General features: G+C 71.7%; 59 protein-coding genes and 1 pseudogene (2 of these 60 only partly in view). 27 read left to right on the top strand and 33 right to left on the bottom strand.

Translation table 11 applies throughout. The annotated features are described in order from the left end of the window. From ACIQWX_RS24700 to ACIQWX_RS24690, 3 genes are all read right to left on the bottom strand, one after another. Positions 1-487, bottom strand: the beginning of a protein-coding gene (locus tag ACIQWX_RS24700; RefSeq protein ID WP_400875326.1) for a hypothetical protein. The gene continues 602 nt to the left of window position 1, outside the view; only the first 487 of its 1,089 coding nucleotides appear in the window; its start codon is at positions 485-487; its stop codon lies off the left edge, out of view. A gap of 9 nt (positions 488-496) precedes the next feature. After that, a complete protein-coding gene (locus ACIQWX_RS24695) occupies positions 497-1,000 on the bottom strand; it encodes a DUF4365 domain-containing protein (RefSeq protein WP_400875323.1) in 504 nt (167 codons plus the stop codon). 255 nt (positions 1,001-1,255) lie between these two features. After that, entirely contained in the window at positions 1,256-2,140 is an 885-nt protein-coding gene (locus tag ACIQWX_RS24690; RefSeq protein WP_400875321.1) for a LysR family transcriptional regulator ArgP, read from the bottom strand. 66 nt (positions 2,141-2,206) lie between these two features. Here ACIQWX_RS24690 and ACIQWX_RS24685 point away from each other — a divergent pair, with 66 nt between their 5' ends. After that, positions 2,207-2,809 (top strand): LysE/ArgO family amino acid transporter, encoded by a 603-nt coding sequence (locus tag ACIQWX_RS24685; protein WP_400875318.1) that lies wholly within the window; start codon positions 2,207-2,209, stop codon positions 2,807-2,809. A gap of 1 nt (position 2,810) precedes the next feature. Here the strand turns inward: ACIQWX_RS24685 and ACIQWX_RS24680 are convergent. The 7 genes and pseudogenes from ACIQWX_RS24680 to ACIQWX_RS24650 all read right to left on the bottom strand — a co-directional run bounded on the left by ACIQWX_RS24680 (position 2,811) and on the right by ACIQWX_RS24650 (position 7,418). After that, positions 2,811-3,298, bottom strand: a pseudogene (locus tag ACIQWX_RS24680) (methylated-DNA--[protein]-cysteine S-methyltransferase). Beyond that, the gene (locus ACIQWX_RS24675) at positions 3,298-3,663 is read right to left on the bottom strand and encodes a hypothetical protein (protein ID WP_400875315.1); all 366 of its coding nucleotides are present in this window, start codon (positions 3,661-3,663) and stop codon (positions 3,298-3,300) included. The pseudogene ACIQWX_RS24680 and the gene ACIQWX_RS24675 overlap by 1 nt, the downstream one beginning before the upstream one ends. After that, entirely contained in the window at positions 3,660-4,373 is a 714-nt protein-coding gene (locus ACIQWX_RS24670; protein ID WP_400875312.1) for a 2OG-Fe(II) oxygenase, read from the bottom strand. The genes ACIQWX_RS24675 and ACIQWX_RS24670 overlap by 4 nt, the downstream gene beginning before the upstream one ends. A gap of 668 nt (positions 4,374-5,041) precedes the next feature. Next, positions 5,042-5,635 carry a methylated-DNA--[protein]-cysteine S-methyltransferase gene (locus tag ACIQWX_RS24665; protein WP_400875309.1) on the bottom strand — a complete coding sequence of 198 codons (594 nt, stop codon included), beginning with the start codon at positions 5,633-5,635 and terminating at the stop codon, positions 5,042-5,044. Further along, positions 5,632-6,108, bottom strand: a complete 477-nt coding sequence (locus ACIQWX_RS24660) for an RNA polymerase sigma factor (protein ID WP_400875307.1) — start codon at positions 6,106-6,108, stop codon at positions 5,632-5,634. The genes ACIQWX_RS24665 and ACIQWX_RS24660 overlap by 4 nt, the downstream gene beginning before the upstream one ends. A 35-nt stretch (positions 6,109-6,143) precedes the next feature. Continuing rightward, positions 6,144-6,908 (bottom strand): putative protein N(5)-glutamine methyltransferase, encoded by a 765-nt coding sequence (locus ACIQWX_RS24655; RefSeq protein WP_400875304.1) that lies wholly within the window; start codon positions 6,906-6,908, stop codon positions 6,144-6,146. A 12-nt stretch (positions 6,909-6,920) separates the two neighbouring features. Continuing rightward, a complete protein-coding gene (locus tag ACIQWX_RS24650; protein WP_400875302.1) occupies positions 6,921-7,418 on the bottom strand; it encodes a L,D-transpeptidase in 498 nt (165 codons plus the stop codon). Positions 7,419-7,556: 138 nt separating this feature from the next. Between ACIQWX_RS24650 and ACIQWX_RS24645 the strand changes: the two genes are divergently transcribed. The 4 genes from ACIQWX_RS24645 to ACIQWX_RS24630 are packed head-to-tail and all read left to right on the top strand — an operon-like array spanning position 7,557 to position 9,925. Further along, positions 7,557-8,273 carry a lytic transglycosylase gene (locus ACIQWX_RS24645; RefSeq protein ID WP_400875299.1) on the top strand — a complete coding sequence of 239 codons (717 nt, stop codon included), beginning with the start codon at positions 7,557-7,559 and terminating at the stop codon, positions 8,271-8,273. Position 8,274: 1 nt separating this feature from the next. Then, entirely contained in the window at positions 8,275-9,273 is a 999-nt protein-coding gene (locus tag ACIQWX_RS24640; RefSeq protein ID WP_400875297.1) for a CHAP domain-containing protein, read from the top strand. Next, positions 9,270-9,533 carry a YbaB/EbfC family DNA-binding protein gene (locus ACIQWX_RS24635; protein ID WP_400875294.1) on the top strand — a complete coding sequence of 88 codons (264 nt, stop codon included), beginning with the start codon at positions 9,270-9,272 and terminating at the stop codon, positions 9,531-9,533. Before ACIQWX_RS24640 ends, ACIQWX_RS24635 begins: the two co-directional genes overlap by 4 nt. Then, positions 9,530-9,925, top strand: coding sequence for a hypothetical protein (locus tag ACIQWX_RS24630; protein WP_400875292.1), 396 nt, complete (start codon positions 9,530-9,532; stop codon positions 9,923-9,925). The genes ACIQWX_RS24635 and ACIQWX_RS24630 overlap by 4 nt, the downstream gene beginning before the upstream one ends. Positions 9,926-9,993: 68 nt before the next feature. Here the strand turns inward: ACIQWX_RS24630 and ACIQWX_RS24625 are convergent, their stop codons facing one another. Further along, the gene (locus ACIQWX_RS24625; protein WP_400875289.1) at positions 9,994-10,767 is read right to left on the bottom strand and encodes an ESX secretion-associated protein EspG; all 774 of its coding nucleotides are present in this window, start codon (positions 10,765-10,767) and stop codon (positions 9,994-9,996) included. Between the two features lie 48 nt (positions 10,768-10,815). Between ACIQWX_RS24625 and ACIQWX_RS24620 the strand changes: the two genes are divergently transcribed. Continuing rightward, positions 10,816-11,601 (top strand): helix-turn-helix transcriptional regulator, encoded by a 786-nt coding sequence (locus tag ACIQWX_RS24620; protein ID WP_400875286.1) that lies wholly within the window; start codon positions 10,816-10,818, stop codon positions 11,599-11,601. On the opposite strand, the gene ACIQWX_RS24615 is transcribed toward ACIQWX_RS24620, so the two are convergent. The 5 genes from ACIQWX_RS24615 to ACIQWX_RS24595 are packed head-to-tail and all read right to left on the bottom strand — an operon-like array spanning position 11,513 to position 14,680. After that, the gene (locus tag ACIQWX_RS24615; RefSeq protein WP_400875283.1) at positions 11,513-12,106 is read right to left on the bottom strand and encodes a hypothetical protein; all 594 of its coding nucleotides are present in this window, start codon (positions 12,104-12,106) and stop codon (positions 11,513-11,515) included. The genes ACIQWX_RS24620 and ACIQWX_RS24615 overlap by 89 nt on opposite strands. Next, complete coding sequence (locus ACIQWX_RS24610) at positions 12,103-12,795, bottom strand: hypothetical protein (protein WP_400875280.1); 693 nt, start codon at positions 12,793-12,795, stop codon at positions 12,103-12,105. The genes ACIQWX_RS24615 and ACIQWX_RS24610 overlap by 4 nt, the downstream gene beginning before the upstream one ends. After that, positions 12,788-13,078: a hypothetical protein gene (locus ACIQWX_RS24605; RefSeq protein ID WP_400875278.1), complete on the bottom strand. Its 291-nt coding sequence runs from the start codon at positions 13,076-13,078 to the stop codon at positions 12,788-12,790. The genes ACIQWX_RS24610 and ACIQWX_RS24605 overlap by 8 nt, the downstream gene beginning before the upstream one ends. Beyond that, on the bottom strand, positions 13,075-14,268 hold the full coding sequence (locus ACIQWX_RS24600) for a PPE domain-containing protein (protein ID WP_400875275.1): 1,194 nt from the start codon (positions 14,266-14,268) through the stop codon (positions 13,075-13,077). Before ACIQWX_RS24600 ends, ACIQWX_RS24605 begins: the two co-directional genes overlap by 4 nt. Further along, positions 14,261-14,680, bottom strand: a complete 420-nt coding sequence (locus ACIQWX_RS24595) for a hypothetical protein (RefSeq protein WP_400875272.1) — start codon at positions 14,678-14,680, stop codon at positions 14,261-14,263. The genes ACIQWX_RS24600 and ACIQWX_RS24595 overlap by 8 nt, the downstream gene beginning before the upstream one ends. A gap of 125 nt (positions 14,681-14,805) precedes the next feature. On the opposite strand from ACIQWX_RS24595, the gene ACIQWX_RS24590 reads away from it, so the two are divergent. Continuing rightward, positions 14,806-15,360 (top strand): copper resistance protein CopC, encoded by a 555-nt coding sequence (locus tag ACIQWX_RS24590; protein ID WP_400875269.1) that lies wholly within the window; start codon positions 14,806-14,808, stop codon positions 15,358-15,360. A 1-nt stretch (position 15,361) separates the two neighbouring features. Here ACIQWX_RS24590 and ACIQWX_RS24585 read toward each other — a convergent pair whose 3' ends face one another. Continuing rightward, positions 15,362-16,729, bottom strand: a complete 1,368-nt coding sequence (locus ACIQWX_RS24585) for an APC family permease (RefSeq protein ID WP_400875266.1) — start codon at positions 16,727-16,729, stop codon at positions 15,362-15,364. Positions 16,730-16,900: 171 nt separating this feature from the next. Between ACIQWX_RS24585 and ACIQWX_RS24580 the strand changes: the two genes are divergently transcribed. From ACIQWX_RS24580 to ACIQWX_RS24560, 5 genes are all read left to right on the top strand, one after another. Continuing rightward, positions 16,901-17,395 carry an Lrp/AsnC family transcriptional regulator gene (locus tag ACIQWX_RS24580; protein ID WP_167379547.1) on the top strand — a complete coding sequence of 165 codons (495 nt, stop codon included), beginning with the start codon at positions 16,901-16,903 and terminating at the stop codon, positions 17,393-17,395. 117 nt (positions 17,396-17,512) lie between these two features. Continuing rightward, a complete protein-coding gene (locus ACIQWX_RS24575) occupies positions 17,513-18,880 on the top strand; it encodes an aspartate aminotransferase family protein (RefSeq protein WP_400875263.1) in 1,368 nt (455 codons plus the stop codon). 329 nt (positions 18,881-19,209) lie between these two features. Continuing rightward, positions 19,210-20,418 (top strand): cytochrome P450, encoded by a 1,209-nt coding sequence (locus ACIQWX_RS24570; RefSeq protein ID WP_400875260.1) that lies wholly within the window; start codon positions 19,210-19,212, stop codon positions 20,416-20,418. A gap of 10 nt (positions 20,419-20,428) precedes the next feature. Then, complete coding sequence (locus ACIQWX_RS24565) at positions 20,429-20,824, top strand: hypothetical protein (RefSeq protein ID WP_400875257.1); 396 nt, start codon at positions 20,429-20,431, stop codon at positions 20,822-20,824. A 2-nt stretch (positions 20,825-20,826) separates the two neighbouring features. After that, positions 20,827-21,480 (top strand): LuxR C-terminal-related transcriptional regulator, encoded by a 654-nt coding sequence (locus ACIQWX_RS24560; protein WP_400875255.1) that lies wholly within the window; start codon positions 20,827-20,829, stop codon positions 21,478-21,480. Positions 21,481-21,539: 59 nt separating this feature from the next. Here the strand turns inward: ACIQWX_RS24560 and ACIQWX_RS24555 are convergent, their stop codons facing one another. From ACIQWX_RS24555 to ACIQWX_RS24545, 3 genes are all read right to left on the bottom strand, one after another. Then, complete coding sequence (locus ACIQWX_RS24555; RefSeq protein ID WP_400875252.1) at positions 21,540-22,670, bottom strand: S8 family serine peptidase; 1,131 nt, start codon at positions 22,668-22,670, stop codon at positions 21,540-21,542. A gap of 14 nt (positions 22,671-22,684) precedes the next feature. Then, the gene (locus ACIQWX_RS24550) at positions 22,685-24,805 is read right to left on the bottom strand and encodes a hypothetical protein (protein WP_400875249.1); all 2,121 of its coding nucleotides are present in this window, start codon (positions 24,803-24,805) and stop codon (positions 22,685-22,687) included. 113 nt (positions 24,806-24,918) lie between these two features. Then, positions 24,919-25,644 (bottom strand): FadR/GntR family transcriptional regulator, encoded by a 726-nt coding sequence (locus ACIQWX_RS24545; RefSeq protein ID WP_400875246.1) that lies wholly within the window; start codon positions 25,642-25,644, stop codon positions 24,919-24,921. A 142-nt stretch (positions 25,645-25,786) separates the two neighbouring features. On the opposite strand from ACIQWX_RS24545, the gene ACIQWX_RS24540 reads away from it, so the two are divergent. From ACIQWX_RS24540 to ACIQWX_RS24505, 8 genes are all read left to right on the top strand, one after another. Continuing rightward, positions 25,787-27,385 carry an ABC transporter substrate-binding protein gene (locus ACIQWX_RS24540; RefSeq protein WP_400875243.1) on the top strand — a complete coding sequence of 533 codons (1,599 nt, stop codon included), beginning with the start codon at positions 25,787-25,789 and terminating at the stop codon, positions 27,383-27,385. 13 nt (positions 27,386-27,398) lie between these two features. Further along, positions 27,399-28,358, top strand: coding sequence for an ABC transporter permease (locus ACIQWX_RS24535; protein WP_400875240.1), 960 nt, complete (start codon positions 27,399-27,401; stop codon positions 28,356-28,358). Continuing rightward, the gene (locus ACIQWX_RS24530) at positions 28,355-30,259 is read left to right on the top strand and encodes a dipeptide/oligopeptide/nickel ABC transporter permease/ATP-binding protein (protein ID WP_400875237.1); all 1,905 of its coding nucleotides are present in this window, start codon (positions 28,355-28,357) and stop codon (positions 30,257-30,259) included. The genes ACIQWX_RS24535 and ACIQWX_RS24530 overlap by 4 nt, the downstream gene beginning before the upstream one ends. Further along, complete coding sequence (locus ACIQWX_RS24525; RefSeq protein WP_400875234.1) at positions 30,256-31,194, top strand: oligopeptide/dipeptide ABC transporter ATP-binding protein; 939 nt, start codon at positions 30,256-30,258, stop codon at positions 31,192-31,194. Before ACIQWX_RS24530 ends, ACIQWX_RS24525 begins: the two co-directional genes overlap by 4 nt. After that, the gene (locus tag ACIQWX_RS24520; protein WP_400875231.1) at positions 31,194-32,117 is read left to right on the top strand and encodes a dihydrodipicolinate synthase family protein; all 924 of its coding nucleotides are present in this window, start codon (positions 31,194-31,196) and stop codon (positions 32,115-32,117) included. The genes ACIQWX_RS24525 and ACIQWX_RS24520 overlap by 1 nt, the downstream gene beginning before the upstream one ends. Then, positions 32,117-34,078: a beta-galactosidase gene (locus tag ACIQWX_RS24515; RefSeq protein ID WP_400875228.1), complete on the top strand. Its 1,962-nt coding sequence runs from the start codon at positions 32,117-32,119 to the stop codon at positions 34,076-34,078. Before ACIQWX_RS24520 ends, ACIQWX_RS24515 begins: the two co-directional genes overlap by 1 nt. Before the next feature lie 2 nt (positions 34,079-34,080). Further along, a complete protein-coding gene (locus ACIQWX_RS24510; RefSeq protein WP_400875225.1) occupies positions 34,081-35,907 on the top strand; it encodes an exo-alpha-sialidase in 1,827 nt (608 codons plus the stop codon). Positions 35,908-36,015: 108 nt separating this feature from the next. Beyond that, positions 36,016-37,848: a glycoside hydrolase family 5 protein gene (locus ACIQWX_RS24505; RefSeq protein WP_400875897.1), complete on the top strand. Its 1,833-nt coding sequence runs from the start codon at positions 36,016-36,018 to the stop codon at positions 37,846-37,848. Here ACIQWX_RS24505 and ACIQWX_RS24500 read toward each other — a convergent pair. The 3 genes from ACIQWX_RS24500 to ACIQWX_RS24490 all read right to left on the bottom strand — a co-directional run bounded on the left by ACIQWX_RS24500 (position 37,845) and on the right by ACIQWX_RS24490 (position 40,744). Beyond that, on the bottom strand, positions 37,845-39,200 hold the full coding sequence (locus ACIQWX_RS24500; RefSeq protein ID WP_400875222.1) for a protein kinase: 1,356 nt from the start codon (positions 39,198-39,200) through the stop codon (positions 37,845-37,847). The genes ACIQWX_RS24505 and ACIQWX_RS24500 overlap by 4 nt on opposite strands. A 91-nt stretch (positions 39,201-39,291) precedes the next feature. Then, positions 39,292-39,753, bottom strand: a complete 462-nt coding sequence (locus tag ACIQWX_RS24495; RefSeq protein ID WP_400875219.1) for an HNH endonuclease — start codon at positions 39,751-39,753, stop codon at positions 39,292-39,294. Positions 39,754-39,817: 64 nt separating this feature from the next. Next, positions 39,818-40,744, bottom strand: a complete 927-nt coding sequence (locus tag ACIQWX_RS24490) for an alpha/beta hydrolase family esterase (RefSeq protein WP_400875216.1) — start codon at positions 40,742-40,744, stop codon at positions 39,818-39,820. A 153-nt stretch (positions 40,745-40,897) separates the two neighbouring features. Here ACIQWX_RS24490 and htpG point away from each other — a divergent pair, with 153 nt between their 5' ends. Next, entirely contained in the window at positions 40,898-42,793 is a 1,896-nt protein-coding gene (gene htpG, locus ACIQWX_RS24485; protein WP_400875213.1) for a molecular chaperone HtpG, read from the top strand. A gap of 63 nt (positions 42,794-42,856) precedes the next feature. Here the strand turns inward: htpG and ACIQWX_RS24480 are convergent, their stop codons facing one another. Beyond that, positions 42,857-44,290 (bottom strand): glycoside hydrolase family 76 protein, encoded by a 1,434-nt coding sequence (locus tag ACIQWX_RS24480; RefSeq protein ID WP_400875210.1) that lies wholly within the window; start codon positions 44,288-44,290, stop codon positions 42,857-42,859. A gap of 92 nt (positions 44,291-44,382) precedes the next feature. Next, entirely contained in the window at positions 44,383-44,595 is a 213-nt protein-coding gene (locus ACIQWX_RS24475) for a hypothetical protein (protein ID WP_400875207.1), read from the bottom strand. An 82-nt stretch (positions 44,596-44,677) separates the two neighbouring features. Between ACIQWX_RS24475 and ACIQWX_RS24470 the strand changes: the two genes are divergently transcribed. The 4 genes from ACIQWX_RS24470 to ACIQWX_RS24455 are packed head-to-tail and all read left to right on the top strand — an operon-like array spanning position 44,678 to position 47,381. After that, positions 44,678-45,016 carry a hypothetical protein gene (locus tag ACIQWX_RS24470; protein ID WP_400875205.1) on the top strand — a complete coding sequence of 113 codons (339 nt, stop codon included), beginning with the start codon at positions 44,678-44,680 and terminating at the stop codon, positions 45,014-45,016. A 36-nt stretch (positions 45,017-45,052) separates the two neighbouring features. Beyond that, positions 45,053-46,243, top strand: coding sequence for an erythromycin esterase family protein (locus ACIQWX_RS24465; protein WP_400875202.1), 1,191 nt, complete (start codon positions 45,053-45,055; stop codon positions 46,241-46,243). Beyond that, positions 46,236-46,886, top strand: coding sequence for a phosphoribosyltransferase (locus ACIQWX_RS24460; protein WP_400875199.1), 651 nt, complete (start codon positions 46,236-46,238; stop codon positions 46,884-46,886). The genes ACIQWX_RS24465 and ACIQWX_RS24460 overlap by 8 nt, the downstream gene beginning before the upstream one ends. Positions 46,887-46,943: 57 nt before the next feature. Then, positions 46,944-47,381 (top strand): DUF6292 family protein, encoded by a 438-nt coding sequence (locus ACIQWX_RS24455; protein WP_400875196.1) that lies wholly within the window; start codon positions 46,944-46,946, stop codon positions 47,379-47,381. A gap of 1 nt (position 47,382) precedes the next feature. Here the strand turns inward: ACIQWX_RS24455 and ACIQWX_RS24450 are convergent, their stop codons facing one another. From ACIQWX_RS24450 to ACIQWX_RS24435, 4 genes are all read right to left on the bottom strand, one after another. Continuing rightward, positions 47,383-47,730, bottom strand: a complete 348-nt coding sequence (locus tag ACIQWX_RS24450) for a VOC family protein (RefSeq protein WP_400875894.1) — start codon at positions 47,728-47,730, stop codon at positions 47,383-47,385. A gap of 2 nt (positions 47,731-47,732) precedes the next feature. Further along, complete coding sequence (locus ACIQWX_RS24445; protein ID WP_400875193.1) at positions 47,733-48,161, bottom strand: hypothetical protein; 429 nt, start codon at positions 48,159-48,161, stop codon at positions 47,733-47,735. Positions 48,162-48,172: 11 nt separating this feature from the next. After that, positions 48,173-48,634: a DUF4383 domain-containing protein gene (locus tag ACIQWX_RS24440; RefSeq protein ID WP_400875190.1), complete on the bottom strand. Its 462-nt coding sequence runs from the start codon at positions 48,632-48,634 to the stop codon at positions 48,173-48,175. A 157-nt stretch (positions 48,635-48,791) separates the two neighbouring features. Continuing rightward, a complete protein-coding gene (locus tag ACIQWX_RS24435; protein ID WP_400875187.1) occupies positions 48,792-49,616 on the bottom strand; it encodes an SDR family oxidoreductase in 825 nt (274 codons plus the stop codon). Between the two features lie 78 nt (positions 49,617-49,694). On the opposite strand from ACIQWX_RS24435, the gene ACIQWX_RS24430 reads away from it, so the two are divergent. Next, the gene (locus tag ACIQWX_RS24430) at positions 49,695-50,714 is read left to right on the top strand and encodes a hypothetical protein (protein WP_400875184.1); all 1,020 of its coding nucleotides are present in this window, start codon (positions 49,695-49,697) and stop codon (positions 50,712-50,714) included. Positions 50,715-50,724: 10 nt separating this feature from the next. On the opposite strand, the gene ACIQWX_RS24425 is transcribed toward ACIQWX_RS24430, so the two are convergent. Continuing rightward, a complete protein-coding gene (locus ACIQWX_RS24425) occupies positions 50,725-53,451 on the bottom strand; it encodes an ATP-binding protein (protein WP_400875181.1) in 2,727 nt (908 codons plus the stop codon). Continuing rightward, entirely contained in the window at positions 53,435-54,073 is a 639-nt protein-coding gene (locus tag ACIQWX_RS24420) for an SLATT domain-containing protein (RefSeq protein WP_400875179.1), read from the bottom strand. Before ACIQWX_RS24420 ends, ACIQWX_RS24425 begins: the two co-directional genes overlap by 17 nt. Before the next feature lie 163 nt (positions 54,074-54,236). Here ACIQWX_RS24420 and ACIQWX_RS24415 point away from each other — a divergent pair, with 163 nt between their 5' ends. Continuing rightward, positions 54,237-54,425: a DUF2795 domain-containing protein gene (locus ACIQWX_RS24415; protein ID WP_400875176.1), complete on the top strand. Its 189-nt coding sequence runs from the start codon at positions 54,237-54,239 to the stop codon at positions 54,423-54,425. Positions 54,426-54,468: 43 nt separating this feature from the next. Here the strand turns inward: ACIQWX_RS24415 and ACIQWX_RS24410 are convergent, their stop codons facing one another. Together ACIQWX_RS24410 and ACIQWX_RS24405 are read right to left on the bottom strand one after the other, a co-directional pair. After that, the gene (locus ACIQWX_RS24410; RefSeq protein WP_400875173.1) at positions 54,469-55,014 is read right to left on the bottom strand and encodes an antibiotic biosynthesis monooxygenase; all 546 of its coding nucleotides are present in this window, start codon (positions 55,012-55,014) and stop codon (positions 54,469-54,471) included. A gap of 22 nt (positions 55,015-55,036) precedes the next feature. After that, positions 55,037-55,553, bottom strand: the 3' end of a protein-coding gene (locus ACIQWX_RS24405; RefSeq protein WP_400875171.1) for a glycosyltransferase family 9 protein. 518 nt of this gene lie beyond the right edge of the window; the window shows 517 of its 1,035 coding nt (coding positions 519-1,035); its start codon lies off the right edge, out of view — the gene reads right to left on this strand; its stop codon occupies positions 55,037-55,039.

Below are 55,553 nucleotides of genomic sequence, written 5' to 3'. Positions count from 1 at the left end.
CAGCCAGTCGAACCTCGAGGACGTAGCTGCCTGACCGTGCCGCGCCGAGCTCAGCGGCTCGCAGTACATCGCCGACTGCGGCCGGCGGCCGCCCCGCGAATGAGAAATGCGGGCCCTGCAGGACGGTACGGGTTGCTGTTGCGAGGAGGCTTCGGACACCGTCCAGCGCTTGCACACCGGACGCCAGGGAGGTGTAGCCGGCGTCGTGGTCTTCGGGGAACGTGCGGAAAAGCAGCCTGTCGAGATGGGGGCGGGAGATTTCCGAAGCGATCTCTGATTCCGGGCGGCCTTCGACTGCACGAAGACAGCGCAGGATGTCACGTACGCGGCGTTCGCCGTCCCGCAGACCGTCCTGAGCGGGGACCAGAACCTCGAAGTCCTCGGCGTGTCTCCAAGAACTTGCTCCGTGCGAGTCCTCCGCAACCCGTTCCCAGCCGGTTTCGGACAGGTAGCCGACGATGTCGTCGATCTGCAAGGGAATCGTCATGGTGTGCGCCTACCAGTCCGACTGGGTTTCGGTGAGGCGGCGCAAGGTCGCGACCGTGAGTACGTTCGCGGTCGGAACCTTGACCAGGCGTTTCCGATTGCGATCCGGGTGGGGAATCGGAGTCTCGGAACGGAGCGAGACGAAGTATCCCAGATGGCGGAGCATCACACCGTCGGTGATGGAGGCGGCGTACGACTGGTTGTCCAGCGGAACACAGACGACGAAGAGGAACCGGGGCACGGTGAAATCCGGCCCGGCAAGCTTGTTGAACTGGCATTCGTCGAGGCCGCGAAAGTTCAAGTGCCCGGACGAGCCCGACGGCCTTGACCAAGTCTTGATCTGGGCTTCAATGGTCGGCGAGTAAACCTTGCCGTACCGACCGCTGGCACGGAACCCGAGGTCGATGCCGTCCACGTCGAGATCGTCCTTCAGAACGAGAAGTCCCGCCGCCGAAGCCAGCACACGCACGTAGTCTTCACCGAATTTGCCCTGATGCTGTTTGGCGTCGAGCATGCAAGCCCTCCCGGCGAGTGCAACCTGCCTCGGCTGCGAGCCTATGGGCCGGATTGGGCGCTGTCTGTACGGCAACTTGTTGACGTTCATCGGAGCCGACATCTCGCTGCGTTGCCGACTCGATCTCGCGCTGGTCCGGCATCTGAGCGGGAATGAGTTGACAAGCGGTGATGCTGCGGATCGAGCCCTTCGTGTCTCGCGGTCACCACGGATACTGAGTTCAACGAACCGAAAGCTCGCGAGATCTCGTGCTGATCAGCGGAGTGCTTGGTTCGCGCCCTCGGCGACTGCTTGGGCGACGGCCGCGAGGGCGGGGGAGTCCAGCTTCCACTGCTGCCAGTGCAGCGGTACGTCCAGCGGGCGGTCCGGGGCCAGGTCCACCAAGGCGTCTCCGCGGGGTGCCGCCTGGATCTCCGGGACCATGCCCCAGCCCAGGCCGGCCGCCACCGCGTCGGCGAACGACTCCGATGCCGGGATGTAGTGGCGGACCAGGGTGAACGTGCGGCGGCGGGTGAGGCCGCGGAGGAAGCGGTCCTGGAGGTCGTCCTTGCGGTCGAACAGGATCACCGGTGCCTGGGGGAGGGACGCGGGGAGCGGGTCCGCGGACAGCCAGCGTTCGATGAACCCGGGGGACGCCATCGCGCGGTAGCGCATGCGGCCCAGGCGGACCGACGTGCAGCCCTGGACCGGCTGCGGCGACGCCGTCACCGCGGCCATCACCAGGCCCTCGCGCAGGAGCGCCGCCGTGTGGTCCTGGTCTTCGCGTTGCAGGTCGAAGCAGATTTTGTGCGATTCCGGGAGCCGCGCCAGGCTCGGGAGGAACCACGTGGCGAGGGAGTCCGCGTTCACCGCGATCGACAGCGTCCGGGGCGACGAGCCGAGGCCCAGCTCGGCCAGGGCGTCCTGCTCCAGCTGGGCCAGTGAGCGCGCGAAGCGGATCAACACCTGACCGGACTCGGTGAGCGTGACCGGCTTCGTGCGGAGCAGGAGCACGCGGCCCGTGCGCTGCTCCAGGGCCTTCACCCGCTGGCTGACCGCCGACGGCGTCACGTGCAGCACCGCCGCCGCGGCGTCGAAACTTTGCTCGTCCACGACGGCCAGCAGCGTCCTGACCTGGTCGAGCGGGAGATCTGGCATCACGAGCGCTAATGTTACGTAAGAATCTTTAGCTGGAGTAATCCAGCGGGACGGTCGTACCGTGGACGGGTGCTGCCGCTGCTCCTCGCCGGGTTCGGAACCGGTCTCTCCCTCATCGTCGCCATCGGTTCCCAGAACGCCTTCTTGCTGCAACAGGGTCTGCGCGGTGGTGCTGTCGCTCCGCTCGTCGTCATCTGTGCCGTGTCGGACCTCGTGCTGATCGGGCTCGGCGTGAGCGGGATCGGGGCGGTGCTTGAGCAGTGGCCGACGGCGATCGGGGTGATCGCCGTCGGGGGCGGGCTTTTCCTGCTCGGCTACGGCGCCCTCGCCGCGCGGCGGGCGTTCCGGCCGTCGGTCATGGCCCTCGGCGACGCACGGACGCCGTTGCGCAAGGCCGTGCTCGCCTGCGTGGCGTTCACTTGGCTCAACCCGCACGTCTACCTGGACACGGTGCTGCTCCTCGGCTCGGTCGCGGTCGCCCACGGCGACGGTCGCTGGCTGTTCGGCCTCGGCGCCGGCATCGCGAGCGCCGTCTGGTTCAGCGCCCTCGGCTTCGGCGCCCGTCGCCTCGCCGGAGTCTTCGCCCGGCCCGCGGCCTGGCGTGTCCTCGACGTCCTGATCGCCGTCACGATGACCGCCCTCGGCGCGACGATGCTTCTGAGCCACGTGTGATTCACCAGAGCTGCCCACGCTCGTCGGCCGGCGGGCGTTCCAGTTCCAGCAGGAACTCCTTGCGTTTGACGCCGCCCGCGTACCCGGTGAGCTTCCCGTTCTTCCCGACGACCCGGTGGCACGCCACGAGGATGCTCAGCGGGTTCCGCCCGACGGCGGCCCCGACTTCGTGCGGCAACGCCCCGACGGCTTGCGCGAGGTCGCGTACGTGGCGGTCGCGCCGTACGGGATCTCGGCGATCTCGGCCCAGACGTTCCGGTCGAAGGCGGGCCCGTCGGCTCGCGTGCGCACGTCGAATTCGGTGCGCTGGCCGGCGAAGTACTCCTTCAGCTGCGCCACCGCGGCCGGGAACGCCGAGTCGTCGCGCGGGCCGAACGTGGTCCGGTCGGGACGGGTCCAGTGGTGCGGGAAGTAGAGGCCGGTGACGACGTCGCTGTCGCCGACCAGGGTGAGTTCGCCGATCGGTGAGTCGATGATCGCGTGGTGCATCAGTTCTCCCAAGTGGTGCCGTCTGTTCGGGCGCCGCGCAGCCCGGGGACATCGGCCAGCTTCGCGGTGGCGACCGTCCGATGTGGACTCCATCCGGTGGACAGCTCGAGCCGCCGGGACATGCCTGCCCAGCCGGCCGGGGTGGCGCTGACCACCCAGACGTCCGGGTCCGGCGCCGCGAAGCGCCGGGCTTGACGCAGCCACGACGCCGCCGTCTCCGGCCACGTCACGGTCGCGAGCACGAGGCCGCCCCAGGCTTCGGCGATCCGGTGGCCGTGGGCCCGCGAGGTGGTGTCCGTGCCGATCACTATGTGCCGCGCTGGGCCGATCAGCTTCACGAGTGCCTCGAGTTCCGCGTCGGTCATGCCGCGTCGTGGAAGACGAGGCCCAGGGTGTGCCGCCGGCCGGACCGCACGGCCGAGACGCCGTGTCGCACCGGCGACGCGGACCAGCCGCGGGCCGAGCGGACGGGGCGGTCGCGGGTGGTGAAGACCAGGCCGTGGCCTTGCGGGATGAGCGTCGCGGTGCCGCGCGACTGGGCTCGCGGGCGTTGTTCGACGAGCAGGAACTCGCCGCCGGTGTGGTCGACGCCCGGTTCGTTGAGGTTGATCACGACTTGCAGCGGGAAGACCTTGTCGCCGTAGAGGTCGCGGTGCAGTGCGTTCCAGCCGCCGGTTTCGTAGCGGAGGAGGATCGGGGTGGGCCGCCGTTGCCCGGCGTCGTGGCAGATCGTCAGCCATTCGTCCAAAGTGGACGGCCATTCCGGCTCACGGCCGAGCCGGGTGTACCAGTCTTGGGCGATGGACAGCAGGCGTGGGTAGAGGGCTTGTCGTAGTCGCTGGACGGGTTCCGGGAAGGGTTCGGCGAAGTAGTGGTAGTCGCCGTGGTCGCCGAAGCGGTGACGGCGCAGGTTGACGGTCGCGCGGAAGTGGTCGGGCCGGTCCCAGAGTGCGACGATCTTCGCGCATTCGGCCGGAGTGAGCAGCGGCGGAAGGAGCGCGCAGCCGTAATCATCGACCTCGGCGGCCACCGCGCCCCAGTCAGCCGCGGCGACGCGTTTCTCGAAGGTGCTCATATTGGGTAGACGCCCGGGCGGGGTGAAACGTGAGATCGGATGGGCGAGAAGTTTCGCTTGGTGTTACCCGAGCGGCGAGAGAAAGAGGGACCGGCTAGGGGCGGGAGCGCGAGCGCTGGAGGGGGTGGCGAGAGGGCGATGGCTCAGGTGGGAGGCAGCGCGAGGGGACGAGGGCTGGAGCAAGGGGGTGGGGCGCTGCGAGACGGCCGGGCGGACGAAGGGAAGAGGTGCGGATGGCAAGAGGGGTAGGCGGGCAGAGAGAAAGGAGAGAGGGAGCGAGGGAACGCGCGAGGGCGGGGTGCGAGGGGCAAGGCAGGGGCAGGGGCAGGGGCAGGAGCGCGAGGGCAGGGCAGGGGCGCGAGGGCAGGGGCAGTGGCAGGGGCAGGAGCGCGAGGGCAGTGGCAGGGGCGCGAGGGCGGGGGCAGTGGCAGGGGCAGGAGCGCGAGGGCAGTGGCAGGGGCAGGAGCGCGAGGGCAGTGGCAGGGGCAGGAGCGCGGGGGCGAGGGCTGCGGCAGGGGGTTAGGGAGCGCGAGGGGCGAGGGCTGCGGCAGGGGCTGGGGAGCGCGAGGAGAAGAAGCGGCGCGAAGTGGTGAAGACCAAGGTCGCCCCGCCCCCGCTGCCCCTCCCCGCCGCCGGCGACCGGCGGGAGGACCGCCAACCTCACGAACTCAAGCCGCCTCCAAAGTGAGCAGCGTCCGCTTCGCCTCCTCGCCCCCCGCGTACTGCCCGTACGACCCATCGGACCGCACCACCCGATGACACGGCACCACCACCGGCAGCGGGTTGAGCGCACAAGCCGTCCCCACCGCTCGGACCGCCCTTGGACTCCCCGCCGCCGCTGCCACTTCCGCGTAGCTCTCCGTGTGGCCGTAGTCGATCTCCGGCAAGTGCTCCAGTACCGACAAGCGGAACCCGCGCGCCAAGCGGAAGTCCAGGGGCAGGTCGAAGGTGCGGCGGCCGCCCGTGAAGTACTCGTCCAGCTGGCGGACCGCTGCGTCCAGGCGGGCCGGGGCTCGGAGGATCCGGGGGCTGATCGCCGCTGCCAACGCTTCCAGGACCGCGTCGTGGTCCTGGCGGTCGAATGCCACCTTGACCAGGCCCTGGGCCGTCGCCGCCAGGAGCAATGGGCCGACTGGGGTGTTGATCGTGTGGTACGCGACGTCCAGCAGGCCCTCGCGCTCCGCTTCGGTGCTCAGCCGTTCGTGCATGTGGTGCGGCAGGACCTGAGCCTCGACCGGGAACGACCAGATTGCGTCGATCATGAGTGCGCTCCTTCCAGGGGGTAGACGGCCCGCAAGGCCTTGACGCCGTCGGCGGCCGCGCGGCGGGCGGCGTCCGCCGTGCCTCCGGTGATCTCCGCGATCTCGCGGTAGGGCAGCCCGGCCAGGTAGTGGTACGCGACGGCGGTGCGCTGCTTGTCCGGCAGCTTGGCCAGCGCGTCCCACAGGTCGCCGTTCCACGCGTCGGCGCGGCCGGGGCGGTCCGGGATCTCGCCCACCGGCAGGGGACGGCGGGCCTGCGCGCGGGTGACGTCGACGGCCTTGCGGTGCGCGATCGTGACGAGCCACGCCTGGACGTTCGCGTCGGCGGGCAGCTCGGGGTACGCCTTCAGCGCCGCCAGGAACGTCTCCGACCAGGCGTCTTCGGCGTCCGCTTGCCCGAGGACGGCCCGGCAGACGCGCAGGACCATCGGCCCGTGCTCGGCCACGATCTGCTCGAACGGTTTCACGATCACACCTTGAAGACGTCCGGGTCCGCGGGAACGTGAGGTCACACTTTCGTGGTACCCGTGACCACAGTCGCACCCAGTTCGTCCGACTCGTGCACGCGGGCAGCCAATCCGGCCGCGGCGAAGATCCCGCTCAGCACCGGCGCCTGCGCGGAACTCGTCTCCACCAGCAGCGTCCCGCCCGGCGCGAGCCAGCGCGGAGCACCCTCGGCGACGCGGCGGGCGAGGTCGAGGCCGTCGAGCCCGCCGTCGAGCGCGACGCGCGGTTCGTGCAGGCGCGCCTCCGGCGGCATCGTCGCGACGGCCTCCGAAGGCACGTACGGCACGTTCGCCAGCAGCACGTCGACCCGGCCGCGCAGGGACGCCGGCAGCGCGTCGTACAGATTCCCCAGGTAAACCCGAGCGTCAGGGAGGTTCACCCGCGCACAGGAAACAGCCGCGGGCTCGACGTCGGCCGCGTGCAGCTCACGGGGGACCACCGCGGCACGGAACGCGGCCCCCAAAGCGCCCGAGCCACAGCACAAGTCCAGCACCACCGGGTCCGGCGGAGCGAGCGAGACGGCGACGTCGACCAGGAACTCGGTGCGGTGGCGCGGCACGAACACCCCGGGCCGCACGGCGATCCGCAGCCCGTGGAACTCCGCCCAGCCCAGCAGGTGCTCCAGCGGCAGCCCGGCGACCCGGCGTGCCACCAGCGACTCCAGCTCGGCGGGCGTCGACGCGGCCGCGACGAGCAGGTCCGCCTCGTCCTCGGCGAACACGCAGCCCGCCGCGCGCAGCCGGGAAACGATCGGTGAAGTGTCCAACGGGGAACGAGCCTACTGGACCTGCACCGCGTCCCCGACGTTCAGGCCGTCGAAGAACGCGGCCGAATCGGCGTCGGAGAGGTGGACGCAGCCGTGCGACGGCGCGTCCAGCGGCCCGGCGTGGAAGGCGATGCCGCCGGCGGCGAAGAACACCGAGTTCGGCATGTCCGTGCCGTACTCACTGCTCGTGTGCTCGCGGTCCTTCCAGACGACGTGGAACGACCCGGCGGGCGTCGTCTGGTCCGGCGGCCCGAAGCCGGCCGGGACCGGGCCGCGCACGACCCGGCCGTCGCGCAGCAGCCAGGCCAGGTGCTGCGCGAGGCTCACGCACGCGCCGGTCGTGACCGCGCAGGGCGGCGCGGGTGGCGGCGTGGTCGTGGTGACCGGAGTGGACGTCCGGACCAGTGGCGCGGGTTCCGCGATCGGGCTCGGCGTCGTCGCGCGCGGTGCCGCGCACGACGCCGTGACCAGCGTCAACCCCAGCAGGGTGACCACCCCGGTTGCGCGCATCCGTCTTCCCCTCGCCGAACGTTCTCCCCTGATCAGTACGTGTGAGCGGCCCCGGAGGTTGAGCCGCGCGTGCACCCGGGTTGTCCCTGCGTGCACCGCGCCTACCGGAACAGGTACCCGGAGGGACAAGGTCGAACCATGACGAAGCTGAGCGCCGAGCAGATCGCCCGGCACGCCTACGCGGCCGGGTTCCGCGGCCAGGGCCTGACCACGGCGGTCGCGGTCGCGCTGGCCGAGTCGGGCGGGCGGACGACCGCGCACAACGCCACCCCGCCGGACGACTCCTACGGCCTCTGGCAGATCAACATGCTGGGCGCGCTCGGCCCGGAACGGCGCCGGCAGTACCACCTGAAGTCCGACGACCAGCTGTTCGACGCGGACACCAACGCCCGGGTCGCGAACAGCATTTCTAGCGACGGCCACGACTTCACGCCCTGGTCGACGTACACGAACGGCGCGTACAAGCACCACCTGACGGCCGCGCGCAAGGCCGCCCAAGACGTCACGAAGCACCACGACGAGCCCCAGTCGCGAGGGGGTGGTGGCGAGCCGCTCCGGGTCGACGACACGGTGCTGCACGCCTACGTGCGCCGGACGCGGCACGTCGCCGACGCGCTGGGCACCGCGACCGGGCAGCTGCGAGACGTCCGCGAGATCGCGCGCGACAGCTTCGGGAAGATCGGCGAGGAATCGGGCTTCGCCGACGCGCTGGCCGGGTTCGGGCTGGCGCTGCAGCGGCAGGTCAAGGGCGTCGGCGCGCACGCCGACGGGCTCGCGTCGGCGGCCGGGAAGGCCGCGAAGTCCTACCGCGACCACGAGACGGCCACCGCCGCCGCGCTGAACGGGAAGGGCTGACGTGGACACCGCCGCACTCGCGCGCTCCTTCGCGAAGGACCTGATCGCGCACCGCAACAAGCTCGCCGGGAAAGCCGAAGACGCCGTCCGCGCCGAATACTCGCTGCACCAGGTGGCCGGGGCGCTGGACGCCCAGCACGACGCCTACCACAAGGAAAGCACCACGGTCCTGGGTCACTGGCACGGCCGCGGCGCCGACGGCTTCCGGCACAACAGCGCGAAGCTGACCAAGGAACTGAAGATCACCGGTGCGGCCGGCGCGGCGGCGGAAAAGGTCGTCGCGCACGTGGCGTCCACAGTGGACAGCGGGCACACGGCCGTGCAGCGGCTGGTCGACGAGTACACCGCGCAGGCCAAGCAGGTCCTCGACGCCGGGGTCGCGGCCGGGACGCAGGCGGCGCTGATGCGGGCCGTCGGGCACGCCGCCGACCTGGCACCCCGGTACACGCGCCAGTCGGCGTCGACCCTGCGGCACGTCGACGCGGAACTCAAGGCGGCGGCGAAGAAGCTGCAGGAGCTGCGCAAGGACCTGACCCACGACGGGGTCGCGGACAAGACGGTGCCCGCGAAGGCGGTTTCGGGGCGGGGCAAGGAGATCGTCCACGCGGCGCGGAAGGAACTGGGTACGCGCGAGAGCCCGCCGGGCAGCAACCGGAACCCGTACGGGCCGACCGCGGCGTGGTGCTCGTCGTTCGCGACGGCGATGTGGCGCAAGGCCGGCGTGAAGATCCCGGTCCTGCCCTTCAGCGGCGACGTCTACCGCTGGGGCGAACGCAATGGGCACGCCTACGGCAAGAACTCGCTGCACGAAGCGAAACCGGGGGACGTGCTGATCTTCGGCACCGGCCCGCAGAACACGTCGACGAGCACGCACATCGGCATCGTCGAGAAGGTCGACGGGAACCGGGTCACGATGATCGAGGGCAACTCCGGGGACGCCGTCCGCCGGAACACGCACACGCTGTCGGCGTCGACGTTCTACGGAGGGGTGCACCCGTGATCACCGGAAAAGCCGCCGACCGGACGGTCGCCGTGGAGGTCGCGCCCGGCGGCGCGCTGCAGGAGCTGACCTTGGAGGCCGCGGCGCTGCGGCTGGAGCCGGACGAGCTGGCGCGCCGGATCCTGCTGCTGACGGCGGCGGCGTCGGCGCGGGCCACGGCTTCCTTGTGGCACACCTACGACGGCGTGGCCGCCCTCGGCCTGCCCGAGCCGGGGGAAGCCGCGGAAGAGACCACTCCGGACAGCTGGCGGGCCCAGTGAACCGCACGGCTGTAGAACTGGCCGACGACGCTTTCGCGGCCTCGGAGCCCGGGTATGGCGCGCGCCTGGCGGCGATCCGCGCCACCGCCGCGGACGACGGGGTCTCGGTGGTGGTCGACCTGCACGGCGCGCTGGTGGACCTGCGGTTCGACCGGTGGGCGCTGAACAAATCGCCGGGGGAATTGGCCGGGCTGATCCGGCGGCTGGCTTCGGAGGCGGGCGCGGAAACCTTGCGGCAGGGCCGCGAACTGCTGGGCGACCTGCTACCCGAGAGCTCGGAAGGCCCGAAGATCGCGGAGCGGCCGGCGAGCGTGACCGACGCCGGGCCGAGGATCCGGCCCCGGCGGAACCCCGAACCCGACGAGTTCCTGCCCGCCACCTGGGCGACCTGACCGCGGTCGTGAGTGAGAAACAGGGTTAGAACACTGTTTCTCACTCACGACGAGCCGCGGAAGACTGCTCAATGGACGTCGTCGACCATGCGCGCCAGGCGGTCGGCGAGCCAGGCGCCGTCGGCGGGGGTGACCGTCACCCACGGCTCGCCGCCCACGTCCTCCGGCGTGACCGCGTACCGGCCCGCCGCCGTGTCGAACCAGGCCAGCACCGGGCTGCGGCCCGCCGGGCCCGTCGCCGCCAGCTGGCCGGCCGCGTACCGCTCCGCCGTCACCAGCGTCGCCAGTGGACGGACCGCGCGGCCGGTGATCCCGGCCGTGCTCAACGCCCGCTCGAACGCGTCGTACCCGTTGCGTGCGTACGCGTCCATCGCGGCCGAGTACACCGCGCGGGGGAGACGCAGCTGGTCGCCGGGGCCGGCTTCGGGAGAGCCCACCATCCGGGCCACCGCGGCGACCAGGCCGTCCGGGCGGACCGGCTCCAGCACCAGGTCGCGGTCGTCCAGCACCGCGAGCACCCCGGCACCGTCGCGGGCCGCCGCGAGCAGCCGCCAGGGCGCGTCGCCCAGCACCAGCGCGTCGACGCTCAGCGACGCCGAACCCAGCAGCACTACCAGGTCCGCCAGCTCCGGGTCGACGTCCTCGCCGTCCGTGAGACCCGCGTCGGTGAGGCCGGCGAACACCTGGACGCCCAGGTCGTCGCGCTCGGCGTGCGTCGCGCCGTGCGACGGCACGTCGAACGGGTACGGCGGCGGCCCGCCCGGTCCCAGGTCCTCCCAGAGGAGATCGAATTCCAGATGCGACAGGATCACTCCCGCCGCCGTCGCGGTGCGCCGCGCCATGGTCCCCCTTCCCGTGCCGAGCGGCCGCCGTCGGGCACGATGGTGCCGATGGCCGAGCCGCAGTCGATGGACGTCCCCGCGAGCGGGTACCTCGTCGTCCGCGCGTCCGGCGCGGCGGCCGCGCGCGCCGCGATCCTCGGCGGCCGCCGGGACCCCGAGGACGTCCAGCTGCTGCTGCGCTGTCCCGTCCCGCGAGCGGTCGCCGAGTCCGGCGCGAAGCTGACGTTCGCCGACGCGACGCTGCACCTGCAACCGTCCGGCGTCGTGATGCTGACCGTCGCGGCGGCGAAGCTGTCGATCTCGTTCGCCGAGCTGCGGCCGCTGATGTTCCGGCCGGTCGAGGTCGACGCGCCGCTGCGGTCGCTGTTCGCCGGCGCCGTCGCGCACGTCGTGGCGGCCGGGCCGCGGCTCGACCCGCACGGGCTCGCGCACCACCTGCTGGGCCTGGCCGAACTGGTGCTGCGGAGTGCCCTGCGCGTCGAGCTGGACCGCGTCGACGCTTTGGCGGCGCGAAGGCGTGAAGCACTCGAGTACATGCGCGCGCACCTCGGCGAGCAGTCGCTCAGCGCGGACAAGATCGCCGAAGCGCTGTACATCTCGCGTCGGCGGCTGTACCAGCTGTTCGACGACGGCCAGGGCGTCTCGGAACGGTTGAAGGGCCTGCGGATCGAGCGTGCGAAGGCGGTGCTGGCCGACCCGGCGAAGGCGGGACGCGGGATCGCGGAGATCGCGCGGGACTGCGGGTTCACCAGCGCCCCGCACTTCTCGCGGACGTTCCGCCAGGCGACCGGCCGGACCCCGCGCGAGTTCCGGGAACGGGCGCTGCGGGGGTGAGGTCGACGCCGGCGACGAGCGTCCCGGCCAGCCCGGCGACCTCCAGCCAGCCACGCCCGCCGGGGGAGTGCAGGGTGAACACGGCGGCGCGCGGCCGGTCCGGGTCGAGCACGACGGCCTGCAGCTGCGCGCCGGACAGGCCGATCCGCTCGACGATCACCACCGGGTAGCCGCGGCCGGTGTGCGCGTTGCTGACCTCGCGGATGCCGGGGGTCGTGTCGGCGATGAAGTAGCCGAGGTCGGCGGCGTCGCCGGGGTGGTCGACCGGGACGACGCCGGCGATGAGCAGGGCGGGGTCGGCGTCGCGGTGTTCGACGAGGGCCAGCAGCCCGGCCCGCTGTTCGTGGGCGATCTCCGCGCACTGGACGGCGGCCGCTTCCAGACCGAGGTCGCGGGCGGCGTCGGGGCCGCGCAGGCGGGCCATCAGCGCGTGCAACTCGGCGGTGGTGCGCTCGACGGAGTCCAGGGTGACCGGGGTGATCCCCGGAACGGCGGGGAGCTTCACCGGCCACCCAGTGCCGCGGCGAAGGCGCTGACGGCACCCGGCGGCGGCGTGACGGGCACGACGGGGGTCTTCGCGACCGTGACGCCCAGCTCGCGCCCGGCGGCCGAGAACGTGTCCAGGTGGGTGGTGATTCCGGCGAAGACGGGAGTTTCCGGCAGAGGGGTGCCCTCGCCGAGAGCGGTCAGCCGCTCGGCGACGCGGATGGCCTCGGTGCGGTGGGCGCGGTCGAGGTCGCGGGCTTCGGCGAGGACGCGGTCGAGGTCGTCTTGGCGGGCGGTGAGCCGGGCGCGGGCGGCGGTGAGGTTCGGTTGGGTGGCGGGGGAGAACTGGGCTTCGGTTTCGGCTTGCTCGACGTCGTCGCGGGCGGCGGTGACGGCTTGGCGCGCGGCGATGGCGCGGCGGTCGAGGTCTTCGGCCCGGCGGTGGTTCGCCACGAGAATGCCGGCCCAGTCTTCGAGGACACCGGCGGCGGCGCGGAGGGCTTCGCGGGTGGTGGCGAGGCCGGCGGCGGTCCGTTCGGCGCGGTCGGCTTGGGCTCGCGCGGAGCGGCCGGCCCATTCGGGGATTTCGCCGGGGGAGGGGATTTGGGCGAGGTGGGTCGCGGTGTCGGTGTAGTGGCGGGCGGCTTCGGCGACGGTGTCGGGGTTGCCGGGGACCGGGTCGAAGCCGAGGCCGCGGTACTCAGCCATCGGCGCGGCCCAGCTCCTCGGCCGCCGCCGCATCTGTTGCCCGGTACGCCTTCGCGGCCGTCCGGACATCCGTTGCCGCTGCGGCGAAATCGCTCTCCACCGCCCGTATCCTGCCGGACCACTTGCCCGTCAGCGCGGTGAGCGCGGCCGCGACCGGGCCCGGCCCGCACTCCCCGGCCGGTGCCTCCAGTGCAACCGCCGCCGCACCGTACTCCTCGGCCGTGTCCGCCAAGCGCAGCGCCAACGCGTCGAGGGCCTGCGGGTCCGCGTGGAAGCCGCTCATTCGCCGAACACCGGGGGGTACGCCGGCGGGAGGTCGTCGAGCAGGTCGTAGCCCTTCGCGTACTTGTCGCGGTGCTCGGTGTCCTCCTCGCGTCGCGTCTGCTGGCCGGGCGGGTACATCCCGTACCCGCCCGCCGTGCCGCGGCCGCCCGTCCCGCCCGGCCCGAAGCCCGTTGTCCCGGCGCCGAAACGTCCCGCGCCGGCCCGGCCGCCTTCGCCGAGACCGGGCGCTCCGGAACCCGGCGTTCCCGCGACGGGGAAGCCGTAGCCGGCCGCGGGCGAACCCGGTCCGGCGGCGCCGATCACCCCGTCGAGCGCGCCCGGGACCCCGGCGCCCGTGAACACCGGCGGCAACGCGGACGCCGTCGACGTCGAGTCGTCCGGTCCGGTGCCCGGCTCGTGGCCGGATCCGTCGTGCGGCCCGGGCCCCGGCTCGCCGGGGCCGCCCGGAGCGGGCGGGACCGGAGGTCCGGGAGGCGCCGGAGGGCCCGGCGGGGGAGCCGGGGGCAGCGGTGTGGTGCCACCGGGGCCGGCGGTCACCGGCGGGGCCGTGTCGAACTCCGGGGGCAGCCGGTGGCGGACGTCGTGGCTCGCGCTCTCGTACTGCTCCATCACCCGGACCGCTTCGGCCTTGGCGGCGTCGGCTTCCTGCTTCGTCGGCAGCTTGTCGTCGAGCAGCTGGTCCAGCATGTACGTGCCTTCGGGGCCGTCGAGCCGCTTCACCGCGTACCCCTGCCGGAACCACCGCTCGGCCCAGTAGTGCACCGGCTCGGGCATCCGGCGCCGCGCTTCGCTGACCACCGACGTGTACGAGTCGAGGCCGGAGCCGACGCGCTGGGCGTTCTCGCCCACCGTCGTCGCCCAGCCGGTCAGCCGGTCGACCGACGCCGCCGCCTGGTCCGCCGACGGCCCCTGCCACGACTCGCGCAGCTTCCGGACCAGCGCGGACACCTCTTCGGTCGCGTTGCGGACGCCCGTGGCGACCTCCTGCCACCACGCCGCGTGCTCGCCGAGCTTCGCCGGGACGGCCGACTGCACCATGTCCCACAGCTCGCGGTGCTCGTAGGCGTTCCAGTTGATCTTGCCGAACGTCGCTTCGCGGTTGTTCCTGGTCTTCGCCCGGCGGACCCGCCGGGCCTTGGCCCGCTGCCGCGCGGTCGGCGCGTGGTGCGTCGAGTGGAACTCAGGCATCGGCGTCCCCCGCCGGCAGGGCCGCGGCGGCCTCTTGGTCGTTGCCCTGGTGCATCGTCACGACGGTGTCGAGCGTCTGCCGCAGCGTCGCCAGCTCGGCCAGGTACGACTGCAGCGCGGCCTGGACCCCGCCCGTCTCGGCACCGCCGCGCACCGCGAACGAGCGGCGCATCCAGTGGGCGACCGGGCCCTTGCCGTCGGCCAGCTCGGTGTCGAGACCGCGCGCCGTCTCGAGATGGCGGGACAGCTCGTCGTAGTGCGCGTCGATGGCACTCTTGGCGTCCACCACACCGTCGTAGTGAAGCTCGATGCCGCTGGTCACCGGTCCCACGATGACCGGCTCATTCGTTTCACGCTGCTCTTCCGCACGCAGCTGCCGCCGCGCGTCGGCCTCGTCGCGCACCGTCGCCATTTGAGGTCCTCCCTCGCCACCCAGGCGTCCATCCTGGCCAATGGTCGTCGCGATGAGAAGACCGGCCCACCCGGGTGCACGGGTGGACACGAACACTGCACGGGCGGATAGGGCAGGATGTCCGGATGATCCCGCGTCGTGCGTTCGGAGCCGTTCTCGCCACCCTCACCGGGCTCGTGGTGCTGGCCGGACCGGCCGCCGCCCACACCGACCTGACGTCCAGCTCGCCTGCCGAGGGCGCTTCGCTCACGGCCGCGCCGTCCGAGGTCAAGCTGACTTTCGAAGAGCCGGTGACGCTGCCGCCGGAGGCCGTCAAGGTGACCGGCCGCGACGGCACCGCCTGGACGGTCGGCACGCCGACCGTGGCCGGGTCGGTCGTGACCGCGCCGGTGACGCCGTCCGGACCGGCCCAGGCCTACACACTGACCTGGAAGGTGATCGCGAAGGACGGCGACAACCTCACCGGCACCGTCCACTTCACCGTCACGGCCGCGGCGACGACGACGGCAGCCGCCCCGACGACGTCCGCGGCCGCACCCGCCGTCCAGGCCCAGGCCCCCGCCCCGGCCGCGGTGGACACCGGCATCCCGGGCTGGATCTGGGTAGTGGTCGCGATCGCCGGCCTGCTCGCGGTCATCGTCGTCGGGCTGCGCCAGCTGCTGGGCCGCCGGAAGGACTGAGCTACTCCTGCGGGACCGTCACGACCCACCGCTCGGGACGGCGGCGCAGGTAGCCCCACCAGTACAGCGCCGACACCACCAGCACGCCGGCGGTGATCCCGAGGTCGAGCGCGCTCTGCTCCACCAGGACGTAGGCGAGCGCCCCGACGGCGAGCACCGGCACCACCGGCCACGCCGGCATTCGCCACACGTGCGGCTTCCGGTGCGCGGCCCGGCGGCCCCGCAACGCGGCGGCGGCGACGCTGAGGTAGAGCGCGACGACGGCGACCCCGGTGACGCCGCTGAGCGTGTCCACCGGCACGAAGCACAGGACGGCCTCGGACAGCCCGACCACCAGCGTCGCGATCCACGGCGCGCCGAACCGGGTGCTCACCACGCTCATCGCGCGGTTGACGGGCGTCGGCCACGCCCGGTCGCGCGCGGAGGCGTAGAGCACGCGCGAGTTCTGGATGACCATGACGATCACCGCGTTGACGATCGCGGCGGCGATGCACAGGCTGATCGCGGCGCCCACAGTGGAATTGCTCCAGCCCGTGACCAGCGCCGTGAGGTCGACGCCGGCGAGCGCGGCGGCGTCCGGCACGGCGAGGGTCACCGCGACGACCGGGACGAGGATGACCAGCGCGCTGATCCCGAGCGTCCAGAACACCGTGCGGGCGACCGTCTTGCGCGGCTCCCGCATCTCCTCGGCGAGGTAGACGGCGGTGCTGAAGCCCTGCACGACGAACAGCGCGACGGCGAGCCCGGCGACGACGGCGATCAGCCCGATCGGGCTCGTCCCGAGGCTCGGCTTCAGCAGCACGGCCGGGCTCTGCGTCGTGTGCGTGAACCCCAGTAGGGACACGGCGAAGATCGCGACGACCTCGATGACGAGGAAGATCCCGGTGATCCAGGCGTTGGCCCGCAGGTTCAGCAGGCCCATGACGGTGGACGCGAGCATCACGAGCGCTCCGGCGACCGACGGGTCGATGTCGGCCACCGCGGCCACGTAGTCCGCGACGCCGATCGCGATGATCGGCGGCACGACGAGGATGACGATGAACGACAGCATGAAGGTCAGCCAGCCCGCGAAGCGGTTCGCCACCGTCGTCACCATCGCGTATTCGCCGCCCGCGCTCGGCACCAGCGTGCCGAGTTCCGAGTAGCAGAAAGCGATCCCGACGCAGAGCAGCACGGCGAGGGCGATGGCGAGCGCGGTGCCGGTGCCGAGGTCGGCGAACAGCGGGGGCACGAGGACGAACAGCGACGACGCCGGCGTCACGCAGCTGAGCGTGAGCAGGGTGCCGCCGCCGACGCCGATGGAGCGCGTGAGGGTCTTCTTCGCTTCGGCGGGTGCGGTGACGTCGGGCGGGGCGGGAGTGCGGGGCATGGGCGTTCCCTCCGGCCGGGGGCAAGGTGCGACGGATGGAACAGCACCGATTCGGTGTTGTCAACGCGCCGAAGACGACCGAAATCGTCGTCTGTCCCGGCTTGGAGCCTTCGGATTTAGTCACGGGTGGTGACGGCGTGCCGGGATTGCCCCGGGTCGCCCGCGTCGGGGATGATCCGGGGCGTGAGCAGCCAGGACACCCCGAGCCGGCCCGCGCCGCCGGTGCTCGACGACATCTCGCGGCAGATCATCGCGCAGCTCCAGGAGGACGGCCGGCGCGCGTACGCGACGATCGGCAAGGCCGTCGGCCTGTCCGAGGCCGCCGTCCGGCAGCGGGTGCAGCGGCTGTCCGACTCCGGCGTCATCCAGATCGTCGCCGTCTCGGATCCCTTGCAGGTCGGGCTGTTCCGGCAGGCGATGATCGCGATCACCGTCGACGGGCCCCTCGAGCCGGTCGGCGACGCACTGGCCGAAATGGACGAAATCGCGTACGTGATCCTCTGCGCCGGGCGCTACGACCTGCTGTGCGAGGCCGTCTGCGCGGACGACGAGGCGCTGCTTCAGCTGATCTCGACGCGGATCCGCGCGCTGCCGGGCGTCCGGCACGCGGAAGCGATGGTGTACCTCAAGCTGCGGAAACAGACGTACCAGTGGGGTACTCGCTGAGCGTGACGACTAAATCCGAAGGTCCCAGTGGGTAAATGACCTTGAATTAGTCGAGCAGGTTCGGCTGGACGACTGAATCGCTTGCTCCAAGGGTGTCGAGCATGCGATAACCGAGGCATGACCACTACCGCCGACCTCGCTCAGACGGCTCGCGACCACCTCTGGATGCACTTCACCCGCCACTCCGCCTTCGACGAGGCCGACGTCCCGGTGATCGTGCGCGGCGAAGGACCGTACATCTGGGACTCCCGCGGAAAGCGCTATCTGGACGGGCTCGCGGGCCTGTTCGCGGTCCAGGTCGGCCACGGCCGCGAGGAACTCGCCGAAGCCGCCGCGCGGCAGACGAAGCAGCTCGCGTACTTCCCGTTGTGGGGCCACGCGCACCCGACGGCGATCGAACTGGCCTCGCGGCTCGCTTCCGCGGCCCCGGGCGACTTGAACCGCGTGTTCTTCACCGTGAGCGGCGGCGAGTCCGTCGAAACGGCGTGGAAGCTGGCGAAGCAGTACTTCAAGCTCGTCGGGAAACCGGGTAAGCACAAGGTGATCAGCCGCGCGCTGGCCTACCACGGCACGTCGCAGGGCGCGCTGTCGATCACCGGCATCCCGGGCGCGAAGGCCGACTTCGAGCCGCTGGTGCCGAGCACCCTGCGCGTGCCGAACACGAACTTCTACCGCGCGCCCGAGCACGCCGACGACTACGTCGCCTACGGGCGCTGGGCCGCCGACCAGATTGAGCAGGCGATCGAGTTCGAGGGTGCGGACACGGTCGCCGCGGTGTTCCTCGAGCCGGTGCAGAACACCGGCGGGTGTTTCGTGCCGCCGCCCGGGTATTTCGAGCGGGTGCGCGAGATCTGCGACAGGCACGACGTGCTGCTGGTGTCCGACGAGGTGATCTGCGCGTTCGGCCGCGTCGGGTACGACTTCGCCGCGAAGCGGTACGGGTACCAGCCGGACATCATCACGACGGCGAAGGGGCTGACGTCCGGGTACGCGCCGCTGGGGGCGGTGCTGGCCTCGGAGCGGTTGATGGAGCCGTTCACGCGGGGTTCGACGACGTTCATGCACGGCTCCACGTACGGTGGGCACCCGGTTTCGTGCGCGGTGGCGCTGGCCAATTTGGACTTGATGGCCCGGGAAGGCTCGTACGACCACGTGCTTGCTTCGGAAGACGCGTTTCGGTCCACTTTGGACAAGTTGACGGACTTGCCGATCGTCGGGGACGTGCGGGGGGCCGGGTTCTTCTACGGCATCGAACTGGTGAAGGACAAGGTGACCAAGGAGACGTTCAGCGCCGCCGAGTCGGAGCGGGTGCTGCGCGGGTTCCTGTCGGATGCGTTGTTCGAGGCCGGGTTGTACTGCCGGGCCGACGATCGGGCCGAGCCGGTCGTGCAGCTTTCGCCGCCGTTGGTCTGTGGCCAGGCGGAGTTCGACGAGATGGAGCAGATCCTGCGGGACACGCTGACCCAGGCGTGGAAGATGCTGTAGGGCTTGCCTCCGGCCCCCGGTATCCACGCTAGCGGACGGCACCGACAGTTTCGCCGTGGTGACGCGGACGGGCAGGGTCCGGCGGAGTCGGTCGCCGACGTCTTGAATGACTCATTCAGGACCTCCGAGGTCCTGAATGAGTCATTCAAGACCTTTCGCCGGGCCGAAGCGGGTTGCCGGGGTTGACCCGAAAGGGCGGGGAATCGCGCATTCCCCGTCCCGGCGGGGCTTTCTGAGTACCGTGGACCGCAGGGGGACCGGGGGGAGCGGCCGGTGACCGGCCCGCCCGTGTCCGCGCCCGACCGGCCGCGCGTCCGGGAGGAGATCCGATGACCGCGACCACGGACACCCCGCGCCTGCCTTTCGAGCGGGCGAACGTCCTGGAAATCGCTCCGCTCTTCGAGGTGCCGCGCCGGCAGGGGCCGGTCGTGGCCGTGACCACCCCGGCCGGGGACCCGGCCTGGCTCGTCACCGGGTTCGACGAAGTGCGCGCCGTCTTCACCGATCCGCGCTTCGGGCGCTCGCACCCCGCGCCCGAGGAAGCCTCGGCGCTCTCCGACGCCGCCATTCTCAGCCGGCCGCAGGGGGACCACGAAACCGAGCACGTGGAGCACGCGCGGATGCGGCGGGTGCTCGTGCCCGCCTTCTCCGCCAACCGGATCCGGCGGCTCGCCGGCCACGTGCAGGAGCTGGCCGACGGCTGCTTCGCCGCCATGGAACGCGCCCGGCGTGGGGACGAGCCCGTCGACCTGCGCGAACACCTCTCGTTCCCGCTGCCCGTGCTGGTGATCTGCGAGCTCCTCGGCGTCCCGTACGAGGACCGCGACACCTTCCGGGTCCTGTCCGAGCGGATGGGCCGGATGGACATCGGTTCCGGCGCCGAAGCCGCCCTCGACGAGTTCGCCGCCTACCTGGGCCGGCTCGCCGCGGCCAAACGGCGTGACCCCGGCCAAGACGTCGTCTCGGACCTGGTCCGGGCGCAGGCCGAGGATCCGTCCTTCACCGACGACGACCTCGCCCGGCTCGCCGCCGGCCTGCTGTTCGCCGGCCACGAGACCACGTCCAACCGGATCGACCTCGGCGTCCTCTACCTGCTCACCGACCTCGCGCGGCGCGACGCCCTGGTCGCCGACCCCGACGGGACGACCCACGGCGTGGTCGAGGAGATCCTGCGGCTCTCGGCGCCGGGTGGGCTCGGCGCCCTGCGGTACGCGCACGACGACGTCGACCTCGGCGGAGTGCGGGTCGCCCGTGGCGACGCGGTCGTCCTGGCGCTGACCGCCGCGAACCGGGACCCGGCCGTGTTCCCGCACGCCGACGAGTTCGACGCCGGGCGCAAGCCGAACCCGCACGTGGCGTTCGCGTACGGCGGCTGGTTCTGCATCGGCGCGAGCCTGGCCCGCACGGAGCTGCGCGTCGTGTTCGGCTCCCTCTTCCGCCGGTTCCCCGGGCTCCGGCTCGCGGTGCCGGTCGACGAGCTGGAGATCCGGGCGAACCGGGTCACCGGGGGAGTGGACCGCGTGCCGGTCCTCTGGTAGACCTGCGGCGGTGACGCTGTGGGACACGCTCGGGATGGACGACAAGCTCATCAAAGTGCTGAAGGAGATCCCGCCGGGACCGGACGCGCCGGAGTTCGGCCCGGCCTACGTGACCATCCACCAGCTGGCGGTCGAGCTGGACCAGCGGTTCCCCGAGGTCCGCAAGCAGCTCGACGTGCCCCTCGGCGGCGCCGCGACGCGCCACGCCGGCCTGGTGGAACTGCTCGGCAAGGAACTGGTCGACAAGATCAAGCGCTACGGCGACGTGTACCCGATCGAAGCGGCGCAGCTGTCCTCGGTCCGGTTCCGCGAGCTGCGCCTGCGCGGCCCGGGCGGGCGTGACCTGGTGGGCGCCTCGCGCACCGACCTGCCGCTGATCCGCCTGCGGCCCAAGGACCAGGACTGACGGTGCTGCCCCCGCCACCGGTCCGGGTCCTGGTGGCCGAACGCGATCCGGCGGTGCGGGCCCGGCTGGGCGCCGTGCTGGGCGAAGCGGACGGCATCGAGCTGATCGGCTCGGTCCCGGACGCGCCCGCGGCCCGGACGGAGCTGCGCCGCCGGCTGCCGGACGTGGTGCTGCTGGACCTGCGGCTGGGCCCGCTGGGCCCGGTGTTCCGCCGTCCGGCCGTGCTGGCGCTGGTGACGTTCGACTCCGACGCGGGCATCCTGCGCGCCCTACGTGACGGGGCCGCCGGGTACGTGCTGCGTTCGGCCCGGCGCAACGAGCTGATCAAGGTGGTCCGCCTGGCGGCCGACGGGCACGCGGTGCTGTCCCCGGACGCCTCCCGCCGGCTGGTCTCGGCGGCGACCCGGCTGTCCGGCCCGCGCGACGAACGCCTCGCGGGCGTCGACCGGCTGTCCGCGCGCGAGCGGGAAGTGCTGGTCGGCATCGGCTCAGCGTTGTCGAACGCGGAGATCGCGACGCGGCTGGGCGTGGCGGAGCCGGTGGTGCGCACCCTGGTGGACCAGGTGGTGCGGAAGCTGGGGTGCGCGCACCGGACCGAGGCCGGCTTGCTGGCGTACGAGCGCGGACTCTGCCGGCCCGGGGTCGAAACGACGTGAATGACTCATTCCTGTCGTCTGGTGACAGGAATGAGTCATTCACTACACGCGGCCAGGCGTCAGAAGCCGGTCAGGCCGTTCGGGACTCCTACACCGGTCGGAGCGTCATAGCCCGGCCCCGCGACGCACAAGTAGTCGCCGCCGCACTTCTTGCCGCCGCCCGCGGGGTCGTTGTGGCCCGTCGTGACGTCGGTGAACCGGGACGCGTTCGCGTACAGGTCCGCCGGCGCCGTGACATGACCCGACCGCGCGATCAGCCCCGCGACGAACGGCGCCGAAGCGCTCGTGCCGTTCGCCGGGAGCCAGCCGCCCGCGTCCGCGTAGTGGATCGCGATGTCCTCCGCCGCCGCGGCGACGTCCGCGACCGTGCGCTTGCCGCAGTGGGTGTCCCGCTGCCACGACGGCTTCGCGATGTACGCCGAGCAACCGCTGCCGCCGTACTGCCACGCCGATTCCGCCCAGCCGCGGGCCGAGGACGGGTCGCGGGCCAGCGACGTCCCGCCGACCGCGATCGTCGTCGCCAGGTTCGCCGGGTAGCTCGCCGCCGTGAAGCCCGCGTCGCCCGAGGAGGCCACCACCGCCACGCCCGGGTGCTGGTAGTGGCTCGCGAACGCCAGCGGTGCGCCGCCTTCACGGGCGCCGTAGCTGTTCGACACCACCGTCGCGCCCAAGCGGACCGCCGTGTCCTCCGTCTCCGCCAGGTCGGCGAACCCCGGCGTGTTCCCTTCGACGACCAGCAACCGGCACGACGGGCACGCCGCCGACACCATCGAGACGTCCAAAGTGGACTCCATCGCCCAGCCGAAGTCCGCCTCGGGCAGCGGCACGGCCGCACCCTGCTGGTTGACCTTGCGGAAGCAGCCGTTCGCCGTCGTGCACGGCGGCAGGCCGTACTGCGCCCGGTACGCCGCGAGGTCCGCCTCCAGGTTCGGTGCGTCGTAGGCGATCGAGATGCCGACGACGGTGTCCGGTCCCGGTGCCGTCGGTAGCGCGTAGGCCGAGGCCAGGTCGTCGGCGCCCCAGCCGGCCGGGCCGTCCGCCAAGGCGCGCACCGGGGTGTAACTGGTGAGGCAGCGCGCCACCCCGGGTCGCTCGGGACACGCCGCGCGCGGTGCCGGAGCGGCGGTCGCGGCCGGAGCGAACGCGACGACCAGGACGGCGCTCAGCACGCCGATCAGTGCTCTGTACACAGTGGACTCTCCTCTCAAACCGCGTAGACGTGGTAGGCGGCGGTGATCGTCTCGGTCACGGTCGCCCCGGCCGCGTCGGCCGCCGTCACGCGCAGCGAGACGTCCGTGCCGCGGAAGGCGTCCGTGACCGCGGTGAAGTCCGCGTGGAAGACCCCGTCGCCGCGGGCGGTGACCGCCGCGTCGTGCCAGGTCGCGCCGTCGTCCGAGTACTGCACGGTCGCCGCCGTGATCGGCGAAGCCGTGCTCAGCTGCAGGTGCCCGACCGTGAGGTCGAGGCCCTGCGGCCCGGACACCGTGGAACCGTCCGGCCGCAGCCCGCCGACGGCGTACCCGAGGGTCAGCATCGGCTCGACCGCGCACGACCGGTCGACGCCGCCCCGCAGGCGCAGGCAGACCAGCGCCGCCGGCAGCTCCGCGCCCTCGACGTGCCGCGACGGCCACGTCCACTCGGTGTGGGTCGCGGTGCTCTGGTGGTACATCGGCCCGGTGCGCCCGGCGTCGAGCGTCAGCCCCAGTGTCGACGGCCCGGCCGCCACTGGCTGCTCCAGCGTGAGTTCGGTGATCGCGGTCTGCGGGTTGCCCTCGGCGAGCGTGGCGCCGTCCTGGGTCAGCGCGTAGTGCCCGGTGATGGTGTCGCGGGCCTCGCCGTAGAAGCCCAGCCCGGTGTGCCCCGGCTGGTTGTCGCTGAACGGCGTGATCGACAGCCGCAGCAGGTCCCCGGCCCTCGTCGCGGCCGGCGCCACCGGTGCGCTGCCGTCGTCCAGCGGCAGCAGCGCGACCTCGCCCGCCGGGTGCAGCGGGAACCTGTTCCAGTCCTCGGTGACCGAGGTGCCGCCCTGGTAGGCGTGGAACGGCTCGTACTGGCCGCCGGCCCAGCCCGGGAACGGGCCGGGCAGCACGTACTTCGAGAACCCGCCGAACCAGCGCAGGTCCGGCGCCGCCGAGACGTACTCGACCTGCTTGCGCGGCAGCTGGATCGGGTGCGACACCCGGCCGCTGACGTCTTCGAAGGAGAACATCCCGCTGCGCTGCCGCAACCCGAGCGACGAATACTCGCTGAAGTAGGTCGAGTCCACCGCGGCGACGTCCTTCGCCGTGATCACGTACCGCTGCTTCGGAATCGTGCCGGTGCTCGCCTTCTGCAGCACGTATTCGTACGGCGTGCCGGGCCCCGGCGGGGACACCAGCCTGCTGTACGGGTACGTCTGCAGCGCGCCCGTCTTCACCGGAACGGCCGTCGGCGACACCGCGATCGGCACGCCGGGCCCGGCGTCGAAGTCGACGAGCAGTGCCGGCCCGGTCTTGGCCGCCCGGCGGAACAGGAACCCGGTGTCGTCGAGCAGCGCCGGCCGCGGCGTCACCCAGGTCAGCTTGCTCGAAGCGCGGGAAGCGTCGACGCGGACGGTCTTGTCCGCCTTGACCGCGAACTCGGGCTGCGCGCTGAACCGCACCTCGGTCGGGTTGCCGTCGGCGTCGGCCGTCCAGAACAGGCCGAGCGCGCTGTAGTTCCCGTCGGGGGCGCTGAACTTCGCCGTGCCGCCGGAGAAGTAGTTGACGCTTTCGTCGAAGTCGAGGAGGTTCCCGTCGTCGGTGTTGTAGAGGAACGCGACGCCGGTGTCGGCCGGGTTGCCGGCGATGTCGGTGGCGTCGAGCGACACCGTCCGCATCACCGAACGCGGCCGGACGGCCGGTCGCGCGCCGGGCAGCGCAAAGGAAGCACCGCCGGCGAAGAGTCCTTGCCCGCCGAAGTGCCCGCGCGCGTTGTCCTCTTTGAACTGCTTCGCCAGCGCGGGCCCGAACGTCGCCGGGTCGGCGGGCAGCGGCGCGCCGGCCAGCAACGCGCCGACGTCGAACAGGCTCAGGTCCAGGCCGCGCCCGAGGTAGGGGAGCGCGGTGCCGGGGACCTCGTAGTCGCGGTCGCCGAGCCGCAGGTGCACCAGCGCTCGCGCCATGCCCTTCTCGACGACCGGCCGGACGTCGAACAGGGACCGGCCGTCGGCGGTGGTCCGGACGCTGACAGTTTCGCCGGTGATCAAGGTGGCGGACGTCGCGGGCACCGCGGCGCCGGCCTGCGGGGGAGCGATTCCCCCGAGCCCGGCGAGCACGACCCCCAGGACGGACAAAGTTCTTCGCACTGGCACCTCCGTGTGGTGGTTGATCACCACTACCGACGGGCCAGCCGCCCGCGCCGTTGAGGCCGGGCCGCGATCTCGGCGCGAATTACCTCGAACGGCTCAACGACGCACAGTCAAGACCGTGCGGCGGGAACCGGCCGCGCGACGCCGAAACCGCCGTACGGACCGGCTTTCGCGCGCTTGCGGACCTCGTCGAAGTGCCGGTGCACGGCTTCGGCCGCGGCATCCGCGTCGCGCAGCAGGAGCGCGTCGACGATGGCCTGGTGCCGCTTCGCCGTGGCCGTCGGGGACGACGCGGGGCCGCCCAGCTCGCTTTCCGCGATCCGGTAGACGTCCCAGAACAGCCCGGTGAGCTCGCGGGCGAGGTCGAAGCCGGCCTCGGCGCAGATGAGGTCGTGGAACTCGCGGTCGGCCTCGGCCGCGTCGGGGCCCTTGCGCTTCATCCGCCCGACGCAGGACTGCAGCTCCTCGACCAGGCCGGGCCGGTGGTCGGTGGCGACGCGCCGGGTCAGCTCGGTCTCGAGCATCTCCCGCACCTCCAGGAGGTCGCGCAGCCGCCCGACGTCGGTGGCGCCGCGGGCGCGGGTGCGGAACAGCAGCCACGTCTGCAGGGACTCCGAGCCGGCGGAGCCGACGAACGTGCCGTAGCCGTGGCGGATCTCGACGATGCCGAGGGCCTGCAGGGCCTTGATCGCCTCGCGGATGGAGTTGCGGCTGACGCCGATGTCCTCCATCAAGCTCAGTTCGGTGGGCATGGGTGCGCCCGGCGGGAGCTCCCGCTCGACGATCAGGTCGATGATGCGCTTGGTGATCTCTTCGCTGCGCTGCGGACGGGCCACTGCTGTCCTCCCCGGGTGCGTCGTGAGAGGACATCCTACGTCATACGTCCAGAAGGGTTGACCGGCACGCGCGCCCGTCCTAGGCTCACGCCGGTCATAGGACGTCCCATGTCCTACCGTTCGGAGCCAGCCGGAGACACCGATGTCCCAGAGCCCGTCGCTCAGCCGCCGCCAGTTGCTGCGCTACACCACCTTCGCCGGGGCGGCTGTGGCGTTCCCGACCGTCCTCGCCGCGTGCGGCGGGCCGGCGTCCACCAACAAGACCGGCAGTTCGGCGGGCTCGCTGACCGCCGTCGTCGGCTACGGCAACAACCAGACGTGGGACCCGCTGCAGACCGCGTCCGCGTTCTCGATGGCCGCGATCCTGCACTGCTACGAGTCCCTCGTGGAGGGTGACCCGATCACCCGCGCGCCTTTCCCGGGCCTGGCGAAAGCGCTCCCCGCCGACGTCGGCGGCACCAGCCTGAAGTTCGAGCTGCGCGACGGCGCCAAGTGGCACGACGGTCAGCCCGTGACGGCCGACGACGTCGTCTTCACCTACGCCCGGGCGCTCGACGAGAAGGAGAACGTGCTGATCCACAGCTTCTTCTCGCACTGGCTGCAGGAAGTCCGCAAGACCGGCGACCGCGCGGTCGAGTTCGTCCTCAAGTTCCCCTTCCCGTACGCGCTGCAGCGGATCCAGTGCTGCAAGATCGTGCCGAAGCACGTCTACGACGGCAAGTGGGACGACGCCAAGGGCGGCAAGGTCGTCGGCTCCGGCCCGTACAAGGTCGTCGAGCAGGCGCCGCTGTCCCACACCAGCTTCGAGAAGTTCGCCGACTACAACGGCCCGCGCCCGGCCGCCTACGACAAGATGCTCTGGAAGTCCATCGTGGACGCCGCCCCGCGCGTTGCCGCGATCTCCGGCGCCAAGCCGGACGCGCAGATCGCCGAGAACATCCCGGCCGCCAACGCCGACCAGCTCCGCAAGGCCGGCCGCACGGTCGAGTTCGCCGACGGCGGCAACAACCTCTTCCTGCTCTTCAACACCGCGCACGCGCCGTTCGACAAGAACCTCGTGCGCCAGGCACTGCACTACGCCATCGACAAGCAGAAGATGATCGACATCGGGCTGAAGGGCGCCGGCTCGCCGGGGACGTCGTTCATCAACCCGAAGCTCCCGTCGTCGCAGCCCGCGTCGCAGGACTTCGTCTACAACCCCGAGAAGGCCAAGCTGCTGCTGCAGCAGGCCGGCGTGAGCAACCTCAAGGTCACCCTGTCCACCACGAACACTTCGCTGGTCGCCGACTGCGTCAAGGTGATCAAGGAGGGCTGGGACGCCATCGGCGTCCAGACCACTTTGGACAGCCAGGACACCAAGGCGCTGTTCTCGAAGCTGGACGCGGGTGCCGACTTCCAGGTCGTCGCGACGACGAACAACCCGCTGCAGTTCGGCAACGACCCCGACCTGATGATCCGGTACTACTACGACGCCAAGTCCATCCTCACGAGCAAGTACGCCCGCTTCACCGGCGCCGAAGCCCAGTCGCTGCTCACGTTGCAGGACCAGGCCGCGGCCGAGACCGACGAGGGCAAGCGGACCACGCTCAACAAGCAGCTGCTGGACCGGATCTCCGAGCAGGCCGTCATCTACCCGGTCGTCTTCACCCAGCTCGGCACGGCGTGGGACCCGAAGGCGATCACCGGCGTGCACGCCCAGGGTTACCCGGGCATCTACCTGAACCAAGCCAAGCCGGCCTAGGAGGACGACACCCGTGGCCGTCGTCGCCCGGATGCTGCTCAGCCGCATCCTCGCCCTGATCCCGCTGCTGCTCGGCGTGATCCTGTTCGTGTTCATCGTGATGCGGTTCGCGCCGACCGACCCGGCGCTGGCCGCGTTCGACGGCGCGAACGCCACCGCCGAGCAGCTGCAGCAGTTCCGGCTCGAGAACGGGCTGCTGGACCCGCTGCCGCTGCAGTACGTCCACTTCGTCTGGCACCTGGCGCAAGGCGACTTCGGCACCAGCGTGATCACCAAGCAGCCGGTCGGCGACACCATCGCCACCGCGTTGCCGCTGACCGTCCAGCTGACACTGCTCGGCCTGGTCATCGCGCTGGTGACCGCGCTCGTACTCGGCGTGACGTCGGCGCTGTTCCGCGACCGCTGGCCGGACAAGGTGATCCGCGTGGTCACCCTGGCCGGGGTCGCCGCGCCGGCGTTCTGGGTGGCGCTGCTGCTGGTCCAGTGGCTCGCCGTCGGCCAGGGCCTTTTCCCGACCAGCGGGTACGTCAGCCCGGCCGACTCCTTCGGCGGCTGGCTGAACTCACTGACGCTGCCCGCGGTCTCCCTGGCGCTGCCGGTGGCCGCCCAGCTGACCCGGGTGATCCGGACGTCGATGGTCGAAGAACTCGACAAGGACTACGTCCGGACCGCCCGCGGCGGCGGGCTGCCGCCGGTGGTCGTGGTCGGGCGCAACGTGCTGCGCAACGCGCTCGTCACGCCGCTGACCGTGCTCGGCCTGCGGGTCGGTTACCTGCTGGGCGGCGCGGTCGTCATCGAGACGATGTTCGCGCTGCCGGGGATGGGGCAGAACATGATCCAGGCCGTCACCGACGGCGACACGGCCAAGGTGCAAGGTTTCGTCATCACCATCGCGATCGGGTTCGTCCTGGTCAACCTGATCGTCGACGTCCTGTACCTGATCGCGAACCCGCGCCTGCGGAGCCACGCGTGAGGCGCCTGCGCGCGGCCTGGCCCGCGCTCGCGATCCTCGGCGTCCTGCTCCTGGTCGCCGTGCTCGGCACGCTCGTCGCGACGCACAACCCGGACGCGCTGAGCACCGACACCGGCGGCCCCAGCGGGTCGCACTGGTTCGGCACGGACACCTCGGGCCGCGACATCTTCTCCCGGCTCGTCGCCGGCACGCGCTGGTCGCTCGCCATCGGCCTGGGGGCGGTGGCGCTCGCGCTCGTGTCGGGGGCGGTGATCGGGGCCTTCGCCGCGACCTCGCACCGCCGGGTGGACGCCGTGGTCATGCGCGTCCTGGACGTCATCATGGCGTTCCCGGGCATCGCGCTGGCCGCGGTGCTGGTCGCGGTGTTCGGCCACGGCATCCTGGTGCTGATCCTGGCCATCGGCTTCCTCAACATGCCGGCGGTGGCGCGGGTGATCCGCGCGAACGTCCTGGCCCAGTACGGCGAAGACTACGTCGCGGCCGAGCACGTCATCGGGGCGAAGCGGTTCTTCGTGCTGACCCGGCACGTCGCGATCAACTGCGCCGCGCCGGTGCTCGTCTACTGCACGGTCACGGTGGCCGACGCGATCGTCTTCGAGGCGTCGCTGTCGTTCATCGGCGCCGGCATCCAGCCGCCGGACCCGTCGTGGGGCTCGGTGCTCGCCGATGGCAAGGACCTCGTGCTGACCGGCGGCTGGTGGGCGACGCTGTTCCCCGGCCTGCTGATCCTGGTGACGGTCCTCGCGCTGAACATCCTGTCCGAGCGGATCTCGGACGCCTGGGCGGCGCCGTCGGCCCGCGCGGTCAAGGCGGCCGAAGTGGCGAAGGCCGTCGAAGCCCGCGACGACGCCGACACCGCGCCCGTCCTGCCGATCGCCGGGCTGCGGGAGGCGGGGGAGCGGCTCGCCCGCACCGCCCGGTCCCTCGACCACCGCGAGACGGTCCTGGAGGTCGACCGGCTGCGGATCGCGTTCCCCGGCCGCCACGAGGGTGTCGACGTCGTCGACGGCGTGTCCTTCAGCGTCCGCGCCGGGGAGGTCCTGGGGCTCATCGGCGAATCCGGCTGCGGCAAGACGCTCACGGCGTTGTCGATCCTCGGCCTGCAGCCGCCGGCGGCGGAGGTGTCCGGCCAGATCCGGTTCGCCCAGCGCGACCTGCTGGCCCTGCGGCCGGGCGAGCGTCGCCGTCACCTCGGCCACGACATCGCGATGATCTACCAGGACGCGCTCAGCTCGCTCAACCCGGCGATGACCATCCGCGCCCAGCTCAAGCAGTTCACCCGCCGCGGCGGCACCCGCACCCCGGCCGAGCTGCTGGAACTGGTCAACCTGGACCCGGACCGGACGCTGCGGGCGTACCCGCACGAGCTGTCCGGCGGCCAGCGCCAGCGGGTCCTCATCGCGATGGCGCTCTCCCGCGACCCGAAGCTGATCGTCGCCGACGAGCCCACGACCGCGCTCGACGTCACCGTGCAGGCGCAGATCATGGCGCTGCTGCTGCGGCTGCAGGAGGAACTCGGGTTCGCGCTCGTCCTCGTCTCACACGACCTCGCGCTCGTGTCCGAGATCGCCGACCGGGTCGTCGTCATGTACGGCGGCCAGGTCGCCGAGCTGGGCGCCACCGCCGAGGTCGTCGGCTCGCCCCGGCACCACTACACGCGCGGCCTGCTCAGCGCCGTTCTGTCGCTGGAGGAGAACGAGGCCCGCCTGACGCAGATCAAGGGTGTCGTCCCGGCCCCGGCCGAGTTCCCGGCCGGCTGCCGGTTCGCCGACCGGTGCCCGGCGGCCCGCGCCAAGTGCCACGAAGAGACGCCGGTCCGCTTCGGGGAGCCGGTCGACCACCTCGTCGCCTGCCACTTCCCGGCGGTCGACGTCGCGCGCGAGAAGGAGGCGACGGCGTGAACCTCCTCGAGGTCGACGGCGTCCACGTCGTCCACAAGATCCGCGGCCGCGGCCTGTTCGGCCACCAGAACGTGTACGCCCTGACCGACGCCCACCTGGTGGTAAACCCGGGCGAGACGATCGGCGTGGTCGGCGAGTCCGGCTGCGGCAAGTCGACACTGGCCAAGGTGATCGTCGGGCTGCAGGCGCCGACCGCGGGGACCGTGCGTTTCCGCGGGGAGCCGCTCGTCTCCGGACGCGAGGTCGGCATGGTCTTCCAGGACCCGTCGACCGCGCTGAACCGGCGGCTCGCCGTCGCCAAGATCATCCGCGACCCGCTCGACGTGCACAAAGTCGGGACGCCGGCCGAGCGCGACGACCGCGTCCGCGAGCTGATGTCCCTGGTCGGGCTGCCGCCGAGCGTCGCCGACGCCGTGCCGGGCCAGCTGTCGGGCGGCCAGCGCCAGCGCGTCGCCATCGCCCGGGCCCTGGCCCTGCGGCCCGCGCTGCTGGTCGCCGACGAGCCGACGTCGGCCCTCGACGTCTCGGTCCGCGCCCAGATCCTCAACCTGCTGCTCGACCTGCGCGAGCAGCTGGAACTGGCGATGGTCTTCGTCTCCCACGACATCCAGACGGTGTCGAAGATGAGCGACCGGATCGTCACGATGTACCTGGGCCGGATCGTCGAGGAGGCGCCGGTGGGGGCGCAGGCCCGCCACCCGTACACGCGGGCGTTGTTCTCCGCGACGCCGAGCCTGCTGCACCCGGTCGAGCCGATCGTCCTGACCGGCCCGGTGCCGTCCGCGACGAACCCGCCGAGCGGCTGCCCGTTCCGCACCCGCTGCCCCAAGGCCACCGACGAGTGCGCGGCCGGGCTGCCGCCGCTCGCCGCGGCCGAAGGCGGCCACACCTACCGCTGCATCCACCCCGAGATCCCAACCGAAGTGAGCGCCTGATGCCGAAGTTCGCCGGAATCGTCCCGCCGCTGTGCACGCCGTTCCACGACGACTTCAGCGTGGACACCGACTCGCTGCGGCGCCACGTCGAGTTCCAGCTCGGCGCCGGTGTGCACGGCGTCTTCGTCCTCGGCTCCTCCAGCGAGGTCGCCTTCCTGCCCGACGCCCAGCGCCGCGTCGTCGTCGAAACGACGGTCGACCAGGTCGCCGGCCGCGTCCCGGTGCTCGTCGGCTGTATCGACATGACGACCCTGCGGGTCGCCGAGCACGTCAAGGCCGCCGAGGCCGCCGGGGCGGACGCCGTCGTCGTCACCGCGCCCTACTACACGCGCACCCACGTCGCCGAGGTCGACCGGCACTTCCGGCTGCTGCACGAACGCACCGCGCTGCCGATCGTCGCCTACGACATCCCGGTCGCGGTGCACACGAAGCTCGACGGGCCGATGGTGCTCGACCTCGCCGCCGACGGCGTCCTCGCCGGACTCAAGGACTCCAGCGGCGACGAGGCGTCCTTCCGCGCCGTGCTGCTCGGCAAGCGCGACCGCGGCCTCGACTCCTTCGCGGTGTTCACCGGCTCCGAACTCGTCGTGGACGCGGCTTTGGCGATGGGCGCCGATGGCGCGGTCCCGGGCCTCGGCAACGTCGACCCGGTCGGGTACGTGCTGATCCACGACCACTTCAAGTCCGGCAACCTCGCCGCGGCCCGCCGCGAGCAGGAGCGGCTGATGAAGCTGTTCTCGATCACGGCCGTGGCGCCGCCGAGCCGGATGGGCCGCGGCTCGGCCGGGCTCGGCGCCTTCAAGGCCGCGATGAAGATGCGCGGGTTCGTCGACAACGCTGTCATGGCGCCGCCGCAGCTCCCGCTGGACGACGAGGAACTGTTGCGGATCAAGGAGAAGCTCGTCGAAGCGGGTCTGCTCTGATGCTGCACTACGGCGCCGACTACAACCCCGAGCACTGGCCCGAAGAGGTCCGCCGGGACGACCTGAAGCTGATGGCCGAAGCGGGCGTCACGATGGTGACGGCGGGGATCTACTCGTGGGCCGGCGTCGAACCGCGGCCGGGGGAGTGGGACTTCGGCTGGTTCGACGACGTCATGGACGGCCTCGCCGGCGCCGGGGTGAAGGCGTGCCTGGCGACGATGACCGCGTCGCCGCCGCCGTGGCTGACGCACGCGCACCCGGAGGTCCTGCCGGTGCGCGCCGACGGCGTCCGGCTGTCGCCCGGGGCGCGGCAGCAGTTCTGCCCGTCCAGTCCGGTTTACCTGGCGCACGCCGCCCGGCTGGTCACGGAGCTGGCGACGCGGTACGCCGGGCACCCGGCGCTGGCGATGTGGCACGTGGGCAACGAGTTCGGCTGCCACATCCGCGCGTGTTACTGCGACGAGTCCGCTTCGGACTTCCGCGTCTGGCTGCAGGAGCGTTACGGCACGATCGAGGAACTCAACTCGGCGTGGACGACCACCTTCTGGGCCCAGCGCTATTCCACTTGGGACGAGATCCTGCCGCCGCGGGTGGCCCCGACGTTCCCCAACCCCGCGCAGCAGCTGGACTTCCACCGGTTCTCCTCCGACGCCGCGCTCGGGTGCTTCCTGACCGAAGAGCGGGTGCTGCGCCGCCTCACGCCGGACGTCCCGATCACGACGAACTTCGTCGGCCTGGTCCAGAAAGCCCTCGACTGGCACCGGTGGACACCGCACGAGGACGTCGTCAGCCTCGACTCCTACCCCGACCCCTACGACCCGCGAGCCCGCGTCGAAGCCGCGTTCGCGTACGACCTGGTTCGGTCCACAAAGGACCAGCCGTGGATGCTGCTCGAACAGGCGCCGAGCGCGGTGAACTGGCGGCCGCGCAACAGTCCCAAGCCACCCGGGGCGGTGCGGCTCGGCAGCTGGCAGGCCATCGCGCAGGGCGCCGACGCGGTGTTGTTCTTCCAGTGGCGGCAAACCAGTGGCGGCGCCGAGAAGTTCCACTCGGCGATGGTGCCGCACGGCGGCCGGGACACCCGTACTTTCCGCGAGACGGCCGCTTTGGGTCAAGAACTGGCCCGGGTGCCCGAACTCGCCGGGACGCGCGTGCGCGCCGACGTCGCCCTGCTGCACGACTGGCCGAGCTGGTGGGGTCTCGAACTCGACTCGCACCCGGCTCAGCTCGAGTACCTGGAGACGCAGCTGGCGCACTACGCGCCGCTGTTCGACGCCAACGTCACCTGCGACGTCATCCACCCTTCGCGGGATCTGTCGCGATACAAGCTGGTCGTCGTCCCGAATCTGTACCTGCTGGAGCCGTCGACAGCCGACAACCTGCGGGCGTACGTCGCCGGCGGTGGGCACCTGGTGGTGTCGTACTTCTCCGGCATCGTCGACGGCTGCGACCGCGCTTACCTGGGCGGCCATCCTGCCCCGCTGCGGGACATCCTCGGCCTGCGGGTCGACGAGTTCTGGCCCCTGGACGACACGGTCTCGCTCGAGTTCGCCGATGGCACAACGGACACCGGGTCGATCTGGGCCGAGTGGATCGAACCGGAGGGCGCCGACGTCGTCGCGTCGTTCGCCTCCGGGGAGCTGGCCGGGCGTCCGGCGATCACGCGCCATGAGTTCGGGGACGGCGTTGCCTGGTACCTCGGCACCCGGCCGGACCTGAGCCCGCTGCTTCGGCGATTGTGTGCCGAAGCCGGCGCGGCGCCGGTTCTCGAGACCCCGCCCGGTGTCCAGGCCGTCGTCCGGCACGGCCAGGAAAGCGCTTACCTCCTATTGCTCAACCACGGCACCGAGCCGGTCACCGTCGACCTGCGCCGCGCCGCGCCGGACCTGCTGACCGACCCGTCGCGGCCGGTGCGTGAGGTGCGGCTCGCCCCGCGAGGTGTCGCCGTCCTGAAGGGATGAGAATGAGAACACTGGGGAGATGGGCCGCGCTCGTGGCCCTGCTGGCGGGCTCGCTGCTCGCGGTGAGCCCGGCGCAGGCCGCGCCGATGTTCGACCAGCAGGTCCTGTTCAAGGCCTCGCAGGATCCCGGGTACAGCTGCTTCCGCATCCCGGCGATCGTCGAGTCCACCCACGGCACGCTCCTGGCGTTCGCCGAGGGCCGCATCGACAACTGCGGCGACACCGGCGACATCGATCTGGTGCTCAAGCGCTCGACCGACGGCGGCAAGACGTGGTCGCCGCTGCAGGTGGTCAACCGCGGCGGCGGGGACACGCACGGCAACCCGGTGCCCATGGTGGACAGCCGCACCGGCCGGATCGTGCTGATCACGACGTACAACAAGGGGCGTGCCGACGACAAGGCGTGCGACGTCCCGTGTCCGCGCACACCGCACTCGCAGTACAGCGACGACGATGGCCGGACCTGGTCCACGCCCGTCGACATCAGCGCGCAGGCGAAGCTGCCGAACTGGGACTCGTGGTACGCGTCCGGCCCGGTGCACGGCATCCAGCTGACCCGCGGCCGCCACGCGGGACGGCTGGTGTTCGGCGTCAACGCGGAAACCAGCGACGGCACGCACTCGATCGAAAACCACGCCGGGCTCGTGTACAGCGACGACGGCGGACGCAGCTGGCATGTCGGCGCGGTGAACAGCTACCCGCACCCGGTCGGCGGCACGTACACGCAGAAGCCGTCCGAAGTGACGGTGGTCGAGCTGCCCGACGGCTCGGTCTACGCCGGCGGCCGCGAGCAGGGCGGCACCGACATCGGCAACCGGGACTACGCGATCAGCCGCGACGGCGGCGAGACGTTCACCAGGTCCTTCACCACCATCCCCGACCTGGTGACGCCGATGGTGCAGGGCTCGATCCTGCGCGTCGGCAACCGCCTGCTGTTCTCCTCGCCGTCGGACACCGACCGGCGGCGCTGGATGATGATCCGCTCGTCCTACGACAACGGCCGGACGTGGGAGAACGCCGAGCAGGGCACGCAGATCACGTCCGACTGGTCGGGGTACTCGGATCTGGTGCAGATCCACGGTTCGACGATCGGGCTGATGTACGAAGGTGGCGCGGTCGACGCGCGCGACGAGATCCGCTTCGCGCGCTTCGACGAATCCTATTTGGGCTGGCGGAATTCGGCGGGACCGTCCACACCGGACGTTTCCGGGCACGCCGACGCGCGGGTGCTCGGGGGCGCTTCTCTTGCCGCGGGGCGGTTCGGCGGGGCTCTTGCCTTGGACGGCGTCGACGACTACGTCCGCGTGCCGTACGACCCGGCGCAGCCGCCGGGCGACGGCGACCTCACGTGGACGGGGTGGTTCCGGTACGGCGCCACGAAGGGCAACCAGGTGCTGTTCTGGCTGGGCGGGATGGGCACGACGGCGCCGCAGCTGTGGTTGCGCGGCGAGCCGGCCAACCACCGGCTGATCGCGATGATGACGACGGCGGCCGGGAGCGCGTCGATCTCGTCGGCGCAGGCCTACGACGACCAGGCCTGGCACCACGTGGCGCTCGAGCGGGCGGGTGGTCAGTTGCTGCTGTGGGTCGACGGCGTTCAGGTGGCGTCCGGGGCCGCGGCGGCCGGGTCGGTGAGCCAGACCGTGTCGTTCCAGCTGCAGCTGGGGCAGCGGCTGGACAACCAGTTCCGCTGGAACGGCTCGTTCGACGAGGTCCGCTTCTACCGCCGGGCCCTCACGCCCTCGGAACTCGACGCCATCCGGCTGCGGAACGCCCCGGTGACCGCCGGGCAGGTGCTGCGGCTGCCGTTCGACCGCCTCCACGGGTAAAAGAGGTCGTGAGTGAGAAACAGTGTTCTAACCCTGTTTCTCACTCACGACCTCCTTATGGCCCTTATCCGGTGCGCTCCGAGTTGGTTCACTTCCTCCGTGAGGATCTTGGGTGCGCTGCTCACCGTCCTGCTCGTCGCCACCGGACTGGCGGTCCCCGTGACCGTCGCCGCGGCGGATCCGCCGTCGTGGACCGGACCGCTCAGCACCCGCGGCCGGTACATCGTCGACGCGCACGGCGACCGGTTCAAGCTGAAAGCCGCCAACTGGCACGGCGCGAGCGGGACGTGGACCGGCTCCGGCGACGTGAACGACCCGGCCAACCACCACGCCGGCGAGATCGCCTACCAGACCCCGCTCGGGCTGGACCGCGCGTCGATCGACACCGTCATCGACGGCCTCGCGCAGCTGGGCCTCAACAGCGTCCGGCTCCAGTTCTCCAACGCGATGCTGCACGACAATCGGCCGGTCCCGGACCTGCCCGCCAACCCGGACCTGCACGGCCTGACGCCGTTGCAGGTCTACGACCGCGTCGTCGACCGGCTGACCGCGCGCGGGTTCGCCATCGTCCTCAACAACCACACGACGACCTCGCGCTGGTGCTGCGGCCTCGACGGCAACGAGCGCTGGAACACCGCGCAGACCGAGCAGCAGTGGCAGGACGACTGGCTGTTCATGGCCCGCCGGTACGCCGCGAACAAGCGCGTCGTCGGCGCCGACCTGTACAACGAGGTCCGCCGGAACACCTTCGACGACCCCAACTGGGGCTGGGGCAACGGCACCGACTGGCAGCGCGCGAGCCAGCAGGTCGCCGACCGCATCCTCACCGAGGCGAACCGCGACCTGCTCATCTTCGTCGAAGGCATCAACTGGACCGGGCTGCCGATCGACGGCTTCGCGCACGGCCGGCCGACGCTGGAGCCCGCCCGGACGCTGTCGCACACGCTCGTGGACTCGGGCAAGCTCGTCTATTCGGCGCACTTCTACGGCTACACCGGGCCCAACCACTCCGGCGCGACCGGCGTCGGCGAGACGCACGACCCGCGCTACCGCGACCTCTCGCCTCAGGAACTGCGGGACACCCTGTACCGGCAGGCGTTCTTCGTCTCGGCCGACACCGGTAAGCACTACACCGCGCCGCTGTGGATCAGCGAGTTCGGCGAGGGTCGCAACACCACCGACCCGGCGTCGCGCGCGTTCTTCGAGAACTTCGTGAACTACCTCGCCGAGACGGACACGGATTTCGCCTACTGGCCCGCGGTGGGCTTCCAGACCAACGGTTCCGGCGACGGGTGGGCCCTGCTCGAGTACGACTCGGCGGGCCGCCGCATCGACGTGCTGGACGGCACCGACTGGCGCGGCCCGGCGTGGCAGCGGCTGATCTCCGCGCCGTCGCGGACCGGGCCGATCCCGGCCGCCGAGCACTGGTCGATGTTGAACCTCGACTACGGCGACTTCCAGGAGTCACGCCAGGTCCGGGCGCTGCCGGACTGGAACCCGGGCTCACGCAAGGGGGTCTGTCCCGACGGCCAGCGGCTCGCCGGACTCGCCCACACCGGCAACCGCGGCCTGTGCACCGGGACGCTCGCCGCGCCGACGGGGTACGTGGTGGTTCGCGACGAGACCTACGTCGACACGGACTGGGCGTCCGGCTACACGAAGACGCAGTGCCCGCCCGACCACGTGGTCGTCGGGTACAGCGTCCAGGCCGCGGCGTTCTCTGCCGTGCTGTGCGGCCGGTCTGCGACGCCGCTGGGCCGCGCGGGCCGCACGGTGTGGTTCGACCGCGGCGACAACCGGCCGTCCGGCGGCCCCGGCGGCGACTTCGCGTCGGGGAACTACAAGGGCCAGTGCGCGCCGGGGGAGTACGTCGCCGGCGTCGCGTACACCGGCCGGATCGGTTCGAGCCGGACGCCGGACGCGCTGCTCTGCCGGTCCTAGACCGTCCGGCAGGTCAGCTCCGGGCGGCTCGTGGCGTTGCCGCTGCCGGTGACGGCGATGAAGCCGAACGTCGTCGCGCCGCCCGCGTCGAGCTTCGCGTTCCAGGCCGCGTTGTCGACCGTGACGGTGTCGCCCTCGACGGTGAAGTCGCCGTTCCACAGGCCGGTGATGCGGTGGCCGCCGGGCAGCGACCAGCGGACGCTCCAGCCGGACAGGTCGTCGGTGCGGTCGTTGCGGACCGTCACCTCGACCTGGTAGCCGCCCGGCCAGGTGTTCGTCACCTGGTAGTTGGCGGCGCAACCCAGGTCGGGAGGTGGGCTGGTCGTGGTCGGCGGGGGCGTCGGTGTCGGTGAGGACGGCACCGGGGCGGCGATCGGCGTCGCGTCCGGGACGACCGCGGTCCCGATGACCACGCCGAGGGCCAGCAGCACGGCTCCGCCGGCGGCGGCCAGCACGACGCGGCGGCGGGGGCGGTGGACGCGCAGCAGGCGGGTCTCGGTGCGGGGCCGGGGACGCGGCGGCGGCAGCGGACGCCCGTCGGTGACGGCTTCGAACAGCTCATGGACCTCGGCCATCGACGGACGCCGGGCGGGATCGCGCTGCAGGAGCCGGCCGAGCACCTCGGCGAGCGGGCCGCGGTACTGCGGCGCGATCGGCTCCTCGCGGGCGACCCGCAGCAGGAGGGCGATCGCGTTGTCGTCGTTGCCGAACGGCGGCCGGCCTTCCAGGGCGCGGTAGAGCGTCGCGCCGAGGGAGAAGACGTCGGCGGGGAAGCCCGCTTCGCCGCCGCCGGCGACTTCGGGGGACAGGTAGGCGGGGGTGCCCGCGATGAAGCCGCCGCCGGTCACGGTCCCTTCGCCGGTGGCACGCGAGATGCCGAAGTCGGCGATCTTGGCGAGCCCGCCGTCGGCGAGCAGGACGTTGGCGGGCGTGACGTCCCGGTGCACGATGCCCTCGGCGTGCGCGGCGGCCAGTGCGGAGGAGATCTGCACGCCGATGCGCGCGACCTCGTCGGCGGGCAGGCGCTCGCGGTCGAGCAGGACGTCGGCGAGGCTGCGCGAGGGCAGGTACTCCATGACGAGGTAGGGCTCGCCGGCTTCCTCGACGACGTCGTGCACGGTGACGGCGTGGGGATGCCGCAGCCGCGCGGTCAGCCGGGCCTCGCGGAGGGCTCGCTGGGCGGCCTCGCCGCCGGCGGCCTGCCCGATGGCGGGGTCGTAACCCAGCTGCTTGACGGCGACGACGCGGTCGAGCCGCTCGTCGCGCGCCCGCCAGACGACGCCCATGGCGCCCCGGCCGACCCGGTCGGCAAGGCGGTACCGCCCGGCGATCAGCTGTCCTTCGTCGGTCACGACGACCTCCCGGCCTTCCCCGGAACACACGGATGCGGGGAACGATCGGTTCGAGCTTAACGACGGGCGGCCCGCCTCGCCGACGGGCGCCTCAAGCGGTGAGTGCGTGCAGCTGGTCCCACGTCGGGACGTACGGAATGAACCGCAGCTTCATCCCCGCCTCGGCCGGGGTCTTGTCCGCCTTGCGCGCGTTGCAGCTGCGGGACGTCCCGCCGCACGCCGCGACCGTGTTCAGCCACGACGTCCGCTCGCCGCCGCGGCTCAGGGGCGTCACGTGGTCGATCGTCGTCGCACGGCCGCCGCAATACGCGCAACGGTGGCCGTCGCGCGTCAGCACCCCTCTGCGGGACCAGCGGGGCGGCTGCGTATATCGCCACTTCATCACGACGTACCTCAGCAACCGCACGATCTTCGGGCGCGGGAACAACCCGTACGCGAGACCGTCCTCGGCCTCGTGGATCTCGGCGACGTGCCGAACCAGCATGCGGATCGCGTGCGGCACCGAGACCGTCTGCAGCGGCTCATAACCGGCGTTCAGGACGAGCACCTTCACAACACACCTTCTTTCCTCTCGGCGAAAATCGTCGCCGAGAGGAAAGAGGTGCGTCAATCGCGTTTCAGCGCAGCGGGTGCGAGCGGAAGAACCGCCAGATGACCGGAGTCGCGTCGATCACCGTCGGCGTCGCCGAGTCGTTGTTCGGCTTCGTGCTCGGCCAGACGTGGCCGGCGCCTTCGACGCGGTAGTGCTCGAGCGCGCAGCCCAGCCACTTCTGCGCGACCACCCCGGAAACCGGTGTCCACGAGACCGGACGGGGGAAGCAACCGTCCCTTGTGGACCAATCCGCGAGCCAGTCCGGGATCGCCGGCAGCCCCTTCGCCGGGTTGCCGGTGTACGGGATGGTCGTGTCGGCGGTGCCGTGGAAGTCGAGGATCGGCGCCGGGCGGCTCGGGTCGCACGCGCCGCCCTGCGGGTAGAACGCGCCCGACACCGGGGCGAACGCCGCGATCCGGCCGGGCAGCCGGCAGGCCAGCACGCCGACGAACCCGCCGCCGTTGGACTTCCCGGCCGCGAAGATCCGGGTGTTGTCGACGCAGAGCGTGCGCTGCAGCGAGTCGAGCAGGTCGCTGGTGAACAGGACGTCGTCCGCGGCCGCCGAGTAGGGCGCGCCGGTCCAGGCCGACTCGCCGTCGGTGCCGATGAGGCCCTGCGGGTACACCGAGATCGCGTCGAGCGCCGAGAAGCCCGACAGCTCCTCCTGGTACTGCGACGTGCGCTTGTGCCCGTGGAACGACAGCACCAGCGGGTACGCCCGGCGCGGGTTGTAGTGCGCCGGCAGGTGGACCGTGTACTCGCGGTCGAGGCCGCCGGAGACGACGTGCCGCGTCGTCGTGACGCCGGCCGGAACCGGGGCCGCGCGCCCGCAGCCGGTGGTGCGGACGGGGTGGTCGGCGACGCCCGCCGCGGCGGCGGGGGCGGCGAAAGCGGTGGTCAGGGCAGCGGTCGCGGCGAACGCGGCGGCCCACCGGGGAAGGCGTCCGGGCACTCGATCCTCCTTGATCGGCAGCGGGGCGTGGTCAGCATCACCCCGGCGGCCGGGGGAGTCTGCATTGCGTTCATAAAGTGCGCGGCCGGGACTGTCGGACCCGCTCGGTAGGATCGACCCAACCAAGTCCGCCGCACCCGGAAAGGACCGGAAGTGACCACCCCGATCGAGACGCTGGAGTTCCAGTCGGAAGCCCGTCAGCTGCTGCAGCTGATGATCCATTCGATCTACTCGAACAAGGACACCTTCCTGCGTGAGCTCGTGTCCAACGCCTCCGACGCCCTCGACAAGCTGAGGCTGGAGTCCTACCGCGACAAGGACCTCGGGGCGGAGACGTCCGACCTGCACGTCACGCTCGAGGCGGACCAGGGCGAGCGCACCCTGACCGTGCGCGACAACGGCATCGGCATGACGCGCGACGAGGTGGTCGCGCTCATCGGCACGATCGCCAAGTCCGGCACCGCCGACTTCCTGACCAAGCTGAAGGAGGCGAAGGACGCGGCGGCGTCGCAGGACCTCATCGGCCAGTTCGGCGTCGGGTTCTACGCGAGCTTCATGGTCGCGGACAAGGTCACGCTCGTGACGCGCAAGGCCGGCACCGGCGAGGGCGTGCGCTGGGAGTCGACCGGCGAAGGCACGTACACGATCGAGCCGGTCGAGGACGCGCCGCAGGGCACGGCGGTGACCCTGCACCTCAAGCCCGAGGACGCCGAGGACCACCTGTACGACTACACGTCCCCGGCGAAGATCCGGGAGATCGTGAAGAAGTACTCCGACTTCATCACCTGGCCCATCCGGATGCAGGGCGAGGGCGAGGACGCGGAGGTCGAGACCGTCAACTCGATGAAGGCGCTGTGGGCGCGCTCGTCGAGCGAGGTCACCGAGGACGAGTACCACGAGTTCTACAAGCACGTCAGCCACGACTGGCAGGACCCCCTCGAGACGATCCGGCTGCAGGCCGAGGGCACGTTCGAGTACCAGGCGCTGCTGTTCTTGCCGTCGCACGCGCCGATGGACCTGTTCCTGCGGGAGCGCAAGCGCGGCGTCCAGCTGTACGTGAAGCGCGTCTTCATCATGGACGACTGCGAGTCGCTCGTCCCCGAGTACCTGCGGTTCGTCAAGGGCGTCGTCGACGCGCAGGACCTCTCGCTCAACGTGTCGCGGGAGATCCTGCAGCAGGACCGGCAGATCCAGCTGATCCGCCGTCGCCTGGTGAAGAAGGTCCTCTCGACGGTCAAGACGATGATGACCGCCGACGCGGAGAAGTACGCGACGTTCTGGCGCGAGTTCGGCCGGGCGGTCAAGGAGGGCCTGCTCGACGACTTCGAGAACCGCGAAGCCATCCTCGAGATCTCGTCGTTCGCCTCGACGCACGACGCGGAGAAGCCGACTTCGCTGCGCGACTACGTCTCGCGGATGAAGGAAGGCCAGGAGCACATCTACTTCATGACCGGCGAGTCGCGCCCGTCCATCGAGAACTCCCCGCACATGGAGGCGTTCCGGGCCAAGGGCTACGAGGTGCTGGTCCTGACCGACCCGATCGACGAGATGTGGGTCGACGGCGTCGGCGGCTTCGACGGCAAGCAGTTCCAGTCGATCGCCAAGGGCCAGGTCGACCTGGAGTCGGACGAGGACAAGAAGGCCACCGAGGTCGCCCGCGAGCAGCAGAAGAAGGACTTCGAGGGCCTGCTGTCGTGGATGGGCACGGCGCTGGGCGAGGACGTCAAGGAGGTCCGCCTGTCGTCCCGGCTGACGACGTCGCCGGCGTGCATCGTCGGGGACGCGCACGACATGACGCCGACGCTGGAGAAGATGTACCGCGCGATGGGGCAGGAGCTGCCGCCGATCAAGCGGATCCTGGAGCTGAACCCGGAGCACGGGCTGGTCACCGGACTCCGTGAGGCCCACGCGGCGCGGCCGGAGGACGAGGGACTCGCGGAGACGGCCGAGCTGCTGTACGGGATGGCGTTGCTCGCCGAGGGCGGCGAGCTGGGCGACCCGGGGCGGTTCATCAAGCTCCTCGCGAGCCGCCTGGAGAAGACCCTCTGAGGTTCGCGGTCGTGAGTGGGAAACAGGGTTCCAACCCTGTTTCCCACTCACGACCGGCTTCGGTCAGGGGGCCGCGTTCATCAGGTCGAGGGCGCTCTGCTGGCGGGCCGCGTCGGCCTGGTCGAACGGGCCCGCCCACAGCAACCCGTACGCCTCCGCGCTGTTCCGGTCGTTCGCGTACGCCGAGTTCGCCTGGCGCTGCAGGTAGCCCGTGTACGGGTGGTCCGGCAGCGCCGCGTTCAGCACCGCCAGGTCCCGCGCGTACACGCCCTTGAACGTCGGGCCGTCCGCGCCGCCGCCTCCCGCGCTCTCGCCCGGGTCGCGGAGGATGCCGCCCGGGTTCAACGACCCGTTCGTCGTCGACGCGTTCGCCAGCGCCCGGGCCTTCGTCAGCAAGCTCGCGTCGCCGGTCGCCCGGTACAGCTCCGTCAGCGCCGCCAACGGCACGCCCTGGTTGTACGACCACACGGCCTGGCCGTTGTTCGCGCAGGCCGACGTCAGGCCGTCGTTGATCAGGTTCGAGCCGTTGATCATCCCGCTGCCGGCGAACCAGGTCCAGCCCGCCCGTGCCCGCGCCAGGTACGCCGTGTCGCCCGGGATGCGGTTGTGCAGGGCCGCGTTCAGCTGGACGTACAGCGAGTTCGGGATGGCGTTCTTGTACGTGCGGCTCGTGCTCCACCAGACCCCGCCGCCGCAGACGCCGTCCCAGTACGCGTACATGTGGTCGGCGTCGGCGCGGGCCGTGTTCAGGTACTTGCTGTCACCCGTCAGGTCGTACGCGTCCACCCACGCCAGGCCCCACCAGCCCGTGTCGTCGATGTAGTCGTTGCGGAACTGGCCGCCCTGGGCCGCGAGGTTCTTCGTGTACGTCGTGTCGATCGCGTACCGGTAGCTGGCCATGCCGCTGATCCGGATGTTGTCGACGATCGCGGTCAGCGCGTTCGCCGAGTTCCACCAGCCCGTCGTGTCGAACAGGCCGGTGCCCTGGTTGTAGCGCTCCATCAACGCCGTCGCGGCCGCGGTCCGGCGGTCCCACGCGTTCCACGTCGTGCGGGCCCAGCCGGTGCAGGCGATCGTCCCCGAACCGGCGGGCTGCCCGCACGCCCGCAGCAGGCCGACGCCCCGGTTGGCCCAGTCGTCGACGTTGTACATCAGCGTTCGCCAGCCGGTCGCGCCCGACGGCGTCGCCGTGTCGCCGAGCTTGCTGCCCGACGCCCACGTGCGCCCGGCGTCGAACGAGCGGTCCAGCCAGACGTGGTCGCCGGCGGCCCCGCCGGTGATCGCCGCCCAGCCCATGTCGTCGCCGTCGTCGAGGTGCAGGGAGAGCCGACGGCCGCCGACGGTCGCCGAAGCGCCTTCGCGGTCGCCGGGGGAGAGGGCGGGATCCCTGGCGTCGCAGTACTTGTCGCAGATCGCCGCGAGGGGAGCCGCGGGCGCCGGCGTCGGGGTGGGAGTGGCCGCCATGACGACGGCGAGGAGGGGAGTGAGGAGGTTCATCGGTCACCTTCCGCGCTGAAGGGCGATGACTCCATTCTCGGGAGCTAATAATATTGGTCCAGTCCTTACCTGGACAGGTTTCGGACAGGAATTCACTCACGGCGCGAGCCGGGCAGCAGCAGGCACAGCACCGCGATCCCGGTGACGAGCGCGGCGACCAGCAGCATCGGGCTCAGCGTGGGCGGGGCCGCGGCCGTCGCCTGCTGCACGACCGGCGCCTCGGTGGCGGGGCCGCGGCGGCCGTGCTCGTGACCGGCGGCGACGACGGCGCCGCGGAGGTCGCCGCGGGCGCCGCCGACGGTCACCCGGTCGCCCGGCGGCCGGCGCGCGCGGAGGCTTGAACCGCGGGCGTGTGTGCGGCCGCGCCGGCGCGGGTAACCCCCGCCCATGACGAACCTCGACGACACCCCGGTCGCGAATCTGGACGAGTTCGTGCTGGCCCGGCTCGCGGAGGACGAAGAGCGGGTCCGCGACGGCGAACTGCCGCTGCTCGACGAGGCCGAACGGCGGGGCAGGCTGCGGATCATGTACGCCGACGACGGCGACGGGCTCATCCTCGCCGGCGGCCCGGTCGAAGCGATGGAGGACCGGCACCCGGTGCCGTTCGCCGAAAAGGCCGAGTTCCTGCGCCGCGAAATCTCCGACGTCCACGACGACGCCTCCGTGAAGCTGATCGCCTCGGTGTACGAAGCCCACCCGGACTGGCAGGACGGCTGGCGGCCCTGAGGGTTTCGCGGTCCGGCGGAACGGGAACTGCGAAGTATGTCCGGAACCCTGCTCACCGACGAGACGGCGATCCGTGCGGCGGCGACGCCCCTGCGCAGCCCGCAGGACCTCGACCCGCTGGTCCGGCGCATCGGGCGCGCCCGGATCGTGCTGCTCGGCGAGGCGACCCACGGCACGGCCGAGTTCTTCCGGTGGCGTGCCGAGCTGACCCAGCGGCTGCTGGCCGAACGGGACTTCTCGTTCGTCGCCGTGGACGGGGACTGGCCGGAGTGCCACCGGCTGCACTCCTGTGTCGCCGGGGCGCCCGGCGCGCCGAACGACCCGGGCCAGGCCCTCTGGGGGTTCCGCGGCTGGCCGACCTGGCGGTGGGCCAACGAAGAGGTCGCCGAATTCGCTCGCTGGCTGCGCGCGTTCAACGCGACCGGCGGGGTCCCGTGCGGCTTCCACGGACTCGACGTCTTCAGCCTCGGGGAGTCCTTGCGCAGTGTCCTCGGTTTCGTCCGCGAGCACGTGCCCGACCGGCTCGAAGCGACGATCCGCGCGTTCCGCTGCTTCGAACCCGACGAGGAAGACCGGCGCTACTCGGCCGGACTCGTGCCGGAGAACCGCCGGGAGGAGGTCGTGCGCCTGCTGACGTCGGCGAGAGCCGGGGTGCCGGGCGCCGAGGACCACTACCGCGAGCTCCTCCACGGCGGAGCGCGGGCCAGGAACGTCCGCGCCACCCACTTGAGCGACACCCTCGACCGGCTGCTGGAGGCGTACGGCCCGCGCTCGAAAGCCGTGGTGTGGGCGCACAACTCGCACGTCGGCGGCATCCTCGGCTGGCTGTCGCGCGGACGGCACGCGGCGGAGGGAGTCGTCACGGTCGGGTTCGGCACCCACCGCGGGTCGGTGATCGCGGCCGGCCACTGGGGCGGGCCGGGGCGCCGGACGACCGTCGAGCCGGCGCGCCCGGACAGCTTCGAGGGCGTGCTGCACGACGCCGTGCCCGGCGAGGACAGCCTGTTCGTCTTCGGCGGTGACGACGCGTGGGCGCACGAACCGTGCTGCCAGCGCGCGATCGGCGTCGTCCACCGCGGCGACGGGTACGTCCCGACCGTGCCGGCGGCCCGCTACGACGCGTTCGTCCACTGCGACGAGACCACCGCGATCACGCCGCTGCACCACTGGGAGCCGGAGGACGACACCCCCTTCCTCCCGGTGCAGACCCCTTCGCGTGGTGGCTGACGGGCGGCTCGTCTTCGCCGACCGCCACGACGGCGGCCGGCGCCTGGCCCGCGAACTGCTGCGCCGGCACTGGGTGTCCCCGCTCGTGCTCGGCCTCGCCCGCGGCGGCGTACCGGTGGCCGCGGTCGTCGCACGCCGGCTCGGCGCCGAGCTGGACGTCGCGGTGGCGTGCAAGATCGGCGCGCCCGGGCGGCGCGAGTTCGGCGTCGGCGCGGTCACCCCGGACGGTCCGGCGATCTACGACGAAGCGATCCTGCGGGGGCTGAAGCTCACCGCGGCCCGGCTGGCGCGGGCCGAGCACCGCGAACGCGCGGAGGCGCGCCGCCGGCTCGGGCGCTACCGGGACGGCCGGCCGCCGGCCGACGTCGAGGGCCGGGACGTCATCGTCGTCGACGACGGGCTCGCCACCGGCGTCACCGCGACGGCGGCCCTGCGCGAGGTGCGGGCCGCGAACCCGCGGACGGTCGTGTTCGCGGCACCGGTCGGCGCCCCGGGCGCGGCGGCGGGGTTGCTGCGCGAAGCCGACGCCGTCGTCTGCGTGACCGAACCGCCGGACTTCCGCGCGGTGGGCCAGTGGTACGCCGACTTCCACCAGACGAGTGACGAAGATGTGCTGCTCCACCTGGGGGAACACGGCGATTGACCGGATCGGTGCCGGGGTATCACCCGGCGGGGGTACCGACCGGATGGGCAGGCGCGGATGATCGAACGGGACGGGCTCGGCGCCGCGGCGCGCGGGCTGAGGCAGTACCTGCTGGCCGTCGCGGCCGAGCTGGACGCGCCCGCCTGGTTCTGCGAGGTGGACGCGCCGGCGACGGCGTACCTGGCGCTGGAGCGGCGGCTCGCGCGGTTCCCGGACCACGAAACGGCGTTGCTGTGGGACGAGCGCGACGGCTGGGCGGCGGCCGTCGAGTCGGCCACCGGCGAGGACGTGGTGGTGCTGGCCTACCTCGGCGCGGACGTGCTCCCGGCGCCGGAAGCGGTGGTGGCGTTCGTGCACGGCCTGTACGGAGACGGCTACCCGGGCCGGCCGGATCCCCCGGACTTCCGGAGACCCGGGGCCCCGGACGGCTTCGACGAGCGCCTCGCGGCTTACGCGAGCGACGACACCGTCTGCCTGCCCGAGGGCCAAGCCTGAATCACCGCGCCGGGAGGACGCAGAACTCGTTGCCCTCCGGGTCCGCGAGCACGATCCACGGGTCGTCGGGCGGGTCGTCGAGGACCTTCGCGCCCAGCATCACCAGCCGCTCGACCTCCGCGCGCTGGTCGCCCTCCGCGGGCGCGAGGTCGAGGTGCAGCCGGTTCTTCCCCGCCTTTTCCTCGGGCACCGGCTGGAAGAGCAGCGCGGGTCCTTCGTCGAAGTCCAGCTGCCGGTACGTCAAGCCGTGGGAGTCGGTCCACGTCCGGCTTTTCCCGCGTCCCAACGCCTTTTCCCAGAACTCCGCCAGCAGATCGGGCCGGCGGCAGTCGACCGCCACGGCGAGGATCTTCACGCCTGCGTCACCACCCGGTTGATCGCCTCGGCGACCAGGTCCGGTTCGCAGACCGTGACCGTCAGGCCCGGGTGGCGGATCAGGCCCCACGGGTCGATGCCGCGGACCGGCTCCCGGAACCGCAGGCACACGCCGCCTTCGGTGGTCGTGCCGAACGTCAGGCCGCGGTCGGCGAGCGACAGCCGGACGCCCAGCGCGCGGAGCGGGCTGAACGGCCCGCTCACCTCGGCGCCGGCGATGTTGCCCAACGGGGTCGTGACGACCCACGGCCCGAACCGCACGCGCAGGCCGTCGGCGTCCAGTTCCAGTCCGCTGCGGGCGCCGAGCACGCGGCGCAGCCGGGGGAACCGGACGCAGAACTCCGCGTGCAGGCGGTGGTGCACGACGACGGTGGGTTCCGCCACCACGGCTTTCGGCTCGTGCACGGCACTCTCCTTCACGCGGCGTCTTCCCCGGCTACCCGGCGCCCCCGCGCGGAAAACGCGCGGGCACCGGCGATCCCGAGCGCCAGTCCGGCGATCGCGGTGAGCCCGTGCAGGACGTTGTCCGCCCAGTTGACGTTGATCGGGTCCTCCGGCGTGCTGAACGCCGTGGCGAGCACGCCGTACGCGGTCATGCCGGCGAAGCCCACGAACAGCACCCAGCAGTAGATGATCGCGCCGGCGCCGCGCGTCGCGGCCAGCAGGCCGAGCACGCCGACCGCGGTGTGGACGAGGTTGAGGAGCACGCTCGCGCTGAACAGCCCCACCACCTGGCCGCTGGTCACGTGGCCGACTGTCGCCGTCTCCGGGGTCAGCCACCCGGCGATCCCCAGCGCGAGGTAGAGCAGCCCGAACACGGCGACGACCGGGCGGAGCCAGGCGGGGCCGGTCCGGGTGCGGGTATCGGCGGACGTCATGAAAAGCCTCCTTTTCCCCTTCCCGGCCGGATACCCGGCGAACCGGACCGGAAACGGGGGAGTGGAAGGGGCCGGACGGCGGGCTGGGGGGCCGCCGTCCGGCCCACGGCCGGGACCCGCGCCGGTGTCCCTGCAGCCACGGCGCGGGCCCCTGGTCTCAGGGGGAACGCCAGTCGTTCCCGTCGTGGGCGGTGCCGTGCTGGGCGCCCATCAGGACCAGCCCGCCGTCGACGACCAGCGACGTCCCGGTGATGTAACCGGCCGCGGGGGTGGCGAGGAACGCGACGGCGGCCGCCACCTCGGCGGCGTGCCCGGTGCGGCCGAGCGGGATGCCGGGCCGCCGCTGCTCGCGCGGGTCGGCGTCGGCCTGCCCGGTCATCGGCGTCGAGATCTCGCCCGGCGCCACGGAGTTCACCGTGATGGCGTGCTCGGCCAGCTCCATGGCCAGCACCTGCGTCAGCGCGCCCGCCCCGGCCTTGGCGGCGCAGTAGGGCGCGGCGCCGACGCGGGGGATGTGCTCGTGCACGCTGGTGATGGTGATGATCCGGCCGCCGTGGCCGGCGTCGATCATGTGCCGCGCCGCGCGTTGCGAGAGGAGGAAGACGCCGTCGAGGTCGACGTCGAGGACTTCGCGCCACTTTTCGTAGCTGAGGTCGAGCGCTCGCTGGCTGCTGCCGGTGCCGGAGCAGTTGACCAGGACGTCGATGCCGCCGAGGTCTTCGGCGAACGCGTCGACGACGTCGGCGGCTTCGGGCAGCCGGGTCAGGTCGAGCTGCCGGACGTGCGCCGTCACCCCGTGCGAGCGGACTTCGGCGGCGGTTTCCTCGGCGCCGCCGGCGTCGGAGTGGTAGGTGATGCCCACGTCCAGGCCCCCGCCGGCGAGCGCGACGGCGACCGCGCGGCCGATGCCGGAGTCCGCACCGGTCACGACGGCGCGTCGCGGCGAAGCGGCGTCGGCGGGCAGTGGCGCCGGAAGGGACACGGGCGGCTCCTTTCGTTCCCGGTCGGCTACCACGTCCATCCGGGACTAAACCGGGCCGGCTCCGGGTAATCCGTCCGGATGAGGTTGGCCGTGCTGGACATCGGGTCGAACTCCGCGCAGCTGCAGGTCGTGGACGTGTCCGCCGGGGCACCCCCGCTCCCGGCGCACGCGGTGAAGGAACCGACGCTGCTGGCCGAGGAGCTGCTGCCCGACGGCACGCTGAGCGAGACGGGGATCGAGCGCGTCGCGGCGGCGGTGAGCCGGTCGGTCGACGCAGCGGTGCGCCTCGGCGTCGACCACCTGTACCCGTTCGTGACGGCGGCGGTGCGCGACGCGGTGAACCGCGAGGACGTGATCGACCGCATCCAGGCCGGCTCGGGAATCCGCCCCCAGTTCCTGTCCGGCGAGGAGGAGGCGCGCCTGACGTACTTCGCGGCCCGCCGCTGGTACGGCTGGTCGGCCGGCCGCCTGCTCCTGATCGACATCGGCGGAGGGTCGATGGAACTGGTCCTCGGCCGCGACGAGCAACCCGAGCTGGCGATCTCGCTCCCGTTGGGTGCAGGCCGGCTGACTCGCGAGTTCTTGACGGCGGACCCACCCACGCGCGCGCAGTTGAAGGCGGTGCGCCGCCACGTCCGCGACACGTTGTCCGAGGTCCTGGACCGGCTGCGCTGGGAGGGACCACCGCGGCGCGTGGTGGCGACGTCGAAGACGTTCAAGCAGCTGGCCCGCTTGACGGGCGCGTCGCCGCAGCGGAAGGGACCGTTCGTGACGCGCTCGCTTTCCCTGGCGGACTTGCGGAGGTGGATTCCCCGGTTGACCCGGCTCCCGGCGGCCGAGCGCGCGGGACTGCGAGGGATATCCCGCCCGCGGGCGCGTCAGGTCGTGGCTGGGGCAGTCGGGGCGGAGGTGACGCTGTCGGCTTTGGACGTGCCGCGGGTGGAGATCTGTCCTTGGGCTTTGCGGGAGGGGATTTTGCTGCGGCATTTGGAACGGGTGGTGGACAAGCCGGAGTTGCCGTTGCAGCCGTTGACCCGGCATCCGGACGCCGTGGTGCGGCGGCTTCACTCGGCGGAGGAAGAGCCGGCGCCGAGTTGAGGCTCCGGGGTCAGCAGCCGGGCCGGCGCATGCGGATCGCCGTCACGTGCACCCCTCCTCCGTCCGCGGTCGCGAGCGTGGGCCGGCGGTCGCAGTCGTCCTGCACGTGGAGTGGCTCCATGAGGTTCACCGCGGCCACGACGTCGATCTCCCACAGCTCCGCGATGGTGCGCACCACCAGGCCGATCGAGCCGAAGTTGCCGGTGTCGTACCACCACGTTCGCGCGTCCCAGCCCGACGGCGGTTCCACCGCGTCGACGAAGCGTTCGTCCCGCGGACGCGGCCGGACCTCCTCGGGGTAGAGCCAGGTCGGATTCAGGTTGACGACCAGTGCGTGGTCCGGAACCTCGACGTCGACTCCTTCGAAGGTCAGGAACCGCGTCGTCCGATCGGACCGGTCGAACCACTCCATGCTCCCGCCGCCGACCAGCAACACCTCGTCGCGATTTTCCAGCCACTTCCGCAGGTCGTGTTCGTCGAGCTGGCCCATCGTGCTTTCCGCGCAGGGAAGCCGCGGTGCGCGCGCGTCGAGGCCACGGAGAAGGTAGCCCGAGAGCCAGAGGTCCACCGCGTTCGACCACTTGCTGTCGCGCACCGAATCGGCTTGGGACTCGAGCCAGCGGTGGAACTCCGCCGGGCTGGCGAGCGGAAACGCCCGCAACCGGTCCGCGGTCAGCGGATACCCGCAGAACGCACCCATGAAGTAGTGGATCTCGTCGGCGAAGAGACCGCCGACGTACACCGATGCGGTCGGGGGCTGCAGCCAGCGCAAGTCGGGTTGGACCATCTCCCAGCCGGACGCCATCATCGCCCGGCCGATCAGATTCCCGTCAGCGTCGTGGAGGTCCTGCGCCCGGTCGATGAACACCTTCTCGTACCCGTCGTACACGGTGCGATCGAGGTGGCTGGCCTCCTCTCGCCGGTACAACCGGCGGAAGAGCTCACCGTGCCCGATCCGGGGCCAGTCGTCGGCCTGGATGATCCGGATCGGCTGTGCGTCATCGGGTCCCTGCACCTTGATGTCCACATCGGACAGGGCGCAGAGTCGGGTGATCCTGCTGTGGAACAGTTCGGTCTCCGAGAGACGGCGGTTGGTGGTCTGGAACAACCCCTCCTCCGTGCGCGGGGCTTCCCGCAGCTTGACCCGGACGACAGTCCCGCTGTTCCGGAGGCGCTCGTGGAAGTCGGCCTGGCGCAGCATCGGGCGGCTACTCACACCGTGGCGGAACTCGAGCACGTGCGTCGAACGCGGGGCTTCGTCGTACCCGAGGCTCCGCACCTCCACCTGGTCGGCGATCATGAACACCGCGAAGAACCCGATCCCGAACCGGCCGGTGGGCTGGAACCCCTTGGCCAGCAGGCCGGGGAAATCGGTGAGCATGTCGGACGCCAGCCAGCGTGAGTGCCCGAAGTCGGTCAGCGCGGTGACCATCGTTTCCGGCGCCATGCCGATGCCGTGGTCCTCGACGGTGAGCCACCACTCATCGTCTTCCGAGGAGAGCCGGACGGTGACCGCTCCGCCGTAGTCCCCTTCGTGGACGCGCCGGGCCCGGGTGGCGTCGGCCGCGTTCGCGACCAGTTCGCGGATCGCGACCTCGGGCTTGTTCCCGTAGAGGTCCCGGCCGCCGAGGTTCGCGATCAGCTGGGTCGCGTCGCTGACGCGCAGCCGGGCGTCCAGCGGTTCCCACAGATCCGTGCGGATGTAGAGCGCCAGGCGGGCGGGGGAGTCGGCGCCGGCCACCGACCGGACCGCGAAGCGCGGCCGGTCGAGGTCGGCGCACAGCGCGTCGACCCGGCGCAGCTCGTTGTCGATCGTGCGGATCACCTCGTAGGCCAGCCACCACGCCGCCGCCTCGTCGCGGCCGAACGGCCGGGTGGCGGTGTACACCAGCCGGTCGGACAGCACGCGGGGCCGGGTCAGCCGTTCCTGGAAGTACCAGTGGTCGCGTGAGGTACCGGCCGGTTTGCGAAAGGCGTGCAGGTACGGAGAAGCCCGGCGCTGGTCGACGTGCGGGGCGTCGGCGAGCCGGAGCACGCAGGCGATCTTGAGCGGGTCGACCTCCCAGGACGTCGGATGGTCGATGCAGGAGCCCTGCGGTTGCTCGAACGCCCGGAGGTCCGACACGTCGAACCAGTGGCTGTGCGCGATCCGGCCGATCATGGACCCGAAGGTCTGCCGCAGCACGACGTCCTGGAGCAGGTAGAACCCCTCGCCGTCGGAGGTTCTGAACGTCATGGCGACCAGGCGTTCGGCCTGTTCGGCGTGCCGCAGCCGGAGCAGGTCCGCGACCGTCTGGTCCCGGGCGGCTTGCTCCAGCGCCGGTCCGCCGGCCGACGGGTCGGCGCGTCTCAGCCGGGCGACGGCGCTGGCCAGCAGGTCTTCGAACTGCGGGTCGTTCTCGATCGTGGCCAGCCCGCCAGAGTAGGACGCGAGGCCCATCCCGAGGTCGTGCAGCAGGAACGCGCCACCCAGGACGAAGGCTTCGGCGGCGTTCAGCGGGAAGCCTTCGCCGCAGATGAGCGACGCGGTGTCCCAGAGGGCGTCCACGTGCGCTATCGAATGGTCGGTGAACATCGGCATGGACCGGCTGATCTCGGCGGCGAGGGGTTCGACCGCCGAGCGGAACTGCAGGTAGGCCGACCGCAGGTGCGCGCGGGGCTCCCGCTCCGGATCCTCGCCCGTCCTCGGGGCCAACGTGTGCCGCCACAACGGCGTCTGCTCAAACCCGTGCACCACCGAAACCTCCGTACTCCGCGTTCGCCGAGGTCGGTGGCGGCTGCGGTGGCGTCGACTTCGATTCCTGCTCGGCCATGCGGGTGTGGAACTCCACCAGCCAGGAATCCGTTTCTTGGCGGATCGTCTCGTCCAGTGAGCGGACGAACTCGCGGACCAGCTCGATGAGCGAGTGCGGGTCGCCCGGCGCCGGGCCGTGTCGAGCCGGGAGGGTTTCCTGCAGCCACGAGAGCTGGAAATCGTTCAGCTGCGCGCGCAGCTTCGTCGCCGCCGCGACATAGCGCAACCACGACGAGGAGTACCCGAAGAAGCGGTCGTAGGCGAGGCACCCGGCGGCGAGCGCCAGCATGATGAACCCGCCGTTACCCAGCTCCGGGCGCCCGGCGGTGAGCGCGGCCACTGGAATCACCCCACCGAGCACGGTCAGGATCGCGGCCGCCGCGCGCAGGCCCCTGGACCACCGGGCTTTGCGCTTTTTCTCGGTCAGGTACCAGTCGATCGCGTCCTGGGCGACCTGCTGCGCCCAGTCGTACACCTCGACGAGGCTGCCGTCGTCGTCCCAGTTCACCACGGGTCTGCTACGGGGCGTGAGATCCCCGTTCCGTCGTGCCGCCGATCGGGTCATGGATTGCGCGCGCCTCCTCGGTGGCGTACCGCCGTCCGGGTCACGGCGCAGGTGCTTCGGTGCCGCCGTTAACTGACGGACGAGCGCCGATCGATTCCGAACCGAGGGTGTGTCCGGGCTTCGACCGGGTAACCGCGCCGTTCGCCGAACGGAAGGAACTGCCGTGAGCAGGCCGAACCCGATCGAACTGCAGAAGTACCTCGCCGGTGTCGACTACCCCGCTCAGCGCGATGATCTCGTGCGGGCCGCCGAGCGGAACGGGGCCGATGACGGGACCCTCGATGTCGTGCGCGGCCTGCCCGACCGCACCTACGACGGGCCGAGCGGCGTGAGCAAGGAGATCGGCGGCTGACCCCCTGAACGCGGCCCGGGCGGGGTGCCGCTCGCCCGGGCCGTCACAGCCACGGACGCAGCAGCCGCGTCACCGCCGGCATCACCACGTACGTCATCGTCGTCAGCAGCACCACCGGGAACAGCGCCGCTCGCAGGGGGAGCGGCCAAGACGCCGTCAGCGGGACCACCCACGCCTGGAACCCCAGCACCAGCGGGTAGACCGCGACCAGCGAAATCAGCCACATCTTCCACCGCGGCGGCGGTTTCATCGTCGCGATCGCCTCGGACGGGACGTGGAACCAGGTCTCCAGGCCTGTCCGGTGCTGCTGCGCCGTCTTCGTCGCCGCCAGCCTGCGTGCCTGGCGCAACCACTTCTCGCGCTCCGGGGAATCGAGCCACCGGCGCAGGTCGCGGCGGGTGGCGAACTGGTGGACGACGTGGAAGTCGCGGCTGTCCTCGTTGTGCACCACCGTCGCCGCGAGGTTGCCCGGGTAGTGGGCCGCCTCGGCCGTCGCTCCTCGGGCCCACTCCGCGAACTCCTCGACGCAGTCCGGTTTGGCGCGCCAGCTGTACACCGTGGTCACCGGCTCGGTGTCCGATGTGGACACAGGTCACCACCCAGGGAACGGGCTACAGCAGGGAACTGATCGCCGCCGGTGCCACCGCGCCGAGTTCGGCCACTGCGCGGCAGACGTCGGCCGGGGCGATCTCCTCCAAGCACGGGTGGCCCGGTACCGGGCACACTCGGGCCCGGCTGTCGCGGCACGGTGCTCGCTGGTCGCCCAGCAGCACCGTCGGAACGCCGTACGGGGCCCAGCGCGCGGCCGGGACCACCGGGGCGAACAGGGACACCACCGGGGTGCCCGCCGCCGCGGCCAGGTGCGCCGGCCCGGTGTTGGGCGCGACGACGACCTGCGCGCCCGACAGCACCGCCGCCAGCTCGGCCAGGGACGTCCGGCCGCCGAGGTTCACCGCCGACGTGCCCGCCACGCCCGCCGTCAGGTGCGCCTCGCCCGGCGCGCCCGTCACCAACACGCGGTGCCCTTCGGCCGCCAGCGCCCGCACCACCCGGTGGCTCCACGCCGGTGACGGCTGCCGCGCCGGTACCGACGCCGCCGGGTGCACCACGACGTACGGGCCGCCGCCC

The organism is Amycolatopsis sp. NPDC098790, assembly GCF_044759945.1.
In the GTDB taxonomy this organism is placed as follows: Bacteria; Actinomycetota; Actinomycetes; order Mycobacteriales; family Pseudonocardiaceae; genus Amycolatopsis.
Note: the sequence above shows the minus strand (reverse complement) of the source record. Positions and strands in the feature narration are given on the sequence as shown.

Coding starts and splice junctions, on each gene's coding strand:
- ACIQWX_RS24695 (WP_400875323.1), bottom strand. CDS start 1,000: ATGCTCGACGCCAAACAGCATCAGGGCAAATTCGGTGAAGACTACGTG.
- ACIQWX_RS24675 (WP_400875315.1), bottom strand. CDS start 3,663: ATGACCGACGCGGAACTCGAGGCACTCGTGAAGCTGATCGGCCCAGCG.
- ACIQWX_RS24670 (WP_400875312.1), bottom strand. CDS start 4,373: ATGAGCACCTTCGAGAAACGCGTCGCCGCGGCTGACTGGGGCGCGGTG.
- ACIQWX_RS24665 (WP_400875309.1), bottom strand. CDS start 5,635: ATGATCGACGCAATCTGGTCGTTCCCGGTCGAGGCTCAGGTCCTGCCG.
- ACIQWX_RS24650 (WP_400875302.1), bottom strand. CDS start 7,418: ATGCGCGCAACCGGGGTGGTCACCCTGCTGGGGTTGACGCTGGTCACG.
- ACIQWX_RS24645 (WP_400875299.1), top strand. CDS start 7,557: ATGACGAAGCTGAGCGCCGAGCAGATCGCCCGGCACGCCTACGCGGCC.
- ACIQWX_RS24625 (WP_400875289.1), bottom strand. CDS start 10,767: ATGGCGCGGCGCACCGCGACGGCGGCGGGAGTGATCCTGTCGCATCTG.
- ACIQWX_RS24620 (WP_400875286.1), top strand. CDS start 10,816: ATGGCCGAGCCGCAGTCGATGGACGTCCCCGCGAGCGGGTACCTCGTC.
- ACIQWX_RS24610 (WP_400875280.1), bottom strand. CDS start 12,795: ATGGCTGAGTACCGCGGCCTCGGCTTCGACCCGGTCCCCGGCAACCCC.
- ACIQWX_RS24605 (WP_400875278.1), bottom strand. CDS start 13,078: ATGAGCGGCTTCCACGCGGACCCGCAGGCCCTCGACGCGTTGGCGCTG.
- ACIQWX_RS24600 (WP_400875275.1), bottom strand. CDS start 14,268: ATGCCTGAGTTCCACTCGACGCACCACGCGCCGACCGCGCGGCAGCGG.
- ACIQWX_RS24595 (WP_400875272.1), bottom strand. CDS start 14,680: ATGGCGACGGTGCGCGACGAGGCCGACGCGCGGCGGCAGCTGCGTGCG.
- ACIQWX_RS24590 (WP_400875269.1), top strand. CDS start 14,806: ATGATCCCGCGTCGTGCGTTCGGAGCCGTTCTCGCCACCCTCACCGGG.
- ACIQWX_RS24585 (WP_400875266.1), bottom strand. CDS start 16,729: ATGCCCCGCACTCCCGCCCCGCCCGACGTCACCGCACCCGCCGAAGCG.
- ACIQWX_RS24580 (WP_167379547.1), top strand. CDS start 16,901: ATGATCCGGGGCGTGAGCAGCCAGGACACCCCGAGCCGGCCCGCGCCG.
- ACIQWX_RS24575 (WP_400875263.1), top strand. CDS start 17,513: ATGACCACTACCGCCGACCTCGCTCAGACGGCTCGCGACCACCTCTGG.
- ACIQWX_RS24570 (WP_400875260.1), top strand. CDS start 19,210: ATGACCGCGACCACGGACACCCCGCGCCTGCCTTTCGAGCGGGCGAAC.
- ACIQWX_RS24540 (WP_400875243.1), top strand. CDS start 25,787: ATGTCCCAGAGCCCGTCGCTCAGCCGCCGCCAGTTGCTGCGCTACACC.
- ACIQWX_RS24520 (WP_400875231.1), top strand. CDS start 31,194: ATGCCGAAGTTCGCCGGAATCGTCCCGCCGCTGTGCACGCCGTTCCAC.
- ACIQWX_RS24515 (WP_400875228.1), top strand. CDS start 32,117: ATGCTGCACTACGGCGCCGACTACAACCCCGAGCACTGGCCCGAAGAG.
- ACIQWX_RS24510 (WP_400875225.1), top strand. CDS start 34,081: ATGAGAACACTGGGGAGATGGGCCGCGCTCGTGGCCCTGCTGGCGGGC.
- ACIQWX_RS24480 (WP_400875210.1), bottom strand. CDS start 44,290: ATGAACCTCCTCACTCCCCTCCTCGCCGTCGTCATGGCGGCCACTCCC.
- ACIQWX_RS24470 (WP_400875205.1), top strand. CDS start 44,678: ATGACGAACCTCGACGACACCCCGGTCGCGAATCTGGACGAGTTCGTG.
- ACIQWX_RS24465 (WP_400875202.1), top strand. CDS start 45,053: ATGTCCGGAACCCTGCTCACCGACGAGACGGCGATCCGTGCGGCGGCG.
- ACIQWX_RS24455 (WP_400875196.1), top strand. CDS start 46,944: ATGATCGAACGGGACGGGCTCGGCGCCGCGGCGCGCGGGCTGAGGCAG.
- ACIQWX_RS24440 (WP_400875190.1), bottom strand. CDS start 48,634: ATGACGTCCGCCGATACCCGCACCCGGACCGGCCCCGCCTGGCTCCGC.
- ACIQWX_RS24430 (WP_400875184.1), top strand. CDS start 49,695: ATGAGGTTGGCCGTGCTGGACATCGGGTCGAACTCCGCGCAGCTGCAG.
- ACIQWX_RS24420 (WP_400875179.1), bottom strand. CDS start 54,073: ATGACCCGATCGGCGGCACGACGGAACGGGGATCTCACGCCCCGTAGC.